50 protein-coding genes and 1 riboswitch (1 of these 51 running past the window's edge) are annotated in these 57671 nt (G+C 52.5%); of the genes, 44 read left to right on the top strand and 6 right to left on the bottom strand.

Features of this window, described 5'->3' with window-relative positions; translation table 11 throughout:
* The first annotated feature begins 349 nt into the window (after positions 1 to 349).
* The 17 genes from GQS10_RS17960 (at position 350) to GQS10_RS18040 (ending at position 18635) form a co-directional block, all read left to right on the top strand.
* Positions 350 to 1033: a hypothetical protein gene (locus GQS10_RS17960; protein WP_166244769.1), complete on the top strand. Its 684-nt coding sequence runs from the start codon at positions 350 to 352 to the stop codon at positions 1031 to 1033.
* A gap of 116 nt (positions 1034 to 1149) precedes the next feature.
* Positions 1150 to 1229: riboswitch (ZMP/ZTP riboswitch) on the top strand.
* A 138-nt stretch (positions 1230 to 1367) separates the two neighbouring features.
* Entirely contained in the window at positions 1368 to 1967 is a 600-nt protein-coding gene (locus GQS10_RS17965; RefSeq protein ID WP_166244771.1) for a DJ-1/PfpI family protein, read from the top strand.
* 16 nt (positions 1968 to 1983) lie between these two features.
* A complete protein-coding gene (locus GQS10_RS17970; protein ID WP_166244773.1) occupies positions 1984 to 2124 on the top strand; it encodes a hypothetical protein in 141 nt (46 codons plus the stop codon).
* A gap of 89 nt (positions 2125 to 2213) precedes the next feature.
* On the top strand, positions 2214 to 2546 hold the full coding sequence (locus GQS10_RS17975) for a DUF7668 domain-containing protein (protein WP_166244775.1): 333 nt from the start codon (positions 2214 to 2216) through the stop codon (positions 2544 to 2546).
* Positions 2547 to 2703: 157 nt separating this feature from the next.
* The gene (locus GQS10_RS17980) at positions 2704 to 3063 is read left to right on the top strand and encodes a DoxX family protein (protein ID WP_166244777.1); all 360 of its coding nucleotides are present in this window, start codon (positions 2704 to 2706) and stop codon (positions 3061 to 3063) included.
* Positions 3064 to 3299: 236 nt separating this feature from the next.
* Entirely contained in the window at positions 3300 to 3956 is a 657-nt protein-coding gene (locus GQS10_RS17985; protein ID WP_166244779.1) for an HlyD family secretion protein, read from the top strand.
* 51 nt (positions 3957 to 4007) lie between these two features.
* The gene (locus tag GQS10_RS17990; protein WP_166244781.1) at positions 4008 to 5333 is read left to right on the top strand and encodes an efflux RND transporter periplasmic adaptor subunit; all 1326 of its coding nucleotides are present in this window, start codon (positions 4008 to 4010) and stop codon (positions 5331 to 5333) included.
* Positions 5334 to 5345: 12 nt separating this feature from the next.
* Positions 5346 to 6944, top strand: a complete 1599-nt coding sequence (locus GQS10_RS17995) for a DHA2 family efflux MFS transporter permease subunit (RefSeq protein WP_166244783.1) — start codon at positions 5346 to 5348, stop codon at positions 6942 to 6944.
* 164 nt (positions 6945 to 7108) lie between these two features.
* The gene (locus GQS10_RS18000) at positions 7109 to 7651 is read left to right on the top strand and encodes a MarR family winged helix-turn-helix transcriptional regulator (protein WP_166244785.1); all 543 of its coding nucleotides are present in this window, start codon (positions 7109 to 7111) and stop codon (positions 7649 to 7651) included.
* Between the two features lie 276 nt (positions 7652 to 7927).
* Entirely contained in the window at positions 7928 to 9406 is a 1479-nt protein-coding gene (locus GQS10_RS18005) for an ATP-binding protein (protein ID WP_166244787.1), read from the top strand.
* On the top strand, positions 9403 to 11373 hold the full coding sequence (locus GQS10_RS18010; RefSeq protein ID WP_166244789.1) for a methyl-accepting chemotaxis protein: 1971 nt from the start codon (positions 9403 to 9405) through the stop codon (positions 11371 to 11373). Before GQS10_RS18005 ends, GQS10_RS18010 begins: the two co-directional genes overlap by 4 nt.
* A 25-nt stretch (positions 11374 to 11398) precedes the next feature.
* Entirely contained in the window at positions 11399 to 12889 is a 1491-nt protein-coding gene (locus tag GQS10_RS18015) for a chemotaxis protein CheW (RefSeq protein ID WP_166244791.1), read from the top strand.
* Between the two features lie 44 nt (positions 12890 to 12933).
* Positions 12934 to 13995: a protein-glutamate methylesterase/protein-glutamine glutaminase gene (locus GQS10_RS18020; protein ID WP_166244793.1), complete on the top strand. Its 1062-nt coding sequence runs from the start codon at positions 12934 to 12936 to the stop codon at positions 13993 to 13995.
* Positions 13985 to 14578 (top strand): HEAT repeat domain-containing protein, encoded by a 594-nt coding sequence (locus GQS10_RS18025; RefSeq protein ID WP_166244795.1) that lies wholly within the window; start codon positions 13985 to 13987, stop codon positions 14576 to 14578. The genes GQS10_RS18020 and GQS10_RS18025 overlap by 11 nt, the downstream gene beginning before the upstream one ends.
* A complete protein-coding gene (locus GQS10_RS18030) occupies positions 14575 to 15405 on the top strand; it encodes a CheR family methyltransferase (RefSeq protein WP_166244797.1) in 831 nt (276 codons plus the stop codon). Before GQS10_RS18025 ends, GQS10_RS18030 begins: the two co-directional genes overlap by 4 nt.
* A gap of 6 nt (positions 15406 to 15411) precedes the next feature.
* The gene (locus tag GQS10_RS18035) at positions 15412 to 15804 is read left to right on the top strand and encodes a response regulator (RefSeq protein WP_166244800.1); all 393 of its coding nucleotides are present in this window, start codon (positions 15412 to 15414) and stop codon (positions 15802 to 15804) included.
* The gene (locus GQS10_RS18040; RefSeq protein ID WP_166244802.1) at positions 15801 to 18635 is read left to right on the top strand and encodes a chemotaxis protein CheA; all 2835 of its coding nucleotides are present in this window, start codon (positions 15801 to 15803) and stop codon (positions 18633 to 18635) included. Before GQS10_RS18035 ends, GQS10_RS18040 begins: the two co-directional genes overlap by 4 nt.
* A gap of 215 nt (positions 18636 to 18850) precedes the next feature.
* Here the strand turns inward: GQS10_RS18040 and GQS10_RS18045 are convergent, their stop codons facing one another.
* Positions 18851 to 20380, bottom strand: coding sequence for a sensor histidine kinase (locus tag GQS10_RS18045; protein ID WP_166244804.1), 1530 nt, complete (start codon positions 20378 to 20380; stop codon positions 18851 to 18853).
* Complete coding sequence (locus GQS10_RS18050) at positions 20377 to 21063, bottom strand: response regulator transcription factor (protein ID WP_166244806.1); 687 nt, start codon at positions 21061 to 21063, stop codon at positions 20377 to 20379. Before GQS10_RS18050 ends, GQS10_RS18045 begins: the two co-directional genes overlap by 4 nt.
* A 304-nt stretch (positions 21064 to 21367) precedes the next feature.
* Here GQS10_RS18050 and GQS10_RS18055 point away from each other — a divergent pair, with 304 nt between their 5' ends.
* A complete protein-coding gene (locus GQS10_RS18055) occupies positions 21368 to 21892 on the top strand; it encodes a DUF5381 family protein (RefSeq protein WP_166244808.1) in 525 nt (174 codons plus the stop codon).
* A 200-nt stretch (positions 21893 to 22092) separates the two neighbouring features.
* Entirely contained in the window at positions 22093 to 23286 is a 1194-nt protein-coding gene (locus GQS10_RS18060) for a chromate transporter (RefSeq protein WP_424991803.1), read from the top strand.
* Between the two features lie 78 nt (positions 23287 to 23364).
* Here the strand turns inward: GQS10_RS18060 and GQS10_RS18065 are convergent, their stop codons facing one another.
* Positions 23365 to 23883, bottom strand: a complete 519-nt coding sequence (locus GQS10_RS18065; protein WP_243735253.1) for a YiaA/YiaB family inner membrane protein — start codon at positions 23881 to 23883, stop codon at positions 23365 to 23367.
* 249 nt (positions 23884 to 24132) lie between these two features.
* Between GQS10_RS18065 and GQS10_RS23715 the strand changes: the two genes are divergently transcribed.
* The 5 genes from GQS10_RS23715 (at position 24133) to GQS10_RS18090 (ending at position 38440) form a co-directional block, all read left to right on the top strand.
* Positions 24133 to 26592 carry a helix-turn-helix domain-containing protein gene (locus tag GQS10_RS23715; RefSeq protein ID WP_166244812.1) on the top strand — a complete coding sequence of 820 codons (2460 nt, stop codon included), beginning with the start codon at positions 24133 to 24135 and terminating at the stop codon, positions 26590 to 26592.
* Between the two features lies 1 nt (position 26593).
* Positions 26594 to 28285 (top strand): extracellular solute-binding protein, encoded by a 1692-nt coding sequence (locus tag GQS10_RS18075; RefSeq protein ID WP_166244814.1) that lies wholly within the window; start codon positions 26594 to 26596, stop codon positions 28283 to 28285.
* 267 nt (positions 28286 to 28552) lie between these two features.
* Complete coding sequence (locus tag GQS10_RS23565) at positions 28553 to 35383, top strand: pectinesterase family protein (RefSeq protein WP_166244816.1); 6831 nt, start codon at positions 28553 to 28555, stop codon at positions 35381 to 35383.
* A gap of 224 nt (positions 35384 to 35607) precedes the next feature.
* Positions 35608 to 38166 (top strand): CoA-disulfide reductase, encoded by a 2559-nt coding sequence (locus GQS10_RS18085; RefSeq protein ID WP_166244818.1) that lies wholly within the window; start codon positions 35608 to 35610, stop codon positions 38164 to 38166.
* Between the two features lie 13 nt (positions 38167 to 38179).
* On the top strand, positions 38180 to 38440 hold the full coding sequence (locus GQS10_RS18090) for a metal-sensitive transcriptional regulator (protein WP_166244820.1): 261 nt from the start codon (positions 38180 to 38182) through the stop codon (positions 38438 to 38440).
* A gap of 184 nt (positions 38441 to 38624) precedes the next feature.
* Here GQS10_RS18090 and GQS10_RS18095 read toward each other — a convergent pair whose 3' ends face one another.
* Positions 38625 to 39677: a diguanylate cyclase domain-containing protein gene (locus tag GQS10_RS18095; protein WP_166244831.1), complete on the bottom strand. Its 1053-nt coding sequence runs from the start codon at positions 39675 to 39677 to the stop codon at positions 38625 to 38627.
* 1081 nt (positions 39678 to 40758) lie between these two features.
* On the opposite strand from GQS10_RS18095, the gene GQS10_RS18100 reads away from it, so the two are divergent.
* From GQS10_RS18100 to GQS10_RS18130, 7 genes are all read left to right on the top strand, one after another.
* Positions 40759 to 41403: a pectate lyase gene (locus GQS10_RS18100; protein ID WP_341805097.1), complete on the top strand. Its 645-nt coding sequence runs from the start codon at positions 40759 to 40761 to the stop codon at positions 41401 to 41403.
* A gap of 170 nt (positions 41404 to 41573) precedes the next feature.
* A complete protein-coding gene (locus GQS10_RS18105; protein ID WP_166244834.1) occupies positions 41574 to 42464 on the top strand; it encodes a hypothetical protein in 891 nt (296 codons plus the stop codon).
* Between the two features lie 367 nt (positions 42465 to 42831).
* On the top strand, positions 42832 to 43284 hold the full coding sequence (locus GQS10_RS18110) for a MarR family winged helix-turn-helix transcriptional regulator (protein WP_166244836.1): 453 nt from the start codon (positions 42832 to 42834) through the stop codon (positions 43282 to 43284).
* 50 nt (positions 43285 to 43334) lie between these two features.
* On the top strand, positions 43335 to 44297 hold the full coding sequence (locus GQS10_RS18115; RefSeq protein WP_166244838.1) for a ring-cleaving dioxygenase: 963 nt from the start codon (positions 43335 to 43337) through the stop codon (positions 44295 to 44297).
* Complete coding sequence (locus GQS10_RS18120; RefSeq protein WP_166244840.1) at positions 44294 to 44905, top strand: alpha/beta hydrolase; 612 nt, start codon at positions 44294 to 44296, stop codon at positions 44903 to 44905. Before GQS10_RS18115 ends, GQS10_RS18120 begins: the two co-directional genes overlap by 4 nt.
* Positions 44906 to 44924: 19 nt before the next feature.
* Positions 44925 to 45536 carry a flavin reductase family protein gene (locus tag GQS10_RS18125; RefSeq protein ID WP_166244842.1) on the top strand — a complete coding sequence of 204 codons (612 nt, stop codon included), beginning with the start codon at positions 44925 to 44927 and terminating at the stop codon, positions 45534 to 45536.
* A gap of 261 nt (positions 45537 to 45797) precedes the next feature.
* Complete coding sequence (locus tag GQS10_RS18130; RefSeq protein WP_166244844.1) at positions 45798 to 46208, top strand: VanZ family protein; 411 nt, start codon at positions 45798 to 45800, stop codon at positions 46206 to 46208.
* A gap of 93 nt (positions 46209 to 46301) precedes the next feature.
* Here the strand turns inward: GQS10_RS18130 and GQS10_RS18135 are convergent, their stop codons facing one another.
* Positions 46302 to 46607 (bottom strand): hypothetical protein, encoded by a 306-nt coding sequence (locus tag GQS10_RS18135; RefSeq protein WP_166244846.1) that lies wholly within the window; start codon positions 46605 to 46607, stop codon positions 46302 to 46304.
* A gap of 97 nt (positions 46608 to 46704) precedes the next feature.
* Between GQS10_RS18135 and infC the strand changes: the two genes are divergently transcribed.
* The 12 genes from infC (at position 46705) to GQS10_RS18200 (ending at position 56479) form a co-directional block, all read left to right on the top strand.
* Positions 46705 to 47181, top strand: coding sequence for a translation initiation factor IF-3 (gene infC, locus GQS10_RS18140; protein WP_166244848.1), 477 nt, complete (start codon positions 46705 to 46707; stop codon positions 47179 to 47181).
* Positions 47182 to 47435: 254 nt separating this feature from the next.
* Positions 47436 to 47651, top strand: a complete 216-nt coding sequence (locus tag GQS10_RS18145) for a helix-turn-helix domain-containing protein (protein WP_166244850.1) — start codon at positions 47436 to 47438, stop codon at positions 47649 to 47651.
* Between the two features lie 23 nt (positions 47652 to 47674).
* The gene (locus GQS10_RS18150) at positions 47675 to 48565 is read left to right on the top strand and encodes a metal-dependent hydrolase (protein WP_166244852.1); all 891 of its coding nucleotides are present in this window, start codon (positions 47675 to 47677) and stop codon (positions 48563 to 48565) included.
* Positions 48566 to 48722: 157 nt separating this feature from the next.
* Positions 48723 to 49145: a hypothetical protein gene (locus tag GQS10_RS18155; protein WP_166244854.1), complete on the top strand. Its 423-nt coding sequence runs from the start codon at positions 48723 to 48725 to the stop codon at positions 49143 to 49145.
* A complete protein-coding gene (locus tag GQS10_RS18160; RefSeq protein ID WP_166244856.1) occupies positions 49142 to 49675 on the top strand; it encodes a hypothetical protein in 534 nt (177 codons plus the stop codon). Before GQS10_RS18155 ends, GQS10_RS18160 begins: the two co-directional genes overlap by 4 nt.
* A gap of 2 nt (positions 49676 to 49677) precedes the next feature.
* Positions 49678 to 49965, top strand: coding sequence for a HesB/YadR/YfhF family protein (locus tag GQS10_RS18165; RefSeq protein ID WP_341805098.1), 288 nt, complete (start codon positions 49678 to 49680; stop codon positions 49963 to 49965).
* 230 nt (positions 49966 to 50195) lie between these two features.
* Positions 50196 to 50618, top strand: coding sequence for a VOC family protein (locus tag GQS10_RS18170; protein WP_166244860.1), 423 nt, complete (start codon positions 50196 to 50198; stop codon positions 50616 to 50618).
* Positions 50619 to 50708: 90 nt separating this feature from the next.
* Complete coding sequence (locus tag GQS10_RS18175; RefSeq protein WP_166244863.1) at positions 50709 to 51299, top strand: thioredoxin family protein; 591 nt, start codon at positions 50709 to 50711, stop codon at positions 51297 to 51299.
* Positions 51300 to 51474: 175 nt separating this feature from the next.
* Positions 51475 to 52134, top strand: coding sequence for an SGNH/GDSL hydrolase family protein (locus GQS10_RS18180; RefSeq protein WP_166244865.1), 660 nt, complete (start codon positions 51475 to 51477; stop codon positions 52132 to 52134).
* Between the two features lie 1278 nt (positions 52135 to 53412).
* Positions 53413 to 54951, top strand: coding sequence for a serine hydrolase domain-containing protein (locus tag GQS10_RS18190; RefSeq protein ID WP_341805094.1), 1539 nt, complete (start codon positions 53413 to 53415; stop codon positions 54949 to 54951).
* Between the two features lie 50 nt (positions 54952 to 55001).
* On the top strand, positions 55002 to 55385 hold the full coding sequence (locus tag GQS10_RS18195) for a hypothetical protein (RefSeq protein ID WP_166244869.1): 384 nt from the start codon (positions 55002 to 55004) through the stop codon (positions 55383 to 55385).
* A gap of 95 nt (positions 55386 to 55480) precedes the next feature.
* Complete coding sequence (locus GQS10_RS18200) at positions 55481 to 56479, top strand: HD domain-containing protein (protein WP_166244871.1); 999 nt, start codon at positions 55481 to 55483, stop codon at positions 56477 to 56479.
* 135 nt (positions 56480 to 56614) lie between these two features.
* Here the strand turns inward: GQS10_RS18200 and GQS10_RS18205 are convergent, their stop codons facing one another.
* Complete coding sequence (locus GQS10_RS18205) at positions 56615 to 56932, bottom strand: hypothetical protein (protein WP_166244873.1); 318 nt, start codon at positions 56930 to 56932, stop codon at positions 56615 to 56617.
* Positions 56933 to 57214: 282 nt separating this feature from the next.
* Here GQS10_RS18205 and abnA point away from each other — a divergent pair, with 282 nt between their 5' ends.
* Positions 57215 to 57671 carry the 5' end (the start) of an arabinan endo-1,5-alpha-L-arabinosidase AbnA gene (gene abnA / locus GQS10_RS18210; RefSeq protein ID WP_166244875.1) on the top strand. The gene runs 485 nt beyond the window's last position, so only the first 457 of its 942 coding nucleotides appear in the window; it begins with the start codon at positions 57215 to 57217; its stop codon lies off the right edge, out of view.

Below are 57671 nucleotides of genomic sequence, written 5' to 3' on the forward strand. Positions count from 1 at the left end.
GAGGACTCCAGTTTAATTAGGGGGCCTAAGAGACTTTGCAGGTTTTTTCTATTGTTCATCTAGATGAACAATGACTCACAACCAAACTCAGACGGAGCGACTTATTCGTGACAAAATGGAGCTATGACGACTCAATCCTGTTTACCGTTCGAACGATCTGGTTCATCTTCACCCTGCTGAATATTCTTGAAGTAAGAGATTCCCTGGAAGCGAGATAGGACATCGTCGGAAGAATACAGCAACAACCTCTCCGAATATAACGATAACAGCGGTTTTTCTATCGAAGTGAGATACCTGTGGATTGATGTGGAGCGGTGACTTCATACAGATTTGACAGAGAAAGTATATAATGAGGAGGGTGGGAAGCTCCTTTGCAGCGATAACTAGATATACTGGGGTTAACCAGCGCATGATCCTTGGGGGAGAGGTGAACAAGATCGGAATGATGGTATTTTTAATTTTTACATGCTTCTTATTCCTTGTCTTAGTTCTATTCTTTATCGACTCTCTAGACCGTAAAAATAAAGCGGAACAGTTGAAGAAGTTTAGGGCGATTGACTCGTATACCGCTTACCATGTGGGTGGTGCGCCGAAAATACCGGTTAGGGCCGGGATCACACTCTTGGTTGGTGAGGATCATTTGACGATCAAGCGTAGGAAACAAGTCTATGTTATACCGTTGAATGAGATTATCGCAGCTGAAAAAATAATAAGAAGCGACCATCTTCTGGATGACTGGAAAAATAGAGGTCGTATTGATTCGGGTTCTCCTGAAAGCCTGCGGCTGGGGCCAATGCTGGAGCTAATGGACCCCCAAGCGGGACCACGGATATTTAAAGAAAGGAATATGGTGTTTCTGCTGCTTAACTATCACGATAATATGGAGACGAAGGCAATGGCGTTTGGATTTCCGGAAAAGCAGGATTTTGAAGTGTTTGATGCCTTTTACTCGCTTCTGCTGAGCCGGATCGAAAGCTGCAAAAATCCGAGTCGAATCGATATCGCTTTCAGTTACCTTCACCCTGGAACCTAAAGCTCGCCTGAGGGCGAGAAGATCCTGGTCATGCTGAATGAAAGTGTAAATAGTTAGGTTAGGTAGATTATACGTTGAACTATTCAGAAAACTCTGATATAAAGGGGTAAGGAAATATTTGTATGTGCAACTGGCGTAAACGTGGATGACCACGAGGGAGCACATATTTCATATGCCGTACGCCTGGGCAAAGTATTTGGTCGATGACCAAGTACTTTTTTTTATGGTATAGAAGGTTTTAGCGGAGCTGACGCGTTCTATATCGCAAGTGGTCATTAACATCATAGAAATGCTTCGAGAGAGGTTTTCTAATATTTTATAGGGGATGATGGCTATGGAACAGGTGCGTCAGGCAAGAAATGTAGCGATTTTGATTTTTGATCTAGTAGAGCCGTTGGATTTTGTAGGACCCTTTGAAGTATTTATTTCCGCAAGCAATCGGGGGAAGGATCTGAAGGTGTACACGGTGGCCGAATACGAACGTCCGGTGAACGCAATCGGCAATTTGAGCATCAATTCGGCCTACACATTCGATACTTGTCCGAAGCCGGACATTTTGGTGGTTCCGGGGGGGTGGGGTTCTCGCAAAGAAATGTGGAATGAAACGCTCACGACATGGATTCGGGAAGTGTCCAACGATGTGGAGATTCTTCTAACCGTCTGTACAGGAGCTCTCATTGTGGCTAAAACGAATGTACTCGATGGATTAAAGGTTACCACGAATCGTTCGGCGATTGATGAATTAAGAGACAATGTTTCCCCTACTACGATCGTCCTCGATGATGTGCGTTATGTGGATAATGGGAAGATCGTGTTGTCTGCGGGTGTTTCGGCAGGCATCGATGCAGCTTTATATGTAGTAGAGAGATTGTTCGGCGAGGAGAGGGCCGTACAGACGGCACGCATGATGGAGTACGACTGGGTAAGGGAGTAACAAGAGGAGGGTTGATATGATTCGTCTTTTTAAGCAGGGTGACGAAGGGTATGTGAAGGAAATGATGGCGGGGCATCCGCTGCAAGAGGTCAAGGTTGAAAAGGACTTTTTCAGACCGGAATACTCCAGAGTAACGTTTATGAAGTCCATATCATAGTGCCGGAAAAAGTGTCGGAGGATCTATGTCGCACAACGCATAAGTTAGGTAAGATTTAGAATAGGAAAAACAGGAGAGGGGGTAGTGAAATGCTTCGAGAGCAGATTACAGCACGGGTGAAGGAAGCGGTAGAGGATCTTATTGCCCTGCGATTCGAAAAGCTCAAAGAGAATAAAATGCTGGATGATGAAGGGGAAGCGCTTATCAAGCAAGTGCTTGAGCTTGAAGGAGCATTTTCCGAGCCGTCGGAAGAATACAGCATCGATCTCTACGAATATAACGATAACAGCGGTTTTTCTATCGAAGTGAGATATCTGTGGATTGATGGAGAAGAGAGTCAGCTGTATTTTGAATTTGAAGCATTGACCAATGCGGATAAGACCAAAGTGGAGAAGCTGTACTTTAAGACTGTGGATGCTTAATAGACGGTTGAAGTGGAGATAACCAAACGGAAAAAAGGAAGGATGTCGAATGATCCCTTTACTGATTTTGGTTAGCAGCTATGCGACACTTACACTTGTATTTCTCTTGAGTAGAACACGTTATTTAGAATCAGCTAACAAACGAGCCCGCTATGCTATGAGTATCATGCTAGTGGCCACAGGAATCAGTCATTTTACAAGCAGTGAGCAATTCGTGCAAATGATTCCCGGAATTCTTCCTTACCCCGAGACGATTAACGTAATTAGCGGCATATTGGAATTCCTTCTAGCTATAGGGCTCTTGACCAAAGGCTACTCCCGGCTGACGGGCGCAGCAACCGCGGTCTTTTTTATCCTTATCTTTCCGGCCAATATTAACAATGCATTATACGGCAACGAGGTTCCGGGCGGGCTAAATAGCATCCCGTATTATCCATGGATTCGATTGCTGTTCCAGCCTTTTTATATTTGGTGGGCATTATGGTCCGCCTCTGTCTTGCCTCCCCGTGGCAAATGAGCATACTCACAAGCTGTCCTGCCAAACAGGCGATGGGCAGCTTTTTATATTGAAAAAAAATTCTTCCCAAACATTTCTCCCATGTGATATATTTCGTATAGGAAATTTCGTGTACGAAATGTTTGGTGTCCAAGGGAGTTATTGCGGGGGACTCTCTATAAGTATTTCGTATGAGAAACATTTTGGTGTGACAGCTGAGCACGCCATAAACAACGGGAAGAGGTTGGGGAGAGAAGATGAAGCGCAAAGTTATTTTGTACGTGATTTTAGCGGTATTCGCCATTGCAGGGATCGGCGGGGGAGGCATGTACTGGTATCAGAGCCAGCATTACATCACGACGGAGGATGCGAGACTGGCGGGCGATATTTATAAGGTTGTGCCTCGTGTTTCCGGGAAGGTGACCTCGCTCCAAGTTAAAGAAGGCGATCATGTCGTGATGGACCAAATCATCGGTCAGCAGGACAGCAGCAATTTATCAACCAGCATGCTGGATCAGGCAGTACTGCGTTCGCCGATCGAGGGAACGGTGATCAAAACCTCGGTCCATGAAGGGGAAATTGCTTCGCCGGGACAGACGGTAGCAATGGTTGTCGATAACAGCAAGCTGTATGTGTCGGCCAATATTGAAGAGACCGATATTCAACGGGTGCACAAAGGACAGAAGGTCGACGTGATGATCGACACGTTTTCGGGAACGACTTTGCAGGGAGAGGTTTCGGAGATTGGCCATGCAACGGCATCTACGTTTGCCCTGCTGCCTTCCAGCAATACGAGCGGAAACTTTACGAAGGTAACCCAGCGGATTCCGATCAAGATCGCGATCGGGGATCAGCAAGGCTTGGACTTGTCGGTTGGGCTGAGCGCTACGATTAAAATCCATGTGATGGAATAAAAACGATAAATCGTGTTAAGACAGCAGCATAAAGGAGAAGGCGAAGAGAACATGAAGAGAACAGGACATGTGAAACAATGGATTCCTGCGGTGCTGGTGTTAACGACGGCCGCTATGCTGCAGGGCTGCGGATTGACGGATGCTTCAACGGGGGCTGAAGGCTCGGCCGTTCCCGTGCAGACAATAAAGCTTAGCAGTGCGGCGGCGGATGCCGGCTTCAGCGGCAAGGTGATTCCCGACCAGGAGGTAAAGGTCGTCTCCAAGGTTTCCGGCAGAGTAGCTTCCGTTGTTGCGGAAGAAGGCGCCAAGGTGAAGAAGGGCGATGTCCTGCTGCAGCTGGAGAAGGAAGACCTCGAGAAGCAGCTGCGCCAGGCGGAAGCGGCATTAGTGGCGGCCAAGGCGAAGCTGGCCGATGTGCGCAATGGGGCGCGGCAGCAGGAGCTTGACGCTGCGGCCAGCGCGCTGAAGCAGGCGCAAGCGGGCTTAGCGAGCGCTTCGGCGGTGGTGGAGCAGGCGGAGTCGGGTTACCGCTTGGCGACGAATATTTATAATCAGCTGCGGAACCAGTATGACAGCACCTCGGCTGTCACACGTGACGATCTGGAGCGCGGGACGTTTGAATTTGATAAAGCGAAAGCCGGCTATGAGCAGGCTTTGGCGGGTAAACAATCGGCGGAGGCCGCCGTTGCGGCGGCGCAGGCGAAGCTGGATTTGACGAAGGCGGGCGCGACCGAGAATACGGTCATCGCGATGGAAGCCGAAGTGGAACGCTTGACGGCAACGGCGGAGCTGGCACAGTCGGCGCTGGATCATACAGCGATTACAGCTCCGATTGACGGAATTGTCGTGAAGCGCTCCGTTTCCGCCGGAGAAATGGCTCAGGCAGGAACGACCGTGTTATCGTTGGTGAATATGGACCGCGTACAAGTCGAGCTCAGTGTAATGGAGAACCAGATCGGCAAGCTGCAGGCGGGGGCTGCCGTCACGGTATCGGTGCAGAACGTACCGAACGAAACGTTCCCAGGTACCATTACGTTCGTCAGCCCGGTGTCGAACGCAAACAGCACGACGTTCCCGGTCAAGGTGACGGTGGATAATGCGAAGGGGCTGCTTTTTGCCGGTATGATCGCTCAGGTACATGTAAGCGACGCAGCGCAGGCACAGCTGGAGGTGCCGTCAAGCGCTCTAGTAACGAGAGACGGGAAAACCTATCTTGTTTCCGTTATAGATGGCAAAGCCCACTATGTTGAGGTAACCGCGAAGGAAAAGAGTCCGTCATTGGCTTATGTCCGTGCTTCCGGGCTCACGGCGTCATCCCGGATCGTTGTTCAGCCAACCGACAGCATCACGGAAGGAACGCCTCTCAAGGCGGAATAAGGAGGGGCTTTTGTGTCTACATCATCAGAGGAGCAAGCCCCCGCGGTACCTTCGGCTGAGGAAGGAAAAGGAATATGGCTTGGGCTAATCGCCATCGTTCTCGGAACCTTTGTTTCGGTATTAAACAGCAGCTTAATGAACGTCGCCCTGCCCCAGCTCACAGCAATCTTTGGTTCCGATACCCAAACGATGCAGTGGGTGCTTACCGGTTACATGCTTGCTGCTGCTATGGTTATACCGCTCAGCGGCTACTTGGGAACGCGGTTTGGCAATAAAACGGTGTTTGTGTTTTCCGTCGCCGGGTTTACGGTAGGCTCGGTCTTATGCGGCTTGGCTTGGAGCGATACGACCTTAATTTTATTTCGAATCCTTCAAGGGTTAGCCGGCGGCTTTATTATGCCGATTGGCATGTCCATCATTTATTCAACATTCCCTAGGGAAAAGGTAAACACTGCTATTGGACTTTGGGGCATTGCCGCAATGGTTGCTCCTGCGCTTGGACCGACGGCAGGGGGATACTTGATTCAAAATTTCAGCTGGCGCTTGTTGTTTCTCATTAACATTCCGATCGGGGTTTTTGCGGTATTTATTGGAAACGTGCTGCTGAAGGATTCACCGAAGGTTAAAGGGATCAAGTTCGACGTTCCGGGTGCAGTGCTGTCTATGACCTTCTTCGGTACGCTGCTGTTTGCATTAAGCAAAGGGCAATCGGAAGGCTGGACGTCGCCGTATATACTCAGCTTTTTCTTTATCAGCCTGCTCAGCTTTGCGCTGCTGCTGTGGGTGGAGCTCGGAACGAAGAACCCGATGCTGGACCTCAGGCTTTACGGAAACGCGAAGTTCGCCATCAGTACAGTAGCTTCCTGCCTAGTCATGATGGGCTTAATGGGGGGCTCCTTTCTCACCCCGCTGTACTTGCAAAACATTCAAGGCTTGAATTCGATGCAAGCAGGGCTCGTCATGATGCCGCAGGCCATTGTGATGGCGATCATGATGCCGCTGAGCGGCAAGCTTACCGATAAGTTTGGGATTGCTCCCGTTGGTGTGGTCGGCTTGGCGATCCTAGGGATAACGACGCTGAAGATGCATCAGTTGACGGCCGATACGCCCAACCACTGGCTGAATGTGATTATGTGCATTCGCTCGGTCGGCATTGGGCTGTGCATGATGCCTCTGACTTCCGCCGGGATGCAGGCGGTGCAGCCGCATCAAATCGCGAATGCGTCACCGTTGGGCAACGTTTCGCGGCAAGTTGCGGGCTCGATGTCGATCGCGATTTTTACTGCGATCATGAGCAACCGGCAGCTGGTACTGACGCAGTACATTAATGAAAGTGTAACCATGGATTCGTTTGCCGCGAAGGAGACGATTGCCGCGCTTTCCGGTTATATGCAGCAGGCCTCTATGGATGCAGGTACGGCCACGGCGGCGGCTTCCTCTCTGATCGCAGGACTTATTCAAAAGGAAGCCTTTGTGCGCGCGATTGCAGATACATTTTACCTGTCGGCCATTCCGGCGTTTATTTGTATCCCGTTTGTCATTTGGATGGGCTGGAAACGAAAGACGAGGGCGATCGATGCGAACGCTTCGAAAGCGGATGTCGGAGCGTAACAGGGAGATCGCGGCCGGCTGGAACGTGAGCGCGATTCCACCGGGGACTTAAAGCTTTTCGAGGGCAATGCGGCGATAAACCATCGTTACACGTGAAAAATGATAAATGCTATAATGTGAACAGCACGACCTGACTTTTTGGGATAGAAGGAGTTCATCGCCCCATGAATGGTGCTCAAGCAGAACAAATTAGCCAAGCGCTGCGGAAAGTGACAAGACTCTACAATTCGGCGATCGTCGAAATGGTTAAAGATCTTGAGTTAACGAAGCCGCAGCTGATAACCCTCGGACAAATTTATCGGGGGCCGAAAACAATCGGTCAAATCAGCGAAGGAACCTTTTTATCCTACAGCACGGTTTCGGGCATTATTGACCGATTGGAACGGGACGGATGGGTGGAGCGGGTACGCGACACGTCTGACCGCCGAGTGACATGGATTCGAACGACCGTGAAATCCGAGCAGTTTAAGAGCTTGTTCCATTCCTACGAGCAAAAATTGTTTGGCGATGTTCTGCGAGAGTTAAGCGATGATCAGGTGAATGGTGTACTGCAGTCCCTGCAGCTTCTCATGGAGCAATTTCAAGCTCATCTCGACCATACCGCTTCTCAAGGGAGCGGGACGAACTCGATAAAATCGTCTTCCAGGGAAAGCCAAACGGATGAAGCAAGCATTTCCCCGGACGCAAGCAAATCACGGGAAGCGTAAAATCACGTTTGTTTAACACGACGAGGGCAAGACCTACTCTTACATTATGTATAAATGAAAGCCGGAGCGCTTACGCCCGGCTTTTTTTCATGAATACAATTCCTTAAATTTCGCTATATTCCCGCAAAAACGAATGAATTCTTACGATTTTTTGTACGTTCGACATGTAACGACAGGATCCCTCTTGAAACGACGATATTACTCATTTACACGCTGTTTTTTAATTTTTATACTAGGAAAAGCGAGTTCAATCCTGCATCTGGTGGAGAACATGTTATGAAACATACTATGCAAGATTTTGATCGGGAATATGACGAAGAGGGGAAAGAAGAATACGCACGGAGCCAAGGTGTAGAGGAATGGCTGCATGAGGTGAGCATTCTAAAAAATGGTCGCTTTCTTAAAGTTGGCCAAGAATTGACTGAGGTGCTCGATTATCGGGAGAACGAGCTTTTGGGAGAAAGCTACGAAAGATTGTTGAGCCCCCAGCATCGAAGTTCGCTTCCGGCAGGCGATCTCGCTGCGCCTTTTACAGGGAGGATTCATACCCGGGTCCGCGCGCTGCGAAAGGATCAAAGCGAGGTTTTCGTCGATATTCATGGAAAAGTGAAGCAAATGGACGGCGATCAGTATGTGTTGATTAAGTCGTTAGAGGACGTAACCAATCGGCGCCAGGACGATACGCATTCACGCGAGATGGAGGAACGCTTTCACGCGGCTTTCCATTACGCTGCGGTCGGGATGGCGCTTGTTTCCGTGAACGGAACGATTCAAAAGATGAATTACGCGTTCTGTGAAGCGCTCGATATTCAAGAGCACGATCAGCCCCAGTCCATTCTTAATTATATTCACCCGGAGGATCGTGACGGATATTTGGAGGGCTGTACGGGGCTTTTGATCGGTGAGCTGCAGTCCTGTGAAATGGAGCGCCGATTCATTCACTCCTCTAGGCGGCTGGTTTGGGGGTATTTGTGTATTACTCTGGTTCGGGACGCGGATGGCCGTCCGTTATATTACATCATACAAATGCAGGACATCACGCAGAAAAAAGAGACGGAGGAGCTGCTTCGCAAATCGGACAAGCTGTCTGCGGTAGGGCAGCTGGCTGCCGGGGTCGCACATGAAGTGCGGAACCCGTTAACGGTACTGAAGGGCTTTGCGCAAATTCTTCAGGGCTCGGATCCAACGAACCAGTATTATGGGTTGATGCTGTCAGAGGTTGAGCGGATCGAATCGATTATTAGTGAATTTCTTGCTTTTGCCAAGCCGCAAATCGTAAGGTTCGATGACCATGATCTATGGCTGCTGGTCGAGGATGTGGTGAATTTGATGGAGACCAAAGCGGTGATGAACAGTGTATCGCTCAAAGTGCTTCGTGATGCAGCCGTATCCCGCATACAATGCGATGCGAATCAGATCAAGCAGGTGCTCATTAACATGCTGCAAAATGCGATTGAAGCGATGCCGAACGGCGGAAATATATATATCACGTTGAAGCAAGAGGAATATTCGCTGCTGCTGCAGATTCAAGATGAAGGCTGCGGAATCCCGGAGGACCGGGTTGAAAAGCTTGGGGAGCCTTTTTACTCCAGTAAGGAGAAAGGTACAGGTCTCGGGCTGATGATCAGCTATCAAATTATTGAAAAGCATCAAGGTAAAATTCAAGTGGAAAGCAAAGTCAATGAAGGCACGACGTTTACGATTACACTTCCGATGGCACAAGCCCTGAATCGAATGGAGGAACGAATTTCATGAATGAGAACAAGACCCTGTTATCCCCGCCGACGATCCCCGCTTTACGAAAAGAATTAGGAGCGGGGGACCTTCGCGGAGAACCGCGAGTTCAGGCAGAGGCGCTCCCTCAGACGGACAAGCTTTCAGCCAAGCGGCTGCAGGAGCAGCGGATGCGCGCGAGATCGTACGCCAAGCAGCAGCAGCTCTCGGAGCGGCTTGCCACGGCGACACAGCAGCTTTCAGCGGGTGTCGAAGAGTCCCAATCAGCGATCCATGAGCTGAGGTCAGCGATTGAACAGCTGGCGGCGGGAGCGGAGCAGGCGGCTTCCGCTTGTGAGGAGAGCTCGGCTTCCATTACGAAGATTATGGAAAATATGAACGTCATTTCGCAAAATGCGACAGTTTCGATGAACCGCAGCTTATCCGTCCAAAACATGGTGAACGTTTCTTCAAATGATATTAACCGCCTCATCGAGGGGGTTTCCGTATCTGCGGTGAAAAATTCCGATTCTGCGCGTTTGATCGGACAGCTGGAATCGCAGGCGAAGGAGATCGGAGACATTATCGCAGCCGTAGTGCATTTGGCGGATCAGACCAACCTGCTTGCGCTGAACGCGGCGATTGAAGCGGCCCGCGCCGGAGAGCATGGCAGCGGCTTTGCGGTCGTAGCGGACGAGGTTCGCTCTTTGGCGGAAATTTCCGAGAAATCCGCTCGAGATATTAAGCAAGTAGTCGAAGCGATCCAGCTTGAGGTTGGATCCATCTCCTCCTCCATTATGGAATCTGAACGGGTATCGCTGCAGGAGGTTGAGAATGGCCGACATGTAACGGCGGGGCTGCAGCAGATTGGAAACAAGATGAATGACTTTGTGGAAGGCATGAAAGAAATCAACAGCGAGATGCTGACTCTGAAAACGGGCATTAAGGATTTTGAAAATGGCTCGAGGATGATCGCGGAGGCGGCAGAGGAGCAGGCTACTGGAGCCGAACAGGCGGTTCAAGCGATTATGGAACAGAGCAAGGCGCTGGAGGATATCAGCCACAGCGCGCTGGAGCTGTCCGACCTGACGGAGGATTTGCGCGACAGCAAAGCGATGAGCCGTTCCGTTGAAGCATTGTCTGCGGCTTCCGAGGAGCTGGCCGCTTCGATTACCGAAGCGGCGCTGGCGGCCCAGCAAATTATGGGCGCCATTAATTTGATCGACCGAAATGCGGAGTTGCAATCCGCAGCAACCGAGCAGTCTGCGTCGGCCCTGATCCAGCTGGAGCAGCTCACGAAGAAGGTAGGCTTGCTGGGCTCGGCTTCAGAGCAATATATTGGCGATGTGATCGGCCAGTTTGAGCAGGGGAAGGGCCAGACGGAAATGATGATCGGCAACATTTCCGCGGGGCTGGCGAAGATTGAAGAGAATTTGGAAAGCCTGCTTAAGCTGGAGAGGCAAATCCGCAGCATCGATAAAATAGTAAACACGATCGATAAGGTGGGCATTCAGACGAATATGCTTGCCGTGAACGGGGCGATTGAAGCGGCAGGAGCGGGGAAATACGGCCGGGGCTTCGCTGTGGTTGCTAGTGATATTCGTTCGTTAGCGCAAGAGACGGCGACCAACGCGGAAAACATTAAGGATTTGATTCGGGATATTCAGTCACAAGTTTCACTAGTCATCCGTGAGCTTCAGGTGACGAAAGAAACGACAAAGACAGAGGTTGAGAAGGCCCGGCGGATTCTAAGCAATTCCAGCGATATTGAGGAGCATCTTCAGCAGCTGAGCCAAGGGGTGCTGAGCAGTAACCGAAGCCTGGTGGAGGCAGAGCATGCCGTTACGGAGTCCAAGCGTGCCGTAGATCAAATTGCCTCGACCGCCATCGAGGCAGCGGCTGCCAGCAGGCAGGCGGCGCATGCCGGACAGGAACAGACCATCGGCATTAATGAGCTTTCCCGCGCAATTGAGGAAATTGCCAGCATGGCGGATGAGTTCCTCGTATAATCCGGACGCTGGAGGAGCAGTGAAAATGAAAGAAACAGGCCGTGGCCGTCAGTGGGTTACATTTTACTTGAATGAGCAGCTCTATGGACTGCCGATTGAAACGGTAAAAGGGATCGTGCGGATGGAGCGAGTCACGCGGGTTCCTTTTGCCGAGCCCTATTTGGAAGGCTTGATTAATCAGCGAGGGACGCTGCTTACGGTCGTTAACGGCAGCCGCTGGATCGGGCATAAGAGCGAGCATCCGCCTCAAAAGATACTCATTCTGCAGGGCAGGGAACGTTCCGCCGGGCTTGCGGTTGACCGGATCGCGGATGTTATGGTTTTAGAGGGCGAGAGCGGCCGAGGCTCCGATGCGGATGCGTTGGGACAGTACGAAGGCTTTGTCATGAGGGGAGACACGGTGATTCGCGTGATCCGCGCTGAAGCGGTGCTTGATGCCGTGGCCGGGACGGGTCATGGGAGCAAGCAGGGGATCACCGCTGTCGGAGGAACAGCACCCGGGCACTCCTCTCTGCAGGGGGAGGACGAAGCGCAAAGGGAGGATGCATTGCCGATCCTGCAGTTTGCCATTGCCGGAGAATCCTACGCGCTTCCGATGAAGCAGGTAAAGGAAATCGCTCCGATGCCGGAAAAGCTGGAGCCGATTCAAGGAATGCCCTCAAGCTTTATGGGGCTTGGGTTGTTCCGGGACGGGCGGATGATGCCTGTCGTGAATACAGCCGTGCTCTTGTTCGGACAGTCCGTCGGACGTCCCGCGAGGGTGATCTGCGTCGAGCTTCCGACGGCAACGGGCGTGCTGCGAATCGGCCTGGCGGTGTCACAGGTCAACGAGGTTCGCAGGCTCCGGCAGGATGCTCCCGTGGGGATGCCCGGCTCGTTTAAGCAGCTGGCGGACGGCATTCAAAGCGTGCATCATCTGAACGGCAGCACGAAGCCGATTTTTCTGCTCGGGCTGGAGCATTTGCTGGATAAAACGGGAGTGCTTCCGTTTCTGATCTCAAGTACAGCGGCGGGCACATGGAAGAGCCCTGAATCCGCAGCTGCTGCTTTGGGTCTGGATGCCGGTGCAGAGACAACGGTCGGGCTGAGCGCGCATGGTGCGGCAAAGGAGCTATACGTATTTTTCCGGCTGCAGGGACAGGAATTCGGAATTCCAGCCGCAAAGGTACGGGAAATCACCCGGGTGACGCCCATTCGGCAAATCCCATTCGCTCCGGATGGAGTTGCAGGGCTGACGAATATTCGCGGCCAGCTGGTAACGGTTGTCGATGCGAATGAAAAGCTGCAGCTTGGCTCAAGAGAGGAGAACCTAGGGCAGCTTGTCGTGATGCAGGGACGGGGGGCCTCGAGATGTATCGGGGTTGAGCAGGTGACACGGGTGCTGTCTGTTTCCTTAGAGCAGCTGCAGCAAGCCGGATTGTATCGGGATGACTTGGAATTTCGATGGCTTAAGGGGTTTTATAAGGAATCGGATGCCCGTTTCATTCCGTTAATCGATCCCGCAGCTTGGGAGTAGATTACTTATAGAGTTGAACGAAGAAGAAGGTCAGGATGATGGAGATGAACCGCAAAATCAGGTTGCTTGTTGTCGACGATTCTGCGTTGATGAGGCAGCAGCTGCTTTCGAGTCTGTCGCGCGACCCTAGGATCGAAGTGATTGGCATGGCCAGGGACGGGCGGGAAGGAGTCGAAAAGGCAATTCAGCTGCGCCCGGACGTGGTAACTATGGATATTCATATGCCGACGATGGACGGGATTACAGCACTGCAATATTTGATGGAGCTTGCGCCATGTCCGGTCATCATCTTGTCGGCATATTCCCGAAAAGGGGCGCTGGTGACATTCGAGGCGCTGGAGCTGGGCGCGTTTGACTACGTCACGAAGCCGGAGGTGCTGGGCAGTGCCGAGATGGATGCAATGATCCAAAAGCTGACGGACCGCATTATAGCTGCGGGTACAAGCAAGAAGACGGAGCTTCAGCTGGGAGTTGCTCCGGAGAGACAAGGAGCGGATCACAAATCCGGATATGGCTTTGAGCATGTGGTCATCATCGGCGCGTCTACGGGAGGTCCTCGAACGATCATGGATATTTTGCAGCATATTCCGGAGGACTTTCCCGCACCGTTGTTTTTAGTCCAGCATATGCCCCCCGTGTTTACGGCTTCCTTTGCGGAAAGGCTGAATGAACGGTTTCAAATTCGGGTAGTGGAAGCCGCTCACCGGATGACGGTGGAGCCGGGAACGCTTTATGTGGCGCCGGGCGGCAAGCATATGTTCATCGAAAAAACACTCGGCAAGCAGCAGCTGCGAATCGCGATTCGTTCTCATCCGAAGGAAAGCGTGTTTAAGCCGTCGGTGGACGTTTCAATGAATTCGCTGGCGGAGCAGCTTCCGTCATCGATGATTATATCCGTGCTGCTAACCGGCATCGGATCGGACGGAGCGCAGGGAATGGTGAAAATTCGTAAAAACGGAGGATTGACGATAGCCGAATCGGAGGAAACGGCGGTTGTATACGGCATGCCGAGAGCGGCTGTCGAACAGGGAGGAGCGAGGCTTGTGCTCCCATCCTACCAGATCGGCAAAGTCATCGTGAACGAGGTGCTGGGTTATGGACTATAAACAATTCCGTTTTTACTGTCAAACAGGAAACCTGGGTATGATTCGGGATTTCTTTCAAGATATTTCACATGAAGAGAAGGAGCAGTATTTATGTAATGTGCTGCAGACGCCTTTGCGTTCTGATGTCCTTGAATATTTGGGGACGGAAATCACACGGCTGCCGCCTGAGAAAGGGACGGCGATTCTAATCGAACTGTTTTACTCGGAAGAAGCTGCGGCACGAAACCTAGCGGTCGAGCTGTTTCCGGTCTTTGGGAGAACATCTTTGAAGGTGCTGCAAAATCACTTGAACGATATGGACCCGGATGTACGCTTATTTGTCGTTCAATCGTTATCGGGGCTGCCCTTCAAGGATGAAGTGAATGAGCTGTTATCCAAGCATCTTCCTATTGAAAAGGAATTAAACATCATTGTGGCCATCATTGAGGCCTTGGGGGATTTGGGAGGCGGCGCCGCCGAGGCGGAGGCCATTCGCAGCGTTACAGATCAGCTTGCCCATCCCTACATTGAATTCGTCGGACAGAGAGCTCTGCGCAGGCTCGGCGATGACCAGCCTGTCCGAGCGGTAGAGGATCAATTATGAATGTCACCCTTTCCTTAGAGCAATTTCACCGATTACGGGATTACATATATCAGAAGACTGGAATTTATTTTCCGGACAGCAAGCTGTATTTCATGGAACGGCGATTAATTCAGCGCTTGGAGGCGCTCGGTATTCAAGATATTAACTATTACTATTCGATGCTGCGGTTCGAAAGCAGCGGGGCGGAGCTGCAGGCCTTTATCGAGGTGTTAACGGTTAATGAGACGTATTTTTTTCGTGAGTTTCATCAGCTGAAATGTTTTGCGGAAGAGGTGCTGCCGGAGCTGATTCGCCGGGAGAAAGGCAATCTGGTGTTTTGGTCGGCCGGCTGCTCCACGGGGGAAGAAGCGTATACGCTGGCGATCATACTTTGTGAGATGCTTCGCCCGGAAAACCTCGCGAGGTGCCGGATTATTGCCACGGATATCGACAATAAGGTGCTTGCCTTTGCCAGAAAAGGCTGCTACGGGGAGCGGTCGACGCGTCATATTCCAGCGCCTTATATCCGCCGGTATTTTGAAGAGGACGGCAATGAGCTGCGGGTGACGGACGAGCTGCGCAGGCTTGTGGAATTCAGGCAGCTGAATTTAATGGAATCGGCCATGATGCGCAAAATGGAACACGTGGACGTTATCTTTTGCCGGAATGTGCTTATTTATTTTGACGATCAATCGCGCAGGCAGGTGGCCTTGGATTTCTACCAATCGATTAAGGACGGGGGATATGTGTTTCTCGGGCACTCCGAATCCATGAGCCGTATCACCTCCATTTTCCAGCTTCGGAAATTCCAACATTCCATTATTTATCAAAAACCGATGGCGAGGTGATGTTCGATGACGGCAAGGTCCAGAGTCTTGATCGTTGAGGATTCGTCGGCGACAAGGGATTATTACCGTGCCTACCTGACCGAAAGGGGCTTTCAGATTTCAGAGGCTTACAACGGATTGGAGGCGCTCGAGAAGCTTGCGGCCCGTTCGTACGATGCGGCAATTGTCGATATTAATATGCCAAAGATGGACGGCTATCAATTTATACGGGAGCTGCGGGGCGGGGAACAAAAGTACAAAATGCCCATAGCGGTCGTGTCCAGTGAAAATAAACCGTCCGATCAACAGCTTGCGTATCAGGCAGGGGCTAATGCTTATCTGGTAAAGCCAGTCAGACCCGAGCAGCTGGAAGCATTAATACGGCTCTTCGGCGTGAAACCGGAGGGGGCGAGACGATGAATGTAAAGCAATCGTTCTTAAACGAAGTCGAGGAATTGCTCAATTCGATTAACGACCATATCTTGATGCTGGAAGAGCAGCCGGAGGATGAGGAAAATGTAAACCATATTTTCCGGGCTGCCCACACGTTAAAGGGATCGGCGAATTTATACGGCTATAGCGGAATCGCAACGCTCACCCATCTTTTGGAGGGCATTCTGGATGAGCTGCGCAGCGGGTCGAGAAGCTTGGAGCCGACGCTGACGGATATATTGCTGGAGTGCTTCGACCAAATTCGGATGATGGCGGGATATATCGAAGCGGGAGCGGAAGATCCGCAGTCGGAGCCGGAGCTGCTGCACCGGTTGAGTCAATACCGTACGCGTCCGGGTTCAGTGACGGTTTCGGGGACGGGCTCGAGTTCCGCGCATGCGGCCATGGATAAGCTGGAGCCGCGGCCTGCGCTTTTCTCTTCGGAACCGAAGGAATGGGTGGAGACGGTAAAGGCGTTTATGGCGGGGGAAAAGGAAAAGGATACCTTCGCCCATCTGTTTCCGCTGTACACCTCACTGGATGGTGCAGGAGTTCAGCCTGAGCGGGGTCAAGTGCGCCAGCTGCGGGCCTTGGCGATGGAGGCCGAGGCGCTGGCGGAATGCCGCATTATGGAAGAAAAAATTGTCGGTCGTTTAAGTGCGATGATCGATAAGCTTATTCGTATGGCGGAGAAGAAGCGGGACCAGGAACAGCTGCTGATGGTATATATGCAGTTTCTTGTGACGATCACGATATTGGAACAGTACTGCGCACGGGAAGAGGACGGTCCGGCGGTCGCGCTGCCCTCATGGTGGGCGGATGTGCTGCAGGCCGTACAGGGAGCTCTGCTCGAATGGGCGCGCGGCGGAAGCCCTGTTGCCATCTCCGATATGGTGCTTGATCTATGGGAGCTTTGCAAACCGGAGGATGCGGCTAAGCAGGAGTTCGGCACGCTGCTTATGCCGGAGGTTGAGGAGTGGAGCGATGGCATGGAAGCGCATGATGCCTCAACCGCGCAGCCGGGCGCACGGGCTCAGCGGTCTGCATTCGCAGCTGAGCCGGAAATTGCTGCGGGAGTGGCCTGGAGAGCTGCGGATGAAGGAATTGACGAAGCTGCCGGTCGGGCTGTAGTCGAAGCTGCGGATCGATATGCCGGAGCTTCTGTCCCAGAAGCTGCAGTCTATGAAGCTCCGATTGATATGAAGGTGATGGTTGGGCTGGCTAAGCAGCTCATCGTGGAGCAAATTCACTTTCTCGCGCCGAAAGGAAGGCCGCTGATTGAGCGGTGGGAGCTGGCAAAGGAACTATTACTGCAGTGCGCCATGGTGCTTGGAGATGAGACATTACATGCTTTGACGCAGGCGGCTGCGCCGGATATTTACGCTCTTAAGGAGCTGGCGGGCGGCTATTCGGAAGCGAGCGTGGAGGTCGCTACCGAGGCGGGCGGCGGCGCAGAGCCTGCGATCGTACAAGAGAAGCGCACAGAACCCGGGCAGGAGGTCAAGCCGGAGGCTTCGAATGTGCAGCCGAGCAGGGCGCTTGCCAAAGTGGGCGTGCATCCGGCGGAGCGCAGCCCGGTGCCGATCAAGAGCGTGCGGTCGGAGACGGCAGCCGAAACGGAAAAAATCATTCGTGTGGAAACCGGCAAGGTGGAACGGGTCATGGATTTGATTGGAGAGCTAGCGATTGCCAAAAATGCGTTTCCGTTTATGATTCGCAGCATGGTGGAGGATCCGGCGGCTGCGGTTTATGCCCGCGAGCTGAAGGAGCGCTTTGCGATGCTTGATCGGATCACCAAGGAGCTGCAGGACGCGATCGTAGACATCCGGATGCTTCCGGTCGCACATGTATTCAGCAAATTCAATCGCTTCGTCCGGGATATGGCCCGCCAGTCGGGCAAGCAGATTCGCCTTGAGTTTAGAGGAGAGGAAACGACGCTCGATAAGACGCTAGTCGAGGCCTTGTCCGATCCGCTGATCCATTTAATCCGAAATGCCATCGATCATGGCATCGAAGCGCCGGAGGAGCGGACAGCCAGGGGCAAGCCGGCTGAAGGGCTGCTGTGCATCGAGGCATGTCGCGAAGGGAACCGCGTCGTGCTGGAGGTCAGCGATGACGGAGCTGGTATTGACGTCGAGCGGATCCGGGCAAAGCTGCGGGAGAGCGGTCTGGTCGAAGGAGAGCGGCTGGAAAAGCTGGAGCCGCATGAGTTAATCCCGTATATTTTCCGCACGGGCTTTTCAACCGCCGAGGAGGTAACCTCTTTATCGGGACGGGGCATCGGGATGGACGCCGTGCGGACGACGATTGTCCGCCTGCAAGGTGATGTGCAGGTTTTCAGCGAAGCAGGACAAGGCACAAAGGTACGCATCGAGCTGCCGTTAACGCTTTCGATGACGCAGGTGCTGCAGGTAAGCGTCGGCGGCGACCCGTATGGCATCCCGCTGGATCAAATCGAAGAAACGGGCCGGGTGACGGATGCTGATCTGCAAACGATGCAGGGACAGCCTATTTTAATGCTTCGGGACAAAGTATACCCGGTCATTTGCCTGCGCAAGTATTTCGGGCTGGAGAATCGGCAGGATGAGGGGAAACAGTACCTCGTTATTCTGAAAACCGGCTTTGCTTTGAAGGTGGATTCCTTAATTGGACAGCAAGAAGTCGTAGTGAAGCCGCCGCAGGATGGATTCAAGCACTTGCCTTATTTGGCAGGCGCTTCGATTTTGGGCGACGGCACCGTTCTGCTGATCATTAACGGCAATGCGATCTATTTGGAATCTGCAGAGCAGGGGCTGCCTGGCTTTGGTATGGGCATCTGAAATGAATTCAAGCCAATAAAAATCGGCACACCAGTAAGGATGTGCCGATTTTTTCATTTTCGCGTGCGGCCTTCAGCCTTTCCAGCTCACTGCGGGCAAGGCGAGAACGGTTCAATGAAAAAGGCTTCCCTTCCCGCACATGTGGTCTGGAAAGCCGGAAATTCTATATATGCTTGTGCTGCGAGCGGTGCAACCGCCCATCAGCAGGGGCCGCGCTAGCCGACGAGGCTGCTGCGTAAGGGAAGGCGCAGCGTAAACGTACTGCCGGCGCCAACCTTGCTGACCACCTCGATATCGCCGCCGTGGGCCTCGGCGAGCGATTTCGAGATCGAGAGTCCGAGCCCGGAGCCGCCCTGCTTCCGGGTTCGGGAAAAATCGCTGCGATAGAATCGCTCAAACAAATGCGGGAGATGGACCTCCTCGATTCCCGGGCCATTGTCCCCGACTTCGATGAAGGCCTGCCCGCTGTCTTCGCGTACGCGGATGGACAGCACGCCCCGCTCGGGATCGGTATGCTGCACTGCGTTGTGATAAAGGTTCAATATGATTTGCTTCATCTTATCCGGGTCCACTTCCGCCACCAAATCCGTTCCCGCATTCCGATCCAAGACCAGCGTACGGCTGCCGGCAAGCATTCGCAGGTGCGGCTCCATTTCACTGATCAGCTCATTCAGGTGAACGGGACGAATGGATAAGCCGGGAGCATTGTCCAGCTTCGCGAGCATCAGTAGATCCTCGACCAGCCGCTTAATCCGGGTCGATTCCCCATGCATGCTGTTCAGCGCCATATACAGCTGCTCCCGTTTATCGGCTGCGCCGCGAAGCAGTACCTCGAGAAACCCGTGGATCGAGGTGAGCGGCGTCCGCAGCTCATGGGAAGCGTCGGCGATAAATCGCTTCATTTGATTTTTCGCTTCCCGCTCGGCCTCGAACGATTCGGCGAGGCGTCCCAGCATACTGTTGAAGGATTCGGCCAATCGGTCGATTTCCTCTTGGCCTTGCCCGGTGGGAATTCGCTCGTCTAGATTGCCGGCATTCGTTTTCTCCACGGTCTTCACCATGTGCTGCAATGGCCTTAGCGTTTTTCGCAGCACAGGCAAATTCAGCGCCAAGCCGCACGCCAAAGCTACAACGGACAGCGCGATGAAAATGACCAGCTGCTGCAGGACAACCGCTTTCAGGGGAGCGGTCGGTGTTCCAAATTGGATTACTCCGTTTAATCCGCCCGGCCCTCCGTTATGGCGGAATACAACCAATTGCTCGATACCCTGCGCGTTTGAGACGACCCGGTAGGTTACCCCCGAACCACGTCCGGGAGACCGCGGCTGTGCTAAAATATCGGTGTATTCTGCGGCGGAAAGCCGGGGGGATGCCGTGCCGTTATTCGCGCCGGTAATATCGTTAAAGGTGCCGTCCTTCGAAATGAAGGCAAGCGAGGTGTCATCGAGCACCAAGAAGGGCCCGCGATTTTTATTGCCGCCTCCGGGTCCTTCGTTGTTATCCGATCTCCGGTCGGGTCCGAAGCTCAGCCCGGCCTCTTCCATCATTTCCATAGGTGGAAACTTTGCGTTCAATGAAAGCTTATCCGCTTCATTGCGGTACAGAAAGTCTTTCATAAATACATACTGCAAAAAGCCGATCAGCATCAGCAGCACGGCGACAATCAGCAAGGATCTGGCGAGCAGCTGAAAGCGCAGCGAGCGGGGGGTGAGCCAATAAGCGAAGGCCGCCCGAAGCCGCTTCATGACAAGTCCATCCGGTATCCCGCGCCGCGAAGAGTGCGGATCAGCTTATGCTCTTTGTCGCCAAGCTTTTCACGTAAGGAACGGATGTACACCTCCACAATATTTTCCTCTCCTCCAAAATCGTAGCCCCACACAGCATCCAAAATTCTAGCTTTGCTGAGTACAATGCCGTGATTAATGATCAGATAGTGCAGCAGCTCGTATTCCGTTGGGGATAACTCCAAAATTGTATTCAAATGCATAATTTCTCTGCGCCGATCGTCCAGCCGGAACGGGCCGAGTACAACCTCGCCGTACAAGGCGGGGAACTGATTGCGAACCCTTGCCTCAATGCGGGCGAGCAGCTCATCAAAGCTGAAGGGCTTTACTAAATAATCGTCGGCCCCGAGCTTGAGTCCTTTTACCCGATCCTCAACCTCGTCCTTCGCAGTCAGCATGATAATAGAAACATTCGTCGTTTTTTTCTTTAATAGGCGGCACGTTTCAAAGCCATCCATTCCCGGCATCATGACATCAAGCACCACGACATGCGGCTGAAAATCCGTAGCGACCGTAATCGCGGTCATCCCGTCGGGAGCGGTTCGTACCTGATAGCCCTCGCCCGCGAGTCCCATTTCAAGAAATTGTAAAATATGCGGTTCGTCGTCGACTAATAAAATGCGGACGTTTTTTTCGTGGTTCATTAGGATTCCTCCGTACATGTTCTTGTTGTTAGTATAACGTCTATAGCTGAAGGTTTGCTGAAAGAGGACTGAGCCGGTACTGAACCTTTTTCATTGCAAAATCGACAGAAGAAGCAGAGTGTACAGCCGTCTACCTAAAGAAGTGTAACCGAGGGCAAATGTGCCTTACAAGGCGGGAGCCGTCGTAAAGGGAGAATGAGGGGGCTATGGAGGAATATCCCTGTTTGTTGAGGAATAGGTACTACATTACAAGCTGAAATATGGATGCAACGGGGCGCTTGTCCTAAGGATTGGAGGAAACAATATGAACGATAATGAAATACCGGATATCTACAAAGCCACGATTAAACCTACCCCGCAAGGAGCCAAAATGGAATACACGAACTACGGGGCGGGCTGTATGGTGTTCGCAATGGCCCTTCTCTTGGGCGCTTCATTTTTTTGCTTATATATCGCAGCCGAGTCTTCCTTCTTCCGGGCTTTAACTGGAATCCTAATCGGCACCGTAGGAGTTCTTTTTTTCGGCCCGATTGCAGTTAAGCTCGTACTAAGTATTCTAGGGGGCAGGGTTCTCCTGGAATACGACGGGGAGTATCTTGCTGGGAGAAAAGGAGTTAACGTTCGAGCTTCTGAAATCAAACATATGTTAGTGGGCCGGCACTTCCGCAATTTATTTGTCTCGGAGGACTTGGTTGTAAAAACACAGGACGGGAGAGTTCACGTATTTCGGCTGAATAATTTATTATCGATCGATGCGGTTATGTATTTTTGCGACACGTATCTTACTCCAAAATGCGGCGTGAGCCCGGAAAGATCGAAGGTAGCTTAACTGTTAGTATGTTCGTCGTCCCTCAAGAAAGCTCTGTAAATCGTCTAAAGTGACTTTCTTTGCCCTTGCAAAGTACCATCCGGAATCTTCCTCCTTGCACGCAAAAAAATCTCGCATCCATATCTACGCTGTAGTATGCTCAAATGGGGAAAAATCCCATTCGGTACATAAATGATGGTGTAATCGGAGGAGAGGAAGCTGTGAACATAGAGAGTAAGGTCCCGTCCCGTGGACGACGCCTTTGGGAGGTGTTGGGCGTTTCCGCCAAGCTGGGCTTCACTTCGTTTGGAGGACCGGTCGCACACCTCGGATATTTTCATAATGAGTACGTTAAAAAAAGACAGTGGCTGGATGAGCGCACTTACGCCGATTTGGTGGCGCTATGCCAATTTCTCCCCGGACCGGCCAGCAGTCAAGTGGGAATCGGTATCGGGATGATGCGCGCAGGTTTATTAGGGGGCTTATTTGCCTTCCTCGGCTTCACCCTGCCCTCCTTTATCGCCTTAGTGCTGTTCGCCTTGTTCGTGCAGGGTTTTGACGTTGGGCATACGGGCTGGCTTCACGGCTTAAAGGTGGTCGCCGTCGCGATCGTGGCCCATGCCGTGTGGGGGATGGGGCAGAAGCTCACTCCGGATAGAAACCGGGTGACGATCGCGATCGTTTCCGCAGCCACAGCATTGCTCTGGCAAACGGCGCTGACTCAAGTGGTCATCATCGCGGCCGCCGGAATGCTTGGGTTATTGATGTACAAGCAAGCAAAGGCTGCAAGCACGCCTGCTATTCATGTGCCGGTATCTAAGTCCGCCGCTGTGATTAGCCTCATCCTGTTCTTTACGCTGTTGGTTCTGCTTCCGATAGCAAGCGGCTGGGCTTCATCGGGCTGGCTTTCGATGTTTGACAGCTTTTACCGCTCCGGCTCGCTCGTTTTCGGCGGAGGGCATGTCGTGCTGCCGCTGCTCGAAAGAGAGCTTGTCCCGACAGGGTGGGTAACAGAGGAGACTTTTCTAGCCGGATATGGAGCCGCGCAGGCGGTGCCCGGTCCGCTTTTCACCTTTGCTGCGTACCTTGGTGCTGTCATGCACGGATGGACGGGCGCATTGGCTGCGACCGCTGCGATTTTCCTGCCTGCGTTTCTTCTTGTCATCGGCACACTGCCGTTCTGGGACAGCCTCCGCAGGCATCCGAACATTCAAGGCGCGTTGGTTGGCGTTAACGCAGCTGTTGTAGGAATATTGCTCGCTGCGCTCTACGATCCCATCTGGACTAATACGATTTTGTCATCGGTTGATTTTGTGCTGGTCTCCGTATTGTTTATTGCACTCGTCTTTTGGAAGCTGCCGCCATGGATTGTGGTGCTTCTAGGGGCAATCGGAGGAGCCTTAACCGCCCTATAGCCAAAAAACACAAGCTGCGTTCGGATTTCTTGAGCGCGCTTGTGTTTTTTCTTTTGTATCGTGTTGAAGTTAGCCGATTTATTTTACCTGCTCGGGTTCTTTTGCTGCGGTATACGCTTGCGGATTACGCTGGTATTCGATTTCGCCAATGATTTCTTTGTCTTCCGTGTTGTCGCGGATTACTTTCTGTACGCCGATCGCGCTGTAGGAAATGAGCAGAACCACGGCGATGTAGTATCCTTTGATGTTAAGCTCGAACGGGGCATTGTACAGCCCGATGAAAAACATCGCGTAGCCGATAAACAAGCCAAGGTAGGACATGCCAGTAAAGGCCGCCGTGTTGCGCATTTTATGCTTCGGGTTATCCTGGCGCAAAAATTTGTCTTCCGTGTTGTCGCGGGCAACCTTCTGAACCACGATACAGCCCATCGTGATGAGAACGACACAAAGGATGTAGTACCCTTTGACGTTGAGCTGCCAATCGGCATTATAAACGCCAATGCCGAATAAGAATAGTCCTGCTGCTAAGGCAAAATAAGAGACAGCGGTAAAAGCCGGGGTGTTTCTTCTTTGGTATTGTTGTGGAATCATATTCATATGCGTTCAGCCTCCTGAAAACTTGTTATGGTGTCGCTTTAGCTACTTTTTATTTTACTGATGTTCCGATTTCATAAAAGTACCAACTTTTTTTAGTACCAGGTGTTATGTCCTGGTGGACAGAGGTGAGCCACAAATCTTTCATCATCCCGCCTTCACTTTTTTACGTCATGAAGCGTAACGCTCTCTTCGAAATTCGTTTTGTGCTAGAATAATAGAACGATCACGAGTTGCACGGAGGGGAAACGAGTGAAGGGGCGTTCGATTTCATACTATGTCAGGCTCGTTATGTTTTGTTTTGCCATCACTTCGTTACCGGTTATTTTACTGGGGATATTTTCGTATGCGCATTCATCGGGCGTTGTTCAAAATAATGTAAATGCGCAAAAGGCGCTCAGCCTCGCTCAAATTCAGACGAATATTGAGCAGGTGCTAAAAACCGTTGACCAGTCGGCTACGCATTTTTTGAGCTCGCATATGGTGCGGTCGGCCTTAAACGAGCCCTTACATCCAACGCAATTTACACTTGTCAATCAGCTGAAATCGGAGCTGAATTTTTTGCAGCGGCTGGACACGGGCATTTCGGATATTACGCTGCTCAGCACTGCGGGCCAATGGATGATGGACAATCGCGGGCTGTACCGTTTGGACGATGCTGAGCTAACCCGGACCTACGCTGATTTTATGCAGGATCCTGCGGTTTCGCATTGGGAGATCCGTGTGTCTGAAGAAGACGAGACTCTTCCCGATCAGTCGGGTTCGCTTGGGGAAGCGGGTGCTGCGGCCGGTCCGGGCCGGGAGGAAGACGTCAGGTCGGGGGCTGAAGAAAGCGGCCAAGCAATACCAGGCACGGGAAGGGCCGCAGGGACAGCCACACGCTACGCTGAAGGCGCGAATACAGGAGGCTGCGCCCAACAGCTGCAGCTGATTAAGAAGCTTCCGTTAACCGCCTTTCAGCCGATCGGGCTGGCGGTAATTACGATCCCGGCCTGCACGCTGGGCGAAAAGCTTTCGTTCGATGCAAGCCAGGAAGCCTTGCTTATTTTGGATGATCGGCAGCAGCAGGTTTGGACGCAGGGGCTCGCTATTCGCGACACAGAAACCATCGGCCAGTCACTGGCGATGCGTAGTGCTCCGGCCAGTCAGCTGTCGCTTGCGCTGGATGGGCAGGAGCACATCGTGACGTACCGCAAGTCCGATTACAACGGCTGGACGTATATTTCGGTGATTCCGCAGGCGCATTTAAATGAGCAGTCGCATGGGATCGGCTGGTACACGCTGTGGATTTGCTTGGCGCTGCTGGCGCTGTTTATTGTGCTGTCATGGATGTGGTCGAAACGAATGTACCGGCCGATCGATTTACTGTACCGGGACGTGGTGGGAACCGCGGAAGGGCAGCCGCCGGTACGAGGGGGCGACGAGCTTTCGGCCATCGGCGAGAAGGTAAATACCCTGTTCCGTACCCAGCGGGAGCTGAAGCATCAGCTTCACGGGCATTTGGAACAGCTGAAAACCTTTTTTATGATCAAAATGGTGCTCGGCGGCATCAAGGAAGAGGAAATCGTCGAAGGCTTGGATACGTTCGATATGCGTCACGATTTTCGTTCCTTTGGGGTCATGTCCGCCCGAATTGAGCTGGAGAATACACGATTTGAGTCGAAGGATTACGATCTGCTCATGTTCGCCGTGAATAATATGATTGCGGAGCTGCTGCCCGAGGAAAAGCGGCTGCAGCCCATTCTCATCAGCCGGACACAGGTAACGGTGGTGACGTCGGATTCGGACGGAGCGGAGCCGTTTCGTCAGGAGCTGTTTTCCTTGGCGAAGCGGGTTCAGGACAAGGTTGACGAATACCTAGGGATCCCGGTATACATCGGCGTCAGCTTGACGTATCGGAAGCTTACGGAGATTCCAAGGGCGTACGAGGAGTCGCTGGAAGCGCTGCGCGCCCAGAAGCGCTTTGGCGGGCAGACGATTCTTGATTTTGCCGATTTGGGCGAAAACCATACGCTGCAGTATGCTTATCCGATTGCACTGCAAACGGAGCTGATCGACGCGATCAAGCTGGTGGATAAAGAACGTACAGAGCTGCTGGTAGGGCAGTTCGTCGGGGAGATCAGCAGCAACGCGAGCAGTCCCCATGATCAGCAGTTTCACGCGGTCCGGCTGCTGATGAATTTACTGAATGTCGCACACAGCTATGAAGTTCAGGCGCTTACGATGAGCCGGCAGCAGTCATTATTTGACGAGCTCTTTCAGCTGGATATCGGGTCGGACGGGGAACGCTGGCTGCTGCAAATGCTGGTTGAGCCGATTCTTGCCGGGATCGAGGAACGGACGGAAAACCGCCATTTGCAAGTGTCGCGAGAGCTGGTTCAGATTATCCACAATGAATTTGAAACGGATTTGTCGATCGAGCTGTGCGCGGAACGGCTGCATTATAACCCTAGCTATTTGAGCACGGTATTCCGAAAAAGCATGAATGTTCCGTTCAGTACGTATCTTGCCCAGCACCGCCTTCAGGTAGCGAAGAAATGGCTCGTCGAGACGGACATGTCCGTCAAAGAAATATCCGAGAGGCTGCGTTATAACAATCCGCAAAATTTTATTCGTTCTTTTCGGAAGCAGGAAGGCGTTCCGCCTGGCAAATACCGCGAGCTTCAAACGGGAGAGCAGCGCGACGGTACATCGACGGCAGAGGGGGAGTAGCATGAACAGCGTACATCAGGCGAAAAGGGAGATCGCGGGGGGTCGTGGGAATAAGGGTAGAGGCCTGTTAGGTTGGGGCGGCTTGCGCTTCTACAGCGTGAAAAGCAAACCCGATGAGAGATGGAGGGCCGGCCGAGCAGGGCGAGCGGTGACGGAACCGGCTTCTGTCAGCAGGAGAGGTGCCACACTCTTAAGTCTTGTTGTCGCTGCGGCGCTGGTTTCCGCTGGCTGTGTAAGTGAGAGCAGTAAGGCACCAGCTCAGGAGCCGAAGACGAATCAATCGTCGGACGCGGCGAAGGACATTTCCATGATGCTCATCCTCTACAGTGAGCAGCCCCCGTCCGATCTAATCGAGCGTACGTTAGAGGAGAAAACGGGGACGCAGCTGACCTTGAACTGGGTTCCCGATAATGTGTACTCCGATAAGCAGATGTCGTCGTTTGCTGCCGGTAGGCTGCCGAAGGTGATTCAAGTCAAATCCGTTGACTTGGGCAAGCCGACGATTGTCAATGCGGTTCGCTCCGGGTTGTTCTGGGAAATCGGGCCCTATTTGAAGGAATTCCCGCATATCAGCAAATTTATGAATCGCACGATTATGGACAATGGAGCCTACTTCGGGAAGTATTACGGCTTGTATTGGGAGCTGCCGATGTCCCGGCAGGGCATTCAGTACCGGAAGGACTGGCTGCTGAATCTTGGCCTGCAGGAGCCGAAAACGATTGAGGATCTATACCGTGTTTTGAAAGCGTTCACGTATGAGGATCCCGATCGCAACGGAAAGCACGATACGTACGGCTTGGTGGACCGCAACGATTTGGTTTACGGCGCTTTTAAAAATATCGCCTCCTATTTTGGTACCCCAAACAATTGGGGGTTGCAGGACGGGGCCCTCGTGCCCGACTTCATGACCCCGGAATATCGCGAAGCAATGAAATTCATGAAGCGGCTTTATAATGAAAAGCTCATTAACCCGGACTTCTCCGTGATCAGCAAAATCCAGCAGGAGGAGCGTTTTGCGGCAGGCGAAGCGGGAATGATGATTTCAAACCTGCTGGCAAGCTCCACGATCGAACGGATCAAGAAGCTTCATCCGAATGCAGAGGTTGATATTTTGAACCGGATCAGCGGACCGACGGGCGACCATATTTGGGGAGGCACCGGCTTGGGCGGGCTGTACCTTTTTCCCAAGACAAGCATCAAAACGGAAGAGGAGCTGCGCAGTGTTCTCTGGTTTTTTGACCAGCTGCTGACGGAGGATATGAACAACTTAATTACTTACGGGATCGAAGGGCGGCATTATGTTCGAACACCGGACGGAGCGGCGAAGGTAACTCCCGATACGCGCGAGCTGCGCGAGCAGGAGACGGAAGATTACAATACGGCTTTCCGTACATTTGATATCCGATATTTGAAGCAGGGCAGCATTAACGAGATGCAGCAAAAAATTATTCGGTTGATTGCCGATAATCAAATGATCGTTGTCCATGATCCGGCTGCCGGACTCAACCCGCCGACACGGGCGGAGAAGGGAGCGGAGCTTGGGGCGATCATCACCGAGGCGACGTATCATTTTATTTTAGGAACGATTGATGAAGAAGGGTTTACCCGACAGGTGGAAAAATGGCGGGCAAGCGGCGGCGATCAGATGATCGCGGAAATGAACGAGGCCTATCAAGAGGCGAAGCGGAACTAAGCAGGCGTAAAGTGTCATTTCATTGGAACCCTGCGGATTATCGATAATTTGGCTTTAGAAGGGGTGTCACGGCGGCGTGGCGCTCTTTTTTATAAAGGTGAGGAAAAGTGGAAAATCCTATGCTCGAGATTTCAGCGGTCGGGGGTATCACGATAGATCAAAAGAGATGATTATAGCGGCAGCCGCAAGCTCCCTACATAATGGGTAGTGGTTGCACACACGTGTGCAAATTCCATTATCGACATGGGTTAGGGGGAAGAAGACACGATGATGAAAGCGTTACGCATTGCATTGTGCCTGCTGCTGCTGGCATCTTATGCTCCTTTACTGGGGACGCCGGTTGTACAGGCCTCATCCGGGCTGCCGGAGGGCTGGCATAATATCGAGTATAACGGGAGCGGCGGCTCTACCGTGTTTGACAGCGATACGGGAGTCTTTACGCTGCAAACATCGGGAGCGGGTATCACCAATCAATCCGCGACGGCGGAGCAGTTTCAATATGCTTACACGCCGATCAACGGGAATTTTACATTAATCGCAAGGCTGGATTCATTTCCCTATGCGAGCGGAGCACAGGCAGGGATTTTGCTGCGCAGCACGCTAAATGAAGGAAGCTCCTTCTTGTACGGATATTTATATGGGACGGGCAACAAGTATCAGCCATATGTCACCACGAAATCCGTAACCGGGGGCTCAGCAGGGAATTCGGGCTATTCGACAAGCTACGAGGCGGGAACGGTTCCCGAGTATATGCGGATGCGTAAGCAGTGGAATTCCGCAGGAAAAGCAGATGTGTATTATGATTTAGGCACATCGGACGGAACGAACATTACATGGACGAAGATCAACGGCAAGTCGATTCAGGATCCGGGCATTGTTACTGCGGATACCACCATGTATGTCGGTTTGGCGGTCGGTAAGGCAGCCACAGCGACGTTCGATCAGGTAACGCTGGTGAACGCGTACACAAGCTCGATGACGACGCCAGTGTCGGAGCTGACCACGACGCCAAGCTACTTCCGCCCATCGGTCCCGGCCATTTCAACGCCGGCCGGCGTAGAAGCGTTTCCTGGCAATGCAAAGGTGGATGTATCCTGGAATACGGTAACCGGCGCAACGTATTACAACGTAAAGCGCAGCTTGAATGCTGGCGGTGCGTATACGGCAATCGCAGAAAAGCTGGCGGTTGATCCGAGCGTGAAGACGGTTACGTATACCGATACAGAGGTCACGAACGGAACATCCTATTATTATGTTGTAACCGCTTCCGATTACTCCGGAGAAAGCGCGCCTTCCGTGGAAGTCAGTGCGAAGCCGGCTGCGGCCATTCTGCCGTCCGTTCCGACGGATGTGAAGGCGTATGCGGAAGACGGAAAAATGAAAATCGTTTGGAGCAGTGCCAACGAAGCCGACTCTTACCATGTGAAGCGCAAAGCTTCGGGGAGTGATGCTTACACCGTTGTCGCTTCCCATGTGACAAGCACAAGCTACGTCGATACGGATGTGACCAACGGCACGACATACACCTATGTTGTCAGCGCGGTAAACACGGTAGGGGAAAGCGCAGACTCCAGCGCGGTTTCTGGCATGCCGAAGGCTTATATTTTGTACGATGATTTTGAAAGCAGAGAGCTTGGCGTGATTCCGCCGGGATACAGCTCGCTTTTGGAACAATCGGAGATTAACAATATTACGGTCATCAACACGCGGGATGAGGCTTCCCGAACAAACAGCTGGTATGTGCCTAACGAGGCGCCTCCTGCAGTCAATATTTCACCTGAAATTGCAGGAAACACGACGAATGTGCTGTGGGTGAACGACAACGCGAACAGCGGACGCCGCGGCAGCATGGTTTATAAATTTGCGCCGGTGTCCGGCGCGAAGGGGATTACGGCCCAGCTCGATTTTATGCAGCCGAAGGTCATCGGTGATTCGTACGTGCTGGAACTGGTGGACAGCAGCGGCAAGCTCGCGCTTTCCTACAATGTGAATTCTTCACCGGTAAAAATCGATGGGAACAAATGGTACACGATCAAGTATGTGGCCGATGTGGGTGCAAATACGGCTGGCTTATATGTGAACGGCGAGTACCAGGGCAACGTGAAGTTCTCCAATCCGGTGACCGACATTGCCGGCATTCAAGCAAGAACCGCTGGATCGTCGCTGGGCATGATGTACATTGATAACGTGTACGTTTATGAGCAGCATGTGACGACCCCGCAGGATCTAACTGGAGAAGGTGCGGACCGCCGCGTGGAGCTGACTTGGGATGCGGCAAGCGGCGTGGACTCTTACAAGGTGTACCGCAGCGAAACGGCCGGAGGGCCTTACACGCAAGTGGCAGCGGGAGTCGCGACGAACAGCTACTTGGATACGACAGGTCTTGAAAATAATAAGTGGTACTATTACACAGTTACAGCCGTAGGAGCGAACGGAGAGAGCGAGGCTTCCAACGAAGCCGCTGCCCTCCCGAACGATGTTCCTCCGCCGTCGGCTGAAATTCAAAACTTTAAGGCCGTCATCCGCGACAGCCAGCTTACGCTGACTTGGGATGCTGTCGAGGGAGCGAGCTTCTATACGCTGCAAAGAGGAACGACGGCAAACGGCCCATTCCTGCCGCTGCTGCAGGGCGAGTCGGAGAAGCTGACGGAAACCTCTTACCTCGATACGAAATTAACGAATGGCGTAGAGTACTATTATGTACTGACTGCGGGCAACGTTGGCGGACTAGGCTCCTCCAAGCTGCTGGAAAAGGTGTCGCCGGCTCCGGCTTTAGCTGCTCCGGTACTGGTCACGGCCGAACCGGCAAATCACGAGGTCGAGCTGCAGTGGACCGCAGTGTCGAAGGCGGAGAAGTACACCATTCATAGAGGAGTGGTGAACGGCGGTCCTTACGAGGTCATCGGTGAGACGGCCGAAACCGGCTATACCGATGCGACAGCAGTGAATGGCAAGGCTTATTACTATGTGGTCACTGCGGTAGATGGTACGCAAACCAGCATGATTTCCAACCAGCTGAAAGCGAAGCCTTACCAGCCGGCTGCCGGGGCGCCTTCGCGTCCAGTGGGCCTCAAAGGAACGGCCCATGAAGGAAGCGTAGGGCTGGCTTGGGAAGCGGCGGAAGGTGCCGAGTCCTACCATGTGAAAAGAGCTGTGGAAATAGACGGTCAATACACATCGATCGGCAGCACGGCTGAAACCACATTTACGGATACATCGGTAACGAACGGAACGACGTATTATTACACCGTCTCCGCGGTGAATTCGAGCGGTGAAAGCGCGGACTCAAGTGAAGTCGCAGCGCTTCCTGCGAAGGTGCTTACGGTTGATGCGAACGCAGCTGCGGACGGCGTCAAAGTGTTCAACACCGTACAGAGTGCGGTAAACGCGGTTCCTGCGAACAATACGGAACGCATCGTCATTTATATTGCGCCTGGAACGTATCAGGAAAAGCTGACGATTGATCGTCCTTATGTAAGCTTGGTGGGCGCGGGAATGGATCAGACGCTCCTTACTTACGGCGATTATGCCGGTACTTCCGCAACCCAAGGCAAGCCGGGGCACACGGGGAATACGTTCCTGAGCCAATCGGTTGCCGTGACCGCGGATCACTTTACAGCATCCAATCTTACGATTGAAAACAGCTCCGGTCCGCGTAAAGACGTAGCACAGGCAGTAGCGCTGCTGCTTCGCACCGACAAGGCCGTTTTTGAATCGGTGAGACTGAAGGGCTACCAGGATACACTGTATAACGGAGCGAACTCTGCCGGCCAAGGCCGTCATTATTTCCGTGACAGCATCATTGAGGGAGACGTCGATTTTATTTTCGGTGAAGCTCCTGCTGTAGTCATGGAAAATGTAAAGCTGGTGCTTGTAAGCCACACGGGCGGCGGCGGACATATTACCGCAGGTGCGCAGCGAAATATTACGGATAAAGGCTATGTGTTCCTAAACTCACAAATCGTAGATGATGCTTCTGCACAAGGCACATATGATTTGGGCCGGGCATGGAAGGATTATGCACGGGTAAGCTTTATCAACACCTTGATCGACTCGAACAATTTCCTGGAAAGCGGCTGGTCGACATCATGTGCAGGCAGCTGTAAAGAAAGCTTCTTCTTTGAGTACAACAGCTACGGTCCGGGCGCGAATGCGGCTGCACGCGAGGTTTCGACGCAGCTTACCGGAGCGGAGGCGAGTGTAACGGTTCCGCAGCTTTTCGACGGCTGGGACCCATCCGTTCCGGTGAATCTGCCGATGGAGAACACAGTGCCGACGGTCAGCGTCGCATCCTCCAGCTTCGACAAGTATGAGCCGAATCAAGCGGATATTAACGTCACGCTTCAGCTCAACGGACATTCGCTGACAAGCATTACGAATGGGGCAGCCGAACTTGGCACCTCCGATTACACATTGAATGGAAATGTAGTTACGATTCATAAGTCTTACCTTGCGCAGTTTGAGGTAGGCAAGGTGACGCTGAACTTTGTATTCGGCGGCATAACGGTTCCGGTAACGATCACGATTACGAACAGCGACAGCTCCGAAATCGGCAAGCAGGTGCTGGGATCGAAGGATGGCTGGGGCGCGTACTCCACAGGCACAACTGGCGGATCGACTGCAGCGGCAGCGCAAATCTTTACGGTATCGAGCCGCAGCGAGCTGATCGAGGCGTTGGGCGGAGACAACACGAAGAACGCAAGTAATTCGACGCCGAAAATTATTTACGTAAATGGCACCATCGATATGAACGTGGATGAAAACGACCAGCCGGTTGGAACGGAATATTTCCAAGCTGACGGTTATGACTTTGATCAATATTTGGCCGCCTATGACCCTTCGGTTTGGGGAATGGATGAGGTTCCTTCCGGTCCGCTGGAGAATGCTCGGGCTGCTTCCTCGAAGAAGCAGGGCGACCATATTAAAATCAACATCGGTTCAAACACGACCCTGGTCGGCCTACCGAATTCCAATGCCAAAATCATCGGCGGTAATTTGATGGTTCAAAATGTGGATAACGTTATTATCCGCAACATTGAGTTTGTCAGTCCGAGAGATTTCTTCCCGCAATGGGATCCAACCGATGGCGATTACGGAAACTGGAACTCGGCGTTTGACACGATCTCGATCAGAGGCGCGACGCATGTTTGGATCGACCATAATACGTTTAGCGATGGAAATTATCCGGACAACAAGAGTCATAAATATTTTGGTCGTCACTATCAGCAGCATGACGGATTGCTCGATATTACGAACGCATCCGATTTAATCACCGTTTCCTATAACTACTTCCATGACCATGACAAAACGACGCTGGTCGGCGGAAGCGACAGCTACGCGGCGGATGAAGGCAAGGAGCGCATTACATTCCACCATAACTATTACCGGAATGTGACTCAGCGGGTGCCTCGCGTACGCTACGGAAAGGTACACTTGTACAACAACCTGTATGAGGGAACCTATAACCATGCAAGCTATCCGTTCAGCTATGCAATGGGTGTAGGCTACAAGTCGGAGATTTATGCGGAAAATAACTATTTTGCACTGGATTCCGGAACGCAGGCATCCGCACTCGTTCAAGTTAGCGACGGAACGATGCTGACGGATCACGGCAACCTGTTAAACGGGGCACCTGTAGATATTTCAGCTGCAGTAAAGTTGACGGATGTCACTTGGACGCCAAGCTTGTACCCAGCCATGGACAGCGCTGCGAATGTACCGAATATCGTTAGAGCCAATGCAGGCTCGGATGGCGCTCGCCCAGCATTCGACGAGGATGACGATGATAACGACGGCGGTTCCAGCAGCGGCGGTACATCGGGAGGCGCTGCAGGAGGAGCTACAGGAGGTGCGGCTGGCGGAACGACAAACGACGGTTCCGGCCGTGCACAGGCTGACCTGAGCGGTGCGGCAGAGGAGAAGGTCGATAACGGTACAATTACCGTAACGATTGACGCATCCAAAGCGGCGAGCCTCATCACGCAAGCGTCCGCTACTACGGAGGTATTCCTTGTGCCGGTGAAAGGCACGGCACAGGCGGTGAAAGTGGTCGTGGAAGCAAAGGTTGTAAAGCAGCTGGCGGATAAGAACGCCGATGCGGTGCTTCGCATTGAAACGGCGAACGGCACGTACAGTCTGCCGGCCGAGGTGCTCGGCTTGCAGGATTACGCACAGCAAATGGGCGTATCGGAAGAAGAGCTTACCGTCACGGTTACCCTGCAAAAGCTGCAAGGAGAGCAGGCGGAACAAGCGGAGGCGTCTGCAGCGAAGCTTGGCGCGAAGCTGGCCGCCGACTTGATGGATTATACGGTAACGGTTCAGTCTCCTGACGGCCAAACCGAAGACATCGGCAGCTTTACTGCTTACGCAGCGCGGACGATTCCATTGAATGGCGAAATTGACCCGAACACGGCGGCAGGGGTAATGTATCATGCGGAAACGCAGACGTATACGCCAGTGCCAACCGTATTCAAGGGCAATGAAGCGACATTCCTGCGCCGCGGTAACAGCATTTACACCGTGATTGAACACGAGCAGGCGAAATCGTTCGATGATCTGTCCAGCCACTGGGCAAAGAACGAAGTGGAGACGCTTGCCAGCAAGCTGATCGTGAACGGCGTATCTGCGGAGCAGTTCGCGCCGGAGAAGCAGGTGACGCGCGCCGAGTTTGCCGCACTTCTAGTGCGGGCGCTTGGCCTGACAGAGCAGGACGCGATTGGCTTTAGCGATATTGAAGCTGGCCAGTGGTACTACGGTGCCGTCGGCGCAGCGAAGAACGCAGGCTTAATCAGCGGCTTCGAAGACGGAACGTTCCGTCCGAATGAGCAAATCACTCGCGAGCAAATGACGGTGATGATCGTCAGAGCGCTGCAGCTTGGCGGTCAAGAGGTAGAAGCCCGTCATCAGCTATTGGAGAAATTCTCCGATGCATCCAGCATCTCGACGTGGTCTAAGGAAGCAGTGGCGCAGCTGCTCTCGGCTGGCATCATTCAAGGCACAAGCGCGACCGAGTTTGCCGCACACGAGCCGGCAACGCGGGCTCAGGCGGCAGTGATGCTCATGCGTACACTGAAAGCACTGAACTTTATCAACGAGTAACGCGTTAGTAAGGAAGAACTCGAAGCACCAACAGGGTTAGCAATTCAGGATTCAAGAACGAAAAGGCTGCTTTTTCCGGTGAAATCACCTGAGAAAGCGGCCTTTTTGTTTTGGATAAAATATTTAACTAGACAACTATATACCCATAGGGGTATATTATACCCGCAGGGGTATTAAATGATTGATTAATAAATGGACAATTTAAAATATAGGAGTGAATTCAAATGAAACGAACGATTGTAATTGTCGGCGGCGTCGCTGGCGGAGCATCCGCAGCAGCACGGCTTCGCAGATTAAGCGAAATGGATGAAATTGTGATGTATGAGCGCGGCGAGCATATTTCGTTTGCCAATTGCGGCCTGCCTTATTATATCGGGGAAGTGATTAGCGACCGCAGCAGGCTGTTGATTCAGACGCCTGAGGCGATGAAAGCAAGACATCAAATTGATGTAAGAGTTCAAACCGAAGTAACGGCGATCGATCGCCAAGCGAAAAAGGTGCTCGCGCGAAACGTCCAGACGGGCGAAATTCACGAGCAGCCGTACGATGTGCTGATTCTATCGCCTGGCGCGAAGCCGATTGTTCCCGAAATCCCGGGATTGTCGGATGCGCAGGCTGTGTTTACGCTGCGCAATATTCCGGATACCGACCGGATCAAGCAGTATGTCGATGAACGCGGACCAAAGCATGCAACGATTATCGGCGGTGGTTTTATCGGGGTGGAGATGGCCGAAAATTTGCGCCACCGCGGTCTTGAAGTGACGCTTATTGAGCGGAATCCGCAGGTGCTGGGCCCTCTCGATATGGAAATGGCTAGGCCTATTGAGGCGCATATGCGGCAAAAGGGCGTGGAGCTTATTTTTAATGACGGTGTGCAAGCCATCGCGAACCAAGGTACAAAGCTTCAACTGCAATCCGGTGAAGAGCTTACGACGGACATGATTATTTTATCGATCGGAGTTCAGCCTGAATCTTCATTAGCACGAGAGGCCGGACTTGAGCTCGGTGTGCGTAATGCCATTAAAGTAAACGAGCAGCTGCAGACTAGCGACCCGTCGATTTATGCCATCGGCGATGCGATTGAAGTGAAGGACGGTGTATTCGGCTTCGAAACGAATATTCCGTTAGCATGGGGAGCGAACCGTCAGGGGCGGCTCGCAGCTGATCACATCAATGGGATGCCGATTTCTTATCGCGGAGCCTATGGAACGGCGATCGTGAAGGTGTTTGAGCTCACGGCCGCAGTAACCGGCAATAATGAAAAATCGCTGCAAAGACAAGGCATTCCCTATGAGGTGCTGCATATTCACCCGGGATCGCATGCCGGTTATTATCCGGGAGCGGCGTCCATTTCGCTTAAGCTTATTTTTGACAAAGCGAGCGGTAAGATATACGGCGCCCAGGCCGTGGGTGCTGATGGCGTGGATAAGCGCATCGATGTCATTGCTACGGCGATGCGCGGGGGGCTAAGAGCGGATGAGCTGGCCGATTTGGAGCTGTCGTATGCGCCTCCTTTTTCATCGGCAAAGGATCCGGTCAATATGGCCGGGTATGTGGCTTCCAACATCATGCAAGGTCAAGTGGAAACGATCCAGTGGCATGAAGTGGACGAGTATGTGCAAAATGGCGGGCTTCTCATCGACGTTCGGGACGAAATGGAGCGGGAGCTTGGTGCGATCCCCGGATCGATCTGCATCCCTGTAAATGCACTGCGTGAGCGCATGAAGGAAATCCCGAAGGAGCGGGAGGTCGTCGTCTCCTGTCAGGTGGGGCTCCGCGGCTACCTCGCGGCAAGAACCTTGAAGCAGCACGGCTATAAGGTGCGTAACGTGGACGGAGGCTATAAAACCTACCGCCTGATGCAGGAGTACGAAAGAGGGACTGGGACTCCAGCTCCGGCAGCTCCAATCGCTCCGACGACGACTCCAGCCCCGGCAGCTCTAAGTGCGCCGACGACGCTATTGGCCGAACCAGCGAACGAACCGTCGAATGCAGCATCCCTTCCTGCTGCAGAAACAGAGCTTCCATCGGATCAACTGCCGATCTTTATTGACGCCTGCGGGCTGCAGTGCCCAGGGCCAATTAAGAAGGTGTATGAGGCTGTGCAGGCAGCAAAGCATGGACAGCAAATTGAAATTCACGCCACCGATTTCGGGTTTGCCGCCGATATCCAGAAGTGGTCGGAGAAAACGGGCAATACCGTAGAAAAGGTGGATACCTCCGGAGGAATCGTCCAGGCGGTCATACGCAAAGGGCGCGATCAGGAGCAGAGCAGCGCCGCCAATGCTCTCGCAGCAGCGGCCAGCCCGTCTCGCGATGGGACGACGATGGTTGTATTCAGCGGAGATTTGGATAAAACGATTGCCGCTTTTATTATTGCGTCCGGTGCGGCGGCCATGGGCAAAAAGGTGACGATGTTTTTCACCTTCTGGGGCCTGAACGTACTCCGTAAGGAAGATGCGCCGACTCCGCCTAAGGACGGACTTGAGGCCATGTTCGGCATGATGATGCCGAAGGGCGTTGGCAAGCTGCCGCTGTCCCGCATGAATATGGGCGGCATGGGAGCGAAAATGATTCGTCATGTGATGAAACAAAAAAATGTGGAATCTATAGAATCGCTGATGCAGGGCGCCATTGCTGCCGGAGTGAAATTGATTGCATGTACGATGAGTATGGATATAATGGGAATCAAACGTGAAGAGCTGATCGAAGGTATTGATTACGCGGGAGTAGCCAGCTATTTAGGCGATGCGGAGGATGCCGGATTGAATCTCTTTATCTAAGGAGAGGGAAACCATGAACTACGATAATGCCTTGAAAAATAGATTGAAGCGGATCGAAGGCCAAATTCGCGGGGTAATCGGCATGCTGGAGTCCGAGGAAGACTGCCGCCAGGTCGTGACACAGCTGACGGCGATTCGCACGGCTGTGGACCGCTCGATCGGCGTAGTGATCGGATCGAATTTGCAGCACTGCATTCAAGAGGAGCTGGAAAAGGGCAATTCGCCGGATCAAGTGATTCAAGAAGCGGTGGAGCTGCTGGTGAAAAGCCGGTAATTTGAGGTTCGGCAGTCGCAGCCTCCGTATGTTAGAACATAAGCTCGCCTTCCAAGGCGGGCTTTACAATACAACGCAGGTCGACGTGAACAGTAAAGATTGTAAAAGCGAAAACACCTCGGTAAGCAGGAAAGGATGGTAATCCAGCCGGCTCAACCGAGGTGTTTTTTGCTATTGGGGGCTTTTACTTATATTCCGTGGTCTGATTCCGCCCTGAGGCTTTGGCCCGGTATAGTGCTTGGTCAGCCTTTTCCAATAATAAGGTTGCTCCATCTTTACTCGAGGGAGTGTCTGCCGCGACACCCAGACTCAGGGTTACATACCGGCTCGTGGATGAGTTTTGATGCGGAATCTGTAGAGAATAAACCTTCCTACGGATTTGCTCCGCAATTTCGACAGCCTCTGTTATATTAAGTCCAGGCAGCAGGACCGCAAATTCCTCCCCGCCGTATCGTGCCGCAAGAAGGTGTGGAAATGAAGAGGCCGAATGAATGGCTTTGGCAACAAGCTTTAAGCATTCATCCCCGTTGAGGTGCCCGTACGTATCGTTAAATTGCTTAAAGCAATCAATATCGATGAGAATCAAAGCAACGGACGACAAGCTTGATAACGCACGTTCCCACTCACATTTTAATTTTTCATCAAAGAGCCTTCGGTTAAAAACTCCGGTCAAACCGTCAAAGATCGATAGGGTATGAAGCTTTTGGTTGGTCTGCTTCAGCTGCTGATTTTTATGCCTTAGTTCCAATTCCGCCATGACCCACCGGCTAAATTCCGATAGTAAGGTAGTGTCATCGGTTTTCCACTCTCTCGTTTTGTAGTCGTATAAGCAGAGGCTTCCTAGCACATTGCCCTTTTCGGACAGAAGAGGGGCTCCTGCATAAAAACGAAATCCGTATTGCTGAACTAGAGGGTTATTTGCAAAACGCTCGTCCTCCAAAGCATCGGGGACCACGAAACTATTTTTGAAAGCGACAACATATTGACAAAAGGAAATATCGCGATCAGTAGTGCGGCTCGCGTCAAGCTCTACGGGAAGCCCAATGCAGGACTTGAACCATTGTTTATCCTCCGTAACAAAGGAGATCACACAAATCGGAACCTGAAACACCTGTCTAACAATGCGCGTGATCCGATCAAAGGACTCTTCAGGCAAAGTGTGGAGAATATCAAGCTCATTTAATTCTTGAAGACGATTTATTTCGTCCGAGAGGGAGGTATGGAATCGCTCTGACATTGTAGATCTCTCCTTCTTTCATATAAGTAATTAGCTTTTGACGGGGATTGAAAGAAAGGCGCTATTTCTAAATCTACAATGCTCTGCCCTAAAAATCACGAAGAATAGACGCGCGTAAAATACTTAGAAAGGGCTAGAATCGCTTAATGAATAATACTTTTTTTGTGAAAAAAGGATTGACGCCCATTGTTTTGCAAATCTATAATGGACATGTAGCTGGAAATATATGTTTAATTCAGCTAAGTATCGCGCATTAGGAAATCGGTTCCCTTTTTATGTATCCGCTTTCTTTTTGCGCGCTTGCGGGGGGGTGAATGAACGGTTAGGGTATTCAGATACGAATGTCTGGTGTGTAGAAGCTTCTCTCGTCTCATGTGACCTGTGATGCAGTGACAAGGGTAAGAGCAGTGCTGACTCCGTGAGTTCGTCATATTTAAATCAAAAGGAGGCTATTTTGATGAAGAAGAAGATGATCAAGAAGTCGTTGTTATCTATGCTGGCCTTGGCGGCTGCGGTTTCCGGAATGGCGGTTAGCACCGCTTCGGCGGCGGAAGTTATGAGTGATACATTTGATTTTAATACGATAGGGTCGGCTCCAAAGAATTGGTCGAAGAGCAGCTCGTCCAGCACCTCCGTTACGGTCGAAGCGTTTCCAAATGAGATCGACAAAAGCATGCTGCTGTATGACGGCAGCAGTTCTTCCTATGTGAATGCATATCGGAGTTTCTCGACGCAGTCTTCCGTGGCATCCTATGAGTTTGATTTCTACACGTCGGACACGACAGCAGGCTCGCAATTTGCAATCCGTTCCGGGTCAACGAAAGCAGTGAATGTTTTTGTCGGAAATGCGGGTAGAGAGCTTTATTATGAAAGCGCATCCAATCCAAAGGTGGTTATCGCCTCCGGCTTAGAGGCGAATACCTGGCATAAGCTGAAGATAACCGCCGACCCGGCAACAGATCGGATGAGCATTGCTTTAAACGGCGAGGAGAAGGCCAGCAATTTGCCGTTTACGAAGGAAGTGTCCAGCTTAAACGGAATCTTCTTTGCAACTACCGGTTCGACTAAGCAATCGCTCTACATTAATAATTATACCTCCTATACTGGGGCGACAACACCGGAGCAGCCGCCGGTGGACGGCGAGGTCGTATATGAAACGATCGTCGTTGCGGCGGGAACTACCTTTGACGGTCAGGGTAAACGATATATTGCAGGAAGTACACTGGGTGACGGCAGCCAGTCCGAAGGACAGAAGCCGGTCTTCCGGCTGGAACGCGGTGCGACCTTAAAGAACGTTGTGCTTGGAGCCCCGGCGGCAGACGGTGTGCACTGCTACGGCGACAACTTGGTCGAAAATGTCGTGTGGGAGGACATTGGCGAGGATGCGTTAACGATCAAGGCTAGCGGCACGGTAACAGTGAAAGGCGGCTCAGCGAAGGATGGGTCGGACAAGGTGTTCCAAGTGAACGCGGCGAGCACGTTTAACATCATTGGGTTCAAAGCGGACAATGCCGGTAAATTGATTCGCCAAAACGGCGGTACAAGCTTCAAGGTCGACGTGTTTATTGACCAGAGCGATATTTCCAACATGGATGAATGTATTTTTAGAACCGACAGCAGCGTAAGCACAGTAACTATGACGAACACTCGTTATCACAACGTACCGGAGCTGTTTATCGGCGTGAACGCAAACAATATTACAACCTCGAACAATACCGAGTATTAATAGGGTTGGAGAGTCAAATTAAGGCGCGGAGGGGCATTTCCTTCGCGTCTTTTTGTCATGTGTGTAAATGGACGTGGAACATTTTTTGCTTGTTTTCGTCTATACGTTAATTCAACAAAACATGGTTATGGGAGGGTTAAGTCCCTCGGACCTTACCGGAAAGGACTTCTATGCATAATCGAATAGAGGCAATTACCTATAAAAGAGCTGCCGCGGAGCAGCATTACGCAGGGGCAATGGAGGCGGTTTGTACGCCGCGTACGGAAGAGAGCTTACTGCGCTGCGCTGCATCGTTTACGGCGATGATGGGTGCGCTGGAATCCGCGTTGCAAATCGCACGGGAATGCGCGTTTCAGCAAAGCTCCGGGGATGTACGCGTATTTATGAAATCTCTTGAGCCGGCCGATGCGGAGGAGCTGGGGTATATAGAGCAGTGGGTGGAGGCCAACCGTGCTGACTTTCTGTTTGAGCTGCGCCGCGAGCCGGAACTGCATGCGGTCATTAAGCCTCTCTCCAAACGGCGGGATCGCGGCGCATACCCAGAACGGGAGCTTACTGGTTATGTCGCGAAGGTGAAGGAGTTCGCCGACCGAATGCTGGACCGGCTGCTTGAAATATACCGTCGGGAAAACGAGTCGTTCGATCAGTCCTGGAGAACGATGGATGTGAACCGGGTGACGCTTCTATGTGCCGAATGCGGCGTTATGGTGTCGCAAATTTTACGGCATTTGGGCGATCTGCGTGATGTTGTATTGAAAGAGAAGGAAAGCCTGCTGCCGCGTTTTGCTTATGTGTACGGCCATGAGCTGATCCGTGCCAACCTGCTTCCTTACGGCGGGGCGAATGAAATTACCGCGGAAGAGTACATTGTCCATATCGGGGCGCTGGACCGGCACGCTGTGAAGCAGCCAAAGGAAGCGTCGGGCTGCTGCGGTCCGGACGGCTCCCGGTTCAACGTCTTTTGCATCAACGGGCACGCGATCGGCAGAGAAGCGTCAGATTGTTGGCTGCCGCATTTTATCCGGATACCGGTAAGTGCGGTGCGGAGGTCGGAGGTCTGACGGGCAGGTCAAGACGAAGAGGCAAGAGGAGGGAACCATTCCCGAAAGAAGCATGGACAAGCCCAGCAGGAACAATAACGTGCATCAGTTTCGGAAAGAGGAGCATGAAGAAGCCTTCAATTATTTTATTCATTCAAGAGGACAGAGGAGTAAGCCACGGCGGGGGAAGGCTCCTCTGTCCTTTTTTTCGCGGGATGTGTGGAGCTGTAGTCGGTTATGCTGGTATGTTTCGGAAGATGATATCAAATACTTTGGGTACAGTTATGGTTAAAAAAGGGGAGCTGCCAGTTGCATGTAAATCGACAAAAGGTTATAATCATCTCAAATTTAAGATATTTAATATTGAGATAAATTTCGGGGGTAGACCATGAGCGAGCAGGAGCTGTCGTTAAAGCTTTTTGTCGTGCTTTCCAAAGCATATAAGGTCGTGATGGAGAGTGCGGTAAAGGATATGAAAAAGCACGGGCTTTCGGCCACGGAATTTAGTGTGCTGGAGCTGCTTTATCATAAAGGCAGATTCCCGCTGCAGCAAATTGGGGAAGCCATCCTCATTACAAGCGGCGGCATTACATACACCATCGATAAGCTGGAGGCCAAAGGATATCTGAAGCGGGTGTCCTGTGAGGAAGACCGTCGGGTGACGTATGCAGAGATGACTCCGCAGGGCCAGGAGCTGCTGCAGTCGATTTTTCCAGAGCATGCTGCGGTAATCGATTCGTTAATGGCTGGAGTTACCGCTGAGGAGAAAGAAACGGCGATTACCTTACTGAAGAAGCTGGGATATGCCGCGAAACAGCATAAACGGATCAAGAAAACGTAACCGGATCAAGAAAGACATCACCGGACAAAGCAAATATAGGAGGCGAATTCATGACAGAGAAGGCGGCCCAACGAACGGCGGGCATTCATCATATTACAGCTTTTGTCGGCGGCCCGCAGCGTAACGTAGATTTTTATGCGGGTATTCTCGGATTGCGTCTTGTGAAAAAGACGATTAATTTCGATGCGCCGGAAGTGTATCATTTGTATTTTGGCAACGAGGTGGGGAGCCCAGGGACAGCGATTACGTTTTTTCCGTGGGAGCAGGGAAGGAAGGGCCGCGTCGGCGGAGGTCAAGTCGGTTACACTTCTTACGCGGTTCCGCCAGGAACGCTGACCTTCTGGGAAGAACGGCTTGCCAAGCTTCAGGTTCCGGCTAAGCGAGCGACCCGATTTGGTGAGACGTATTTACAGTTTGAGGATTACGACGGGCTGCTGCTGGAAATCGTGGAGCGGGAGCAGGGTGAACCGAGCAAGTGGTCTTTTGGCGGCGTGCCGGCTGATAAAGCGATTAAAGGCTTTGGCGGAGCACTGCTGTATACGACGGCACCCGAGAAGACGGCGCATGTGCTTCAGCATGTGATGGGTATGGAGAAGGTTGCGGAGGAAAACGGGCTGATCCGTTTCCACGCGGCAGGTGACCTTGGCAATGTCATCGATATCAACGCAGCCCCGATGGGCTGGGGCAACGGCGGAGCGGGAACCGTCCACCATATCGCGTGGAGGGCAAAGGACGACGAAGACCACCTGCTGTGGCGCGAGCGGGTGCAGCAGGCTGGATTTCAGCCGACACCGGTTGTCGACCGGCAGTATTTTAATGCGATTTATTTCCGCGAGGAAGGCGGAATTTTATTTGAAATCGCGACGGATCCGCCGGGCTTCACGCGGGATGAGCCGTTTGAGACGCTGGGCGAAAAGCTGATGCTGCCGGATTGGTATGAGCCTCATCGAGACAAAATTCAGCAGGGCTTGGCGCCGATTGAGGTCAGAGTATTGGAGGCGGATAAGCAATGAAGCATCTATTTCAGCAGGGTGCCGATCAAGGCGGTATAACGCTGGCATTGTTCCACGGCACGGGAGGCACGGAGCGGGATTTGCTGCCGCTGGCCGAGCGGATCGATCCGGCGGCATCGATTCTCAGCGTGCGGGGAAATGTGCTGGAAAACGGCATGCCGCGATTTTTCCGGCGGCTGGCGGAAGGTGTGTTTGATGAGCAGGATCTCGTGTTCCGCACCGGCGAGCTGAATGATTTTCTAACGCAGGCATCGGCGGAATACGGCTTCGACCGGGCGAATGTTGTTGCCGTCGGCTATTCGAATGGAGCGAACATCGCGGGAAGCTTGCTGTTCCATTATCCGAACGCGCTGCGTGCGGCGATCCTGCATCATCCGATGGTTCCGCGCCGCGGGCTTCAGCTGCCGGATATGACCGGTCTGCCGGTGTTTATCGGTGCGGGCCGGAACGACCCGATCTGCTCCCCGCAGGAGACCGAAGAGCTGGCAGACCTGCTGCAGAATGCGGGAGCTTCCGTGCACATACACTGGGAGCATGCCGGTCATCAGTTGACCGGTACGGAGGTTGCGGCTGCTGCGGAATGGTACCGTCAGCAGATTAGAGGATAAGGAAGGTGGCAGGCGAGTCATGCTGCGAATCGATCCGGAAAGTCAGAGCGAGCGGGAAAATTACCAGCTGCTCATATCCAGCGTAATTCCGCGCCCTGTGGCGCTGGTTACGACGCTGACGGCGGAAGGCGTTCTTAACGCTGCGCCGTTTAGCTATTTTAGCATTGTGTCCGCGAAGCCGCCGATGGTCTCGGTGGCGGTGCAGCGGCGCGGAAGCGAGCCGAAGGATACGGCGCGCAACGCGATGCAGATTGGCGAGTTCGTCGTGCATGTGACGGACGAAGCCAATGTGGAGCTGGCGAATCGGACGGCCGCGAACTTCGGGCCGGACGAAAGCGAGGTGGCCGCCGCCGGGCTGACGGCGGTGCCGAGCAATGTGGTCCGCGTGCCGGGTGTCGCCGAGGCGCGTATCCGCATGGAATGCGTGCTCGAGCACGCATTCCCGCTCGGAGGAGCGGCGGCGCAGCCGGCCTGCGATCTGCTGATCGGGCGGGTCGTCTGCTTCCACGTCGCGGAAGAGATATGCGTCGATGGACGCATCGACCCGCACCGGCTCCGGCCGGTGAGCCGCTTAGCCGGCAGCAGCTACGGGAAGCTAGGCGAGCTCTTCGAGCTCGAGCGTCCGCAATAATAGAGAAAGCCGCCGGGATCGGGCGGCGGATCTGCAGGAGAGAGGCGAAGCATTGTTGCATCGCTCCTCCTCCTTTGCAGATTGCGCCCCAATCCCGGCGGCTTTTCTTGTTTGAACGGGAATAAATGAACATTAATGATATGGATTGCTTGATTTGTTAGCACGAATCATGAATCCAGCGTTAAGTAAGCTGTGTCCCAGAATTTTTTACAAATGCAGTCCCTTGCGGTAAAATTCCTTACAAAGCGAGGGATTTCATACATGAGATTTAATGGCTGGTGGGCCGCCGTGATCGTATGGTGCGGGGTCATCTTTTATTTTACGGCGTCTCCGGCGTTTACCGGGGACAACACGCATTCTGTAATTCAGCTGCTGGCAGGCTTGCCGGCGCCGATTGCGGACACGATCAATTTGATCGTCCGCAAATGTGCGCACGCCACGGCGTTCGGCCTGCTGGCGGTGCTGGTGTACATGGCGCTGCGCCGGCAGAGCAAGCGGGCCGTGCTTTGGGCATGGGGCTTCGCCACGTTATACGGCGCAAGCGATGAATTTCACCAGAGCCTTGTGCCGGACCGTGGGCCGTCGATCGTCGATGTCGGGATCGATTCGGCCGGGGCGCTGTTTGCCGTTCTGCTTGTGTCCGCTATTTTGAAGTGGAGGAAGCGGGCATGACGCGGCCGAACAACGAAAGCAAGGGCGGCTTCGTTGACGGCAGCTGCTCCCGGCTTCGTTCGGTTTTATAATCGCAGATCGGCATAGCGCAGCTTACTTGCGCTTCGGCCGCTTGTTGATTTCTTCGGTCACGACGAAGGCAAGCTCTTCGTTGCCAAAAAGCGATAAGACTCCGAGCAGCGTGCTGTCCGGGATGTCGCCGGCTTCGTCCTTCGATACCGTCAGCTCGATCGCCTGCTGCAGAGCAGGATTTGCGGCTTGATCCGGATAGGCGAGAGCGTAGAGCGCATGAGGATCGAGGTCGTGATTGATGCACCACTGCGCAAAAACGAGGATCATCATTTGCTCGTCGCGCTGGTAGCTTTGGATAATGCGGTCTTCGGTTTCTTTCGAGTTCAAGGGAAACAGGCTCCTTTTGTATCGTAGGTTGTTGATTGTACTATGCAGTCCTTACGTAATTAGGCTTCATTATAACGAAAGATCAGGTGGATATACAATGCTGATTATGAATGAGAAAATTAAAGCCTCGGAGGTACAGCTGACGGGGCTGGACGGCGAGGATTTGGGCATTGTGCCTACCTCTGAAGCGCTCGCCCTAGCGAAAAAGCTGAAGGTGGATTTGGTCTGCACGTCGCTGATGAGCAGCCCGCCTCCCTGCAAGCTGATCGGGGCCGGTGCGGCCAAGCAGCAGGCGCAGCAGGAGAAGAAAAAGGAACGTGCGCCTAAGGTAAAGGAGCTGCGCCTCACCCCTCATATCGAGGAGCATGACTACGATACGAAAAAACAACAGGCGGAACGGATCCTGCGCTCCGGCGATTCGGTCCTGCTGGTGGTGAAGGTGCAGGGCAAGGAGGGGCAGAAGGCGAAAGAACTGCTGGAACGATTGGTTGCCGATTTATGCGGACTGGGCAAGAAAGCAACAGGCCTTCAGCTGAGCGGCAAGCAGGCCGCTGTTCAAGTAGATCCGCTCTAACGGTTGATTTCAGGGCAGAGCAGAGCTGAGCAGATCAGGGTAGAGTAAAGTAAGCGGGCCATTGAGCAAGGTCTAGCAGGCAAGACATAGGTATACAAGCTGCGGCAAAGCTGCAGGCCGCTAACTGTGAGCACGGGGCTGACGCAGATTGGATTGTGCTCTGCGCGTTAAGCTCCCCGGCCTGTACCTTTGTGTGATCGCCCTTCCTATTGGTTACAATGGAGCTATAACCTAACTGTCAGGAGGATGCGGTCATGAAATATGATCTCGGGAGATGCTTGCTGGAGGAGCGCCTGCAGCTTGCGGGAATGACGAAAGAGCAGCTGGCGCAAGCCCTTCATTATAAGCCGGAGAGGCTGTCCGATTACATGGAGAATAAGCGGGTAATGCCGCTAAAAACTGCGATTTCAATCGCCGATACGCTTCGCTGCGATACGCGGGATTTATATGAGCTTACCGTCATTACGTAATTTGAGGTGTTGGAGGAGTTTCATTGGATACAATTACACATACATTGTTCGGTTTAACTATATATGGCGCGTTTAAAAAGCCGGATATGACGGTAAGGGAGAAGCGTGCGCTGCTGTTTACCGCCGTGGCCGGCTCGCAAATCCCGGATATCGACGTCATTTCGGCCTGGTGGGACTCCGCGGGTCGTTACCAAATGTGGCACCGCGGGATTACCCATTCGGTGTTTCTTGTGCCGGTATGGGCGGCCTTTCTTGCGCAAGCCGCCAAAATCATCTTCAAGCTTCCAAGCTTAATGCCGTTGTTCAGCATCGCACTGCTTGCCGTCTTTATTCATGATACGAGCGATATTTTTAACGCATGGGGAACGGGGTATTTTGAACCCGTTTCGACGACTCGATTGACATTCGGAACGATCCCGATCGTCGACCTAGTGTTCTGGGCGATTATGGCTGCGGGTTTCTTGTTTGTCCGCTATGGACGCAGCAGGCTGCCATCCTATAAGGTGTACCGAATCGTGGGGCTGCTCTTGGCACTGCATGTCGCCATTCAAACGGCTCAGGGGGCCGTTATTTTAAATCAGGCCGAAGGCAAATACGAGCAGGCGGAGCTTTCAGCCGAATTTATCCCGGGAATGTTTACGCTGGTCGGCAAGCAGGGGAATGAAGTGACGATCAGCCGGGGGTCGGCATGGACGGGGCTTAAGACGGTAGAGACGCTGACCTCTCAGGAGCAGGCGGATCTGGAGCGGCTGTTTCGGGAAAATCCGAGGGCAAAAACCTTATACGAATGGGCGCCTTTTGTGGTGGTTGTGGCCGATGAGCAGCGGATCGGGATTTATGACCCTCGTTTTATACGAAATGGGGAATCCTTTTTAGCAGAGTATATTGAGCTTGTGAAAAGCGTGGAAAAATAAGCGTCAATAAGCTGCCATACATCAATCAAAGGTGAAAGCGTGGATGTATCTTTTAAAGCTGTAGAGGAAATGAATAGGGTTAAAACTAGAAGGGGAATTCCTATTGATTGCCTCCGTACTTTTAATAGCTACTATTGTACTCGTTCTATTTTATTTCGTGGCACCGAAGCAGCTCCATCCGTTTCAGCTGATCTTTAGTTGGATGTCGGCCATTTTTATTGATGACGCTTATTTTACATTGGTTTCGTTAAATTTTGAGGTGATATCGGCCTCGGAACGAATTGACCAGTTATGGCTAAGGGTGCTGTGCATGTATATACTGACCCCGATGCTCGTCATTTGGACGATGGAAGGGCTGAGTAAGGTAAATACATGGTTCTGGAAAATGTTCCTTTTTGGTATAGGGGCGGTCCTGCTGCTTGGCGTCGATGCTGCTCTTAATCAAGTTGGCGTATGGGCAGTGCCTGCGGATTGGCCCGCTTTCGCATGGATTTCCAAGCCGATTCTTCTGCTCTTTCTTGTTTGTTTGTTCGCCCTTGGCTTTCGTCATTTCCTAAGAAGGGAGGGGCTGTCGTCATGATCCTGCTGCCTCAGACATTCAACGAGAATGATTGGTTTGTCTTGATTTCGCTTCTAATTGCGTATGCGGGAGTGTTAAGGCTGCCCCGGCTGTTTCCGAGGACGATTGCAATTCTAGTGATGTTTTTCAGCTTAACTCTGGCAAAAGGGGCGGACAATACGCTCGGAGTAAAGCCGCTTGATCTTTACGACACCAACGAAATCCCCAAATTCGATTTGACGGATATGCTGACGTGGGCCATCTATCCCGCGGCCGGGTATTTGTTTATTTATTTGTATCACCGACTTCGGCTAAACGGGATGTCGATCGCGGTGTTTATCGTACTATGCTCCCTTTTCGGGATTGCATTTGAAGCGGTTTGTGTCTATTTCAACGTCTTTCATTATAAGGGATGGACGCTGCTCTATTCGTTTATAACGTACTTGATTGTTCAATCGTTGACGCTTCTTCTATTTGAATATTTGCAGCGTCATTATAAGGAGCATAAAAAGAGGAATAGCAAAAATATGGGATGGAGGCGATCGGGTTGAAAATGTCAGTAACTCCTCAGGCGGTGGCCTGCTTTTTGAAGGAATGGGGTTATCAAGAAGGCGATGAGGTGCGGATTTATGTTAGGTATAGTGGAGGCGGTGGGAATGATCCGTTTTCGCTGGGCGTGATGAAGGACAGTCCGCGGTACCCGATGCTTACAGTGAAAGAAAACGGCATGACCTTTTATATGGAAGAAAATGATGTATGGTACTTAGACGGCGAGGATCTTACGGTGGATTGCCGGAAAGACGAAATTGTGTTTGATCGCTCGGCGGGCGGAGGCGCGTAATGAGATTGCGGCGGGCTATGGTGCTATAAAAACAAGCGGAACACGGGGAACGAGTTTTTAGACGGTTCATGCTGGGCTTGTTTCTTTGAGACGGCCTGAATTTGAGGTTATCTCCATTAGAGGTTCTCAATCCGAGGTAACTTACTTACATCAATGTAACTACTTTTGCCGGGGTCTGAGGAAAGATATACTAAAAAGGTGGAACGAACCTTTGAAAGGAAGTGGACAGGTTGGGCACGAACGAAGTATTGGGCGGCGGCGGTTTTCATCATGTCGCGCTGAGAGCGAATGATTTTGAAGCGACGGTTGCGTTTTACAAGCAAGGGCTCGGGTTCAAGGAGCGTTTCGGCTGGGGCGAGGGGGACAAGCGTGTTGTCCTGCTGGATACCGGCGACGGCAATTATTTAGAGGTTTTTGCAGGCGGTACAGGGGAAATCCGGCCGGAGGGCGCGTTTTTCCATATTGCGTTCCGTACGACGGACGTAGAAAAGGCGGTGCAATCCGCGGTTGCAGCGGGAGCGGAGGTAACGGTTCCGACAAAGGATGTTGTGCTGGGCAATAACCCGGAAACACCGGTACGGATCGCATTTGTCAAAGGGCTGAACGGCGAATCGATCGAGTTTTTCCAAAGCACGGGCGACAATAAGCTGTAAGCTTGAAGGCTGCAGCAGGTGATGAAGCAGTAACCTGCTTACATTAGGGCGGTTACATAGATAAAAAAACTCAGGGAGAGTGTTGTGATTATGACAGCTTCAACCTTTACATTAGCTTTAGGCAACCAGGCACCGGATTTTTCGCTTCCGGCAACGGACGGCAAAACGTACTCGCTGAACGATTTCGCGGACGCGAAGGCACTGGTCGTTTTCTTTACGTGCAATCACTGCCCGTATGTTATTGGCTCTAATGAAGTGACACGTGAAACGGCGGATCGCTTCAAGGATCAAGGCGTGCGCTTTGTGGGCATTAACTCGAACAGCGTAAATACGTACGCGGAGGACTCCTTCGAGCATATGGTCGAGGAGATGAACAAGCACAATTACCCGTGGGTGTACCTGCGCGATGAATCGCAGGATGTGGCGCGCGCTTATGGTGCGCTGCGCACTCCGCATTTCTATGTGTTCGACGAGAACCGTAAGCTTGTTTATACCGGACGCGGGGTTGATCAGCCTCGGGATACTAGCAAAATGACGGTTAACGATTTGGCGAACGTGCTTGAAGAGGTTGTAGCGGGCAAGCCGGTGACGACTCCGCTTACCAACCCGATCGGCTGTAATGTGAAGTGGGACGGTAAGGACGCGCACTGGATGCCGGCCGAGGCTTGCGATTTGGTGTAATAGAGGGTTGATGATAAAGCTGCTTGGTTTTTGCCGAGCGGCTTTTTTCATGGTGGTATGACCATAGGCACGTTCTTTTTGCTATGCAGCAATGTGGTAATAAAAGGGTTTACTTCCATGCAGGGAATCGATACAATGTGAGGCAAATAGCATAGCTGGCTCTGGAGGGGTAGATATGATTTTTGACCATCGTGATAAGCTGCTCATGATCGGCGATTCGATTACGGACTGCGAGCGAAAAAGGCCCTACGGTGAAGGTATCCACGGGGGCGTCGGAAAGGGTTATGTCGCCATGGTGGACGCGCTGCTTACTTCGGCGTACCCGGAGCTTTCGATCCATGTTACCAACATGGGCATTAGCGGTAACACGGTGCGGGATCTAAAAGGGCGTTGGGAAACCGATGTGCTGGAGCTCTCCCCGGACTGGGTATCGGTGATGATCGGCACGAACGATGTATGGAGGCAGCATGATCAGCCGACGATGAAAAAATCTCATGTGTACTTGGATGAGTACGAGCGTACCTTGGATGAACTGGTGGAACGGACGCTTCCGAAGGTGAAGGGCATGATTTTGATGACGCCATTTTATATTGAGCCGAATCCGCAGGATACGATGCGTGCGATGATGGATCAGTATGGTGATGTTGTGAGGGGGATCGCTGAGAAGCGGGAGTGTATTTTTGTCGATACGCAGCGTGCGTTTGAACCGCTGTTGCGCGAGCGCCATTCTTCGATGATCGCATGGGATCGGGTGCACCCGAATCCGACAGGGCATATGGTGTTGGCGCGGGCGTTTTTGCAGGCGGTGGGCTTTGACTGGCAGAAGGGCCAGTAAGCAGTGCTTGAGCATCGGGCACGCAGATCCAATCGCCGCCACGCCGCTTGAACATCTGCCACGAAGATCCAACCGCCGCTACGTGGCTTGAACATCTGCCACGAAGATGCAACCGCCGCCACGCGCCGCTTGAGCATCCGGCACGCAGATGCAATCGCCGCCACGCGCCGCTTGAGCATCGGACACGCCGATTAAAACGCCGCCACGCCGCTTGAACATCGGACACGCCGATCCAACCGCCGCCACGTCGCTTGAACATCCACGGATGGTTGTTTTGACGCTAACTTGGATGATGGGGCTGAAAGTGGCGTGAAGACACTCGGGGACAGCGATTAATACAAATAATTGTGATTATTTTCGGCGGCGGCTAGTATTTTTTGCGAAACAATACAAGTAATTTGTATTGTTTTTTCTTTTGTGTGCTGCGGTGGCACTCTTTGCGAAGAATAATCACAATAATTGTGATTATTAGGCTTTTTTTCAGCTAGTTGAAGGCGAATAATACAAATTTTTTGTATTACGATCGCCAGAAGGGCGGTTTTGAGCAACCTCGCATTAGAAAGTGGACGAAGATGAGACCGGGAGGAGAGTTCGAGCAGATGGCGCAAGCGGGAAGTCGGATTCAGGAGCGGTACTCGGACCAAGTGCAGAATCAGGAGCAAGAATCGGATCAGGAGCGGGACTCGAGCCAAGAGCAGAGTCGGGGCCAGAATTCGGACCAGGAGCTGGGCTTGAGCCATATGCAGAATCAGGAGCAAGAATCGGACCATGAGCGGGACTTGAGCCAAGAGCAGAGTCGGGGCCAGAATTCGAGCCAGGAGCTGGGCTTGAGCCATGTGCAAAATCAGGAGCAAGAATCGGATCAGGAGCGGGACTCGAGCCAAGAGCAGAGTCGGGGCCAGAATTCGGACCAGGAGCTGGGCTTGAGCCATATGCAGAATCAGGAGCAAGAATCGGACCATGAGCGGGACTTGAGCCAAGAGCAGAGTCGGGGCCAGAATTCGAGCCAGGAGCTGGGCTTGAGCCATGTGCAAAATCAGGAGCAAGAATCGGATCAGGAGCGGGACTCGAGCCAAGAGCAGAGTCGGGGCCAGAATTCGAGTCAGGAGCTGGGCTTGAGCCATGTGCAGAATGTGGGGCAGAATCAGGAGCAAGACTCGGATCAGNTCAGGAGCTGGGCTTGAGCCATGTGCAGAATGTGGGGCAGAATCAGGAGCAAGACTCGGATCAGAGCGGGAATCGAGCCAAGAGCAGAATCAGAAGGGGGGGGCGAGCCAAGTGCAAAACCAAAACCAAAACCAAAACCAAAGCCAAAACCAAAACCAAAACCAAAACCAAAACCAAAACCAAAACCAAAACCAAAACCAAAACCAAAACCAAAACCAAAACCGCTTGGAACGGACTACACCCGAGCAGGCCGGGATTTCCTCCGAAGCCGTGTTAGCGTTTGTGGAGGGGGCGGAGGAGAGAGGCATTCCGCTTCACAGCTTCATGCTGCTTCGAGGCGGTAAAGTTGCCGCCGAAGGATACTATGCTCCCTTCAAGGAAGACCACCTACATCCTATCTTTTCGGTGAGCAAAAGCGTCACCTCCGCCGCTATCGGCATCGCCATTGGCGAGGGGTTGCTAAACCTGACGGACCGGGTGGCGGACTTTTTCCCAGAAAAGCTCGATGGGGAGCTGCATCCTTACACGGCCATGATGACGGTGGAGCATTTGCTGCTCATGGCGACCGTCCATCCGAAATCCACCAATACGCAAATAGAGGATTGGGTGCATGGCTTCCTAAACACGCCCCCTACGAAAATGCCCGGTACCAGCTTCGCCTACGATACGACGGGAACTCACACATTGTGTGCGATTTTGCAGAGGGTTACGGGGATGACTGTGCTGGAGTATTTGAGACCCCGATTGTTCGAACCGCTCTCCATGGGAGAGCTTTGGTGGGAGAGCTGTCCGCTTGGCATTAACAAGGGCGGCAGCGGGATCCGCTGCACGACGGAAGCGCTGGCTCGGTTCGGCCAATTGTATTTGCAGGACGGTGTCTGGAATGGGGTGCGGATTTTGCCGGAGGGCTGGGTGGAGCGCAGCACCGGCAACCGGATCGGCACCCATGGTACCCGTGTCATGCTGGACGGCAAGCTGGGCTACGGCTATCAGTTTTGGCGTGTCCGTCATAACGGATATTGCGCCTTCGGCATGGGCGGCCAACTCGTCATTGTGCTGCCGGATCAGGAGCTGGTCTTCGTGACCACAGCGAATACACTCGAATATAAAGACGGGCAGACACGTATCATCGAATGCTTCTGGTCGACGATTTATGCGGCACTTACGGAAAGTGGCGGTACTCCGCTTTCACCTAATCCGGAAGCAGCGGCGCTGCAGCAGCGTTTCGCTGCGCTGAGCCATTTCAAGCCGGCTGGGCGCACTCATTCACCGTTTTCCAGTGACTTTAGTGGACGTCATTGGGCGCTAGAGTCTAATCGGTACGGCTACGATGCGTGTGAATTCGAATTGGAGGGCGACCGGACAGGCCTTTACTTCCATAGGAACGGTGCTCGCCTGGAATTGGCGTTTGGAATGGGGAAGTGGGTCCAAGGGACGGAGCCGTTTATGGATTTAGGGGGGCCCTCCTATGGTGCTGCAGTCTGGACGGATGAACGGACGCTCGTGGTGACGGTCCATGTTTTCGATCCCCTTCAGATGTTCACCCTAACCTGCCGCTTCCACGAAGGAGACAGGCTGAGCATCCAGCTGCTTCCGACGGGTTCCCAAATGAATGATCATGAGGGGCATTTAACGGGACGCTGCGGTTGATACGAGAAGTACTATAGGTGGGGCGAAATATCAAGGGAGGAAGGATTATTTTGCGGAAAAAGCGAACGGCGATCCTTTCGGGTTTGATCAGCTTCTGCGTCTTATACGCTGCGGTAGCGTTTTGGATTGCAAACGACGTGAAAACGGTGCTTCGTTTAGGTATGCAGAACACTTCCAATTATTCACCGTACATGACCGACGAAATATATCACAAGCTTCATCCACGATATCGCGGTATGGCCCTAAACTTTGAATATGATCCGGCAGCATACCAGCAGGGGCCAGTTCTCGTGCTGCACTGCTTTTTTTATGCAAAGGCGTATACCCTGCACCGATACGATTCACAAACCTTTGGGTTCCATGAGCCTGTTCAGCTGTCCATGCAGCTGCACGGCGTGAACTGGAAAGCGGTCCATACGTATATCAGACCCTAATTATTCCTTGAAAAAATAGGCCGTTCACTCTTACCAACAAAAATCGGATATGGTATGCTGTCAGTTGCGTTTGACAACGGAGAGGAGCTGACGGCATGACCAAAATACGAATGGAGCAGCATTTTGCAGCGGATACGGTTTGGGAGCCCTTGTACCGGATGGAAACGGCAGTCGAGCCTTACGAGAGGGAGCTTTTCCAAAGCGAGCCGCTGCGCAGGCTGAAACAGCTGTACCACTATGGAGCCGGGGCGCTTGTCAGTCCGGTGACGCATTCACGTTTTGAGCATACGGTGGGGGTATGGGCGTTGACCAAGCGGTTTTTTCCAGGCTGGAAAGAGCTGCACGCCGCCGCCATCGTTCATGATATCGGGCATTTGCCCTTTTCGCACACTGTCGAAATGGCGCTTGGCAAAAACCATCACCATTTAACGGAACAAGCCATCGCTTCCGCACCCATTTCAACCATATTAACGAGGCATGGTTTTTCAGCCGAAGCGATCATCGATCTGCTGAACCGCGATACCCCGCTGACGCATCGGACAGAAGGACTCGGTATCGATCATTTCGACAGCTTTATGAGAGATACCCATATGCTCGGCCTAACCCGCGAACCGGCTTATGAGCTGGTGAATCGAATCCGCTTCGATGGAAACTGGATTGAGGCGGACGAAGACACAGCGCTGAGCCTGCTGCATGCAGTGGCTGACGACAACTGCACGTTTTTGGATCCGTACTTTCTAGCGGTTGATGAGGTGCTGTCGCAGGCGGCGCTGACGCATACGCAAGCTGAACCAGAGCTGCGGTCGCGCATTGAGCGCATGACGGATGCGGAGCTGCTCGAGGTGCTGGGGAATTCTCCCCTAGAGCCGGTGAGATCTTTCGTACGAGTATTAGTGAAAGAACCGCATCTGATCCTCCCTTGTAAAGCTGAAGATCGTGGAGCAATGAGGACGGAAATTCGGAAGGTGTATAAAAAGCAGCCGAGAGTGCAAGGGCAATGGCTCTCTGATCGGAGTGCGGCCGCAAGAGAGCGGCTGGCGGAGCTGGATCGGCTGGCCGGTTCATTTTATTTTACGATTGGCAGGGAGGCCTGAAATCCGTTCGTCGAAGCAGCTCTTGAACACGGACCATGGCGACCGCTCCCCATACTGAAGCAGGCTGCCGGATAATGACGCCAGGCAGCCTTTTTTTCTGCATAAATCAAATCTGTACACAAGGCCGCGCTTCACCTACTGTAACGCTAAGCGGGAGCGAAACGCTTCGGTCTCTTCCTCGCTAATCTCAACGCCATGCTGCTGATTTAGCTGTACCGCCAGCTGGACAGCCGCTTCGGGCTCCTTGGTATACACGTTGGAGGCGCCATTTTCCTGATAGATCATGAAACGCTCCGGTTCTTCAACGGCAGCCGCCAAAAAATTTGCAATATCCTCTTGATCCGGATCTCCTTTAAATTCACTCGCTTGAATGCAGTATACACTTCCCTGAAACTTCCCATCGTTTTGAATGGAGACGGGAACCCTTCCCAGCTTGGCCGAAGTCATTTCCATGCGAGCACTCTCCTTTTTAAAACATGATTTCTTAGTATGGTAAAAAGGAATGCAAATTATCCTACAGCATCTTTTTTACAAAAATAGGGTGAAATACAAACATGAATCAGTTTATGACTACATAAAATAAAACGTTTCCAATAACTGTTTTCATCGCAAAAAGGAGGTGTTCCGCCCATTTATTTTAACGAAATGAAAAAGAGAGAGGAGATTTGATGATTAGCAAAGGACTGGGTGTGAAAAGAGAAAACCTGCTGAATGAAAATGTAAGGAGAAGATTCAATGTCCTTTAAAAAAGGCAAAATCACGGTTGCTTTGGTGCTTGTTTTGGCGTTGGCTATGGTGTTTCCGGTTTCCGCAGGGTTTTGGAATTTGTCAGGGGACTTTGTGGCTCACGACCCGTCGATCATCCAAGTCGGCAGCACTTGGCATGTCTTTTCCACGGGGCAGGGCATTCAAAGGCACAGCTCGACGAATGGAACCAACTGGACCCGCGGCAGCCAGGTGTTTGCTCAGCCGCTTTCCTGGTGGAAGCAGCAGGTGCCGAATCAGGCGACGAACGACATCTGGGCTCCGGATATCAAATATTTTAACGGCAGGTATTGGCTGTATTATTCGGTTTCGAGCTTTGGCTCCAACACTTCGGCAATTGGGCTGGCCTCAGCGACCAATCTGAACGGCCCGTGGAGAGACGACGGCCTTGTAGTAAAATCGACTAGCGCCAATAATTACAATGCGA

Source organism: Paenibacillus turpanensis (genome assembly GCF_011421635.1).
GTDB classification, from domain to species: Bacteria; Bacillota; Bacilli; order Paenibacillales; family YIM-B00363; genus Paenibacillus_AK; species Paenibacillus_AK turpanensis.

Coding starts and splice junctions, on each gene's coding strand:
- GQS10_RS17960 (WP_166244769.1), top strand. CDS start 350: ATGAGGAGGGTGGGAAGCTCCTTTGCAGCGATAACTAGATATACTGGG.
- GQS10_RS17965 (WP_166244771.1), top strand. CDS start 1,368: ATGGAACAGGTGCGTCAGGCAAGAAATGTAGCGATTTTGATTTTTGAT.
- GQS10_RS17970 (WP_166244773.1), top strand. CDS start 1,984: ATGATTCGTCTTTTTAAGCAGGGTGACGAAGGGTATGTGAAGGAAATG.
- GQS10_RS17975 (WP_166244775.1), top strand. CDS start 2,214: ATGCTTCGAGAGCAGATTACAGCACGGGTGAAGGAAGCGGTAGAGGAT.
- GQS10_RS17980 (WP_166244777.1), top strand. CDS start 2,704: ATGAGTATCATGCTAGTGGCCACAGGAATCAGTCATTTTACAAGCAGT.
- GQS10_RS17985 (WP_166244779.1), top strand. CDS start 3,300: ATGAAGCGCAAAGTTATTTTGTACGTGATTTTAGCGGTATTCGCCATT.
- GQS10_RS17990 (WP_166244781.1), top strand. CDS start 4,008: ATGAAGAGAACAGGACATGTGAAACAATGGATTCCTGCGGTGCTGGTG.
- GQS10_RS18000 (WP_166244785.1), top strand. CDS start 7,109: ATGAATGGTGCTCAAGCAGAACAAATTAGCCAAGCGCTGCGGAAAGTG.
- GQS10_RS18005 (WP_166244787.1), top strand. CDS start 7,928: ATGAAACATACTATGCAAGATTTTGATCGGGAATATGACGAAGAGGGG.
- GQS10_RS18010 (WP_166244789.1), top strand. CDS start 9,403: ATGAATGAGAACAAGACCCTGTTATCCCCGCCGACGATCCCCGCTTTA.
- GQS10_RS18015 (WP_166244791.1), top strand. CDS start 11,399: ATGAAAGAAACAGGCCGTGGCCGTCAGTGGGTTACATTTTACTTGAAT.
- GQS10_RS18020 (WP_166244793.1), top strand. CDS start 12,934: ATGAACCGCAAAATCAGGTTGCTTGTTGTCGACGATTCTGCGTTGATG.
- GQS10_RS18025 (WP_166244795.1), top strand. CDS start 13,985: ATGGACTATAAACAATTCCGTTTTTACTGTCAAACAGGAAACCTGGGT.
- GQS10_RS18030 (WP_166244797.1), top strand. CDS start 14,575: ATGAATGTCACCCTTTCCTTAGAGCAATTTCACCGATTACGGGATTAC.
- GQS10_RS18035 (WP_166244800.1), top strand. CDS start 15,412: ATGACGGCAAGGTCCAGAGTCTTGATCGTTGAGGATTCGTCGGCGACA.
- GQS10_RS18040 (WP_166244802.1), top strand. CDS start 15,801: ATGAATGTAAAGCAATCGTTCTTAAACGAAGTCGAGGAATTGCTCAAT.
- GQS10_RS18045 (WP_166244804.1), bottom strand. CDS start 20,380: ATGAAGCGGCTTCGGGCGGCCTTCGCTTATTGGCTCACCCCCCGCTCG.
- GQS10_RS18050 (WP_166244806.1), bottom strand. CDS start 21,063: ATGAACCACGAAAAAAACGTCCGCATTTTATTAGTCGACGACGAACCG.
- GQS10_RS18055 (WP_166244808.1), top strand. CDS start 21,368: ATGAACGATAATGAAATACCGGATATCTACAAAGCCACGATTAAACCT.
- GQS10_RS18065 (WP_243735253.1), bottom strand. CDS start 23,883: ATGAATATGATTCCACAACAATACCAAAGAAGAAACACCCCGGCTTTT.
- GQS10_RS18075 (WP_166244814.1), top strand. CDS start 26,594: ATGAACAGCGTACATCAGGCGAAAAGGGAGATCGCGGGGGGTCGTGGG.
- GQS10_RS23565 (WP_166244816.1), top strand. CDS start 28,553: ATGATGAAAGCGTTACGCATTGCATTGTGCCTGCTGCTGCTGGCATCT.
- GQS10_RS18085 (WP_166244818.1), top strand. CDS start 35,608: ATGAAACGAACGATTGTAATTGTCGGCGGCGTCGCTGGCGGAGCATCC.
- GQS10_RS18090 (WP_166244820.1), top strand. CDS start 38,180: ATGAACTACGATAATGCCTTGAAAAATAGATTGAAGCGGATCGAAGGC.
- GQS10_RS18095 (WP_166244831.1), bottom strand. CDS start 39,677: ATGTCAGAGCGATTCCATACCTCCCTCTCGGACGAAATAAATCGTCTT.
- GQS10_RS18105 (WP_166244834.1), top strand. CDS start 41,574: ATGCATAATCGAATAGAGGCAATTACCTATAAAAGAGCTGCCGCGGAG.
- GQS10_RS18110 (WP_166244836.1), top strand. CDS start 42,832: ATGAGCGAGCAGGAGCTGTCGTTAAAGCTTTTTGTCGTGCTTTCCAAA.
- GQS10_RS18115 (WP_166244838.1), top strand. CDS start 43,335: ATGACAGAGAAGGCGGCCCAACGAACGGCGGGCATTCATCATATTACA.
- GQS10_RS18120 (WP_166244840.1), top strand. CDS start 44,294: ATGAAGCATCTATTTCAGCAGGGTGCCGATCAAGGCGGTATAACGCTG.
- GQS10_RS18125 (WP_166244842.1), top strand. CDS start 44,925: ATGCTGCGAATCGATCCGGAAAGTCAGAGCGAGCGGGAAAATTACCAG.
- GQS10_RS18130 (WP_166244844.1), top strand. CDS start 45,798: ATGAGATTTAATGGCTGGTGGGCCGCCGTGATCGTATGGTGCGGGGTC.
- infC (WP_166244848.1), top strand. CDS start 46,705: ATGCTGATTATGAATGAGAAAATTAAAGCCTCGGAGGTACAGCTGACG.
- GQS10_RS18145 (WP_166244850.1), top strand. CDS start 47,436: ATGAAATATGATCTCGGGAGATGCTTGCTGGAGGAGCGCCTGCAGCTT.
- GQS10_RS18160 (WP_166244856.1), top strand. CDS start 49,142: ATGATCCTGCTGCCTCAGACATTCAACGAGAATGATTGGTTTGTCTTG.
- GQS10_RS18165 (WP_341805098.1), top strand. CDS start 49,678: ATGTCAGTAACTCCTCAGGCGGTGGCCTGCTTTTTGAAGGAATGGGGT.
- GQS10_RS18175 (WP_166244863.1), top strand. CDS start 50,709: ATGACAGCTTCAACCTTTACATTAGCTTTAGGCAACCAGGCACCGGAT.
- GQS10_RS18180 (WP_166244865.1), top strand. CDS start 51,475: ATGATTTTTGACCATCGTGATAAGCTGCTCATGATCGGCGATTCGATT.
- GQS10_RS18200 (WP_166244871.1), top strand. CDS start 55,481: ATGACCAAAATACGAATGGAGCAGCATTTTGCAGCGGATACGGTTTGG.
- GQS10_RS18205 (WP_166244873.1), bottom strand. CDS start 56,932: ATGGAAATGACTTCGGCCAAGCTGGGAAGGGTTCCCGTCTCCATTCAA.